The sequence below is a fragment of the Nocardioides lijunqiniae genome, assembly GCF_015024225.1.
Lineage (GTDB): Bacteria > Actinomycetota > Actinomycetes > Propionibacteriales > Nocardioidaceae > Nocardioides > Nocardioides lijunqiniae.
Map to the genome: position 1 here is coordinate 1 of NZ_JACJGM010000004.1, position 43,564 is coordinate 43,564.

General features: G+C 72.3%; 41 protein-coding genes. 21 read left to right on the forward strand and 20 right to left on the reverse strand.

What is annotated here, in order from left to right:
* Positions 1 to 108 precede the first annotated feature (108 nt).
* Entirely contained in the window at positions 109 to 1,635 is a 1,527-nt protein-coding gene (locus tag IRQ30_RS03515) for a helix-turn-helix domain-containing protein (protein WP_193606911.1), read from the reverse strand.
* A 104-nt stretch (positions 1,636 to 1,739) separates the two neighbouring features.
* Between IRQ30_RS03515 and IRQ30_RS03520 the strand changes: the two genes are divergently transcribed.
* A complete protein-coding gene (locus IRQ30_RS03520) occupies positions 1,740 to 2,756 on the forward strand; it encodes a zinc-dependent alcohol dehydrogenase family protein (protein WP_193611659.1) in 1,017 nt (338 codons plus the stop codon).
* Positions 2,757 to 2,803: 47 nt separating this feature from the next.
* The gene (locus tag IRQ30_RS03525; RefSeq protein ID WP_193606909.1) at positions 2,804 to 3,061 is read left to right on the forward strand and encodes a DUF3072 domain-containing protein; all 258 of its coding nucleotides are present in this window, start codon (positions 2,804 to 2,806) and stop codon (positions 3,059 to 3,061) included.
* A 308-nt stretch (positions 3,062 to 3,369) separates the two neighbouring features.
* On the opposite strand, the gene IRQ30_RS03530 is transcribed toward IRQ30_RS03525, so the two are convergent.
* Positions 3,370 to 3,825, reverse strand: a complete 456-nt coding sequence (locus IRQ30_RS03530) for a VanZ family protein (RefSeq protein ID WP_193611660.1) — start codon at positions 3,823 to 3,825, stop codon at positions 3,370 to 3,372.
* Between the two features lie 166 nt (positions 3,826 to 3,991).
* Here IRQ30_RS03530 and IRQ30_RS03535 point away from each other — a divergent pair, with 166 nt between their 5' ends.
* From IRQ30_RS03535 to IRQ30_RS03550, 4 genes are all read left to right on the forward strand, one after another.
* Complete coding sequence (locus IRQ30_RS03535) at positions 3,992 to 6,349, forward strand: ATP-binding cassette domain-containing protein (protein WP_193611661.1); 2,358 nt, start codon at positions 3,992 to 3,994, stop codon at positions 6,347 to 6,349.
* A 93-nt stretch (positions 6,350 to 6,442) separates the two neighbouring features.
* Positions 6,443 to 7,003 (forward strand): hypothetical protein, encoded by a 561-nt coding sequence (locus IRQ30_RS03540; protein ID WP_193611662.1) that lies wholly within the window; start codon positions 6,443 to 6,445, stop codon positions 7,001 to 7,003.
* A 13-nt stretch (positions 7,004 to 7,016) separates the two neighbouring features.
* Positions 7,017 to 7,496 (forward strand): GNAT family N-acetyltransferase, encoded by a 480-nt coding sequence (locus IRQ30_RS03545; protein WP_193611663.1) that lies wholly within the window; start codon positions 7,017 to 7,019, stop codon positions 7,494 to 7,496.
* Positions 7,497 to 8,048: 552 nt separating this feature from the next.
* A complete protein-coding gene (locus IRQ30_RS03550) occupies positions 8,049 to 8,750 on the forward strand; it encodes a hypothetical protein (RefSeq protein ID WP_193611664.1) in 702 nt (233 codons plus the stop codon).
* Positions 8,751 to 8,756: 6 nt separating this feature from the next.
* Here the strand turns inward: IRQ30_RS03550 and IRQ30_RS03555 are convergent, their stop codons facing one another.
* Complete coding sequence (locus tag IRQ30_RS03555) at positions 8,757 to 9,524, reverse strand: DeoR/GlpR family DNA-binding transcription regulator (protein WP_193611665.1); 768 nt, start codon at positions 9,522 to 9,524, stop codon at positions 8,757 to 8,759.
* A 51-nt stretch (positions 9,525 to 9,575) separates the two neighbouring features.
* Between IRQ30_RS03555 and IRQ30_RS03560 the strand changes: the two genes are divergently transcribed.
* Positions 9,576 to 10,775 (forward strand): MFS transporter, encoded by a 1,200-nt coding sequence (locus tag IRQ30_RS03560; RefSeq protein WP_193611666.1) that lies wholly within the window; start codon positions 9,576 to 9,578, stop codon positions 10,773 to 10,775.
* 59 nt (positions 10,776 to 10,834) lie between these two features.
* Here IRQ30_RS03560 and IRQ30_RS03565 read toward each other — a convergent pair whose 3' ends face one another.
* Positions 10,835 to 12,925, reverse strand: coding sequence for a galactose oxidase-like domain-containing protein (locus IRQ30_RS03565; protein WP_193611667.1), 2,091 nt, complete (start codon positions 12,923 to 12,925; stop codon positions 10,835 to 10,837).
* Positions 12,926 to 13,189: 264 nt separating this feature from the next.
* Between IRQ30_RS03565 and IRQ30_RS24070 the strand changes: the two genes are divergently transcribed.
* Positions 13,190 to 14,863: a glycosyltransferase 61 family protein gene (locus tag IRQ30_RS24070; RefSeq protein ID WP_193611668.1), complete on the forward strand. Its 1,674-nt coding sequence runs from the start codon at positions 13,190 to 13,192 to the stop codon at positions 14,861 to 14,863.
* An 18-nt stretch (positions 14,864 to 14,881) separates the two neighbouring features.
* Here the strand turns inward: IRQ30_RS24070 and IRQ30_RS23705 are convergent, their stop codons facing one another.
* The 4 genes from IRQ30_RS23705 to IRQ30_RS03585 all read right to left on the reverse strand — a co-directional run bounded on the left by IRQ30_RS23705 (position 14,882) and on the right by IRQ30_RS03585 (position 19,080).
* Positions 14,882 to 15,016, reverse strand: a complete 135-nt coding sequence (locus IRQ30_RS23705) for a hypothetical protein (protein WP_264674572.1) — start codon at positions 15,014 to 15,016, stop codon at positions 14,882 to 14,884.
* 20 nt (positions 15,017 to 15,036) lie between these two features.
* The gene (locus IRQ30_RS24075; protein WP_193611669.1) at positions 15,037 to 17,133 is read right to left on the reverse strand and encodes a transglutaminase domain-containing protein; all 2,097 of its coding nucleotides are present in this window, start codon (positions 17,131 to 17,133) and stop codon (positions 15,037 to 15,039) included.
* The gene (locus IRQ30_RS03580; protein WP_193611670.1) at positions 17,130 to 17,744 is read right to left on the reverse strand and encodes a hypothetical protein; all 615 of its coding nucleotides are present in this window, start codon (positions 17,742 to 17,744) and stop codon (positions 17,130 to 17,132) included. The genes IRQ30_RS24075 and IRQ30_RS03580 overlap by 4 nt, the downstream gene beginning before the upstream one ends.
* A 547-nt stretch (positions 17,745 to 18,291) precedes the next feature.
* Positions 18,292 to 19,080, reverse strand: a complete 789-nt coding sequence (locus tag IRQ30_RS03585) for a hypothetical protein (protein ID WP_193611671.1) — start codon at positions 19,078 to 19,080, stop codon at positions 18,292 to 18,294.
* A 195-nt stretch (positions 19,081 to 19,275) separates the two neighbouring features.
* Between IRQ30_RS03585 and IRQ30_RS03590 the strand changes: the two genes are divergently transcribed.
* From IRQ30_RS03590 to IRQ30_RS03605, 4 genes are all read left to right on the forward strand, one after another.
* On the forward strand, positions 19,276 to 20,286 hold the full coding sequence (locus tag IRQ30_RS03590) for a hypothetical protein (protein WP_193611672.1): 1,011 nt from the start codon (positions 19,276 to 19,278) through the stop codon (positions 20,284 to 20,286).
* Between the two features lie 112 nt (positions 20,287 to 20,398).
* Positions 20,399 to 20,803, forward strand: a complete 405-nt coding sequence (locus IRQ30_RS03595) for a hypothetical protein (RefSeq protein WP_193611673.1) — start codon at positions 20,399 to 20,401, stop codon at positions 20,801 to 20,803.
* A gap of 210 nt (positions 20,804 to 21,013) precedes the next feature.
* A complete protein-coding gene (locus tag IRQ30_RS03600) occupies positions 21,014 to 21,466 on the forward strand; it encodes a DUF6357 family protein (RefSeq protein ID WP_193611674.1) in 453 nt (150 codons plus the stop codon).
* A 535-nt stretch (positions 21,467 to 22,001) separates the two neighbouring features.
* Positions 22,002 to 22,253: a hypothetical protein gene (locus IRQ30_RS03605; protein ID WP_193611675.1), complete on the forward strand. Its 252-nt coding sequence runs from the start codon at positions 22,002 to 22,004 to the stop codon at positions 22,251 to 22,253.
* A 10-nt stretch (positions 22,254 to 22,263) separates the two neighbouring features.
* Here IRQ30_RS03605 and IRQ30_RS03610 read toward each other — a convergent pair whose 3' ends face one another.
* On the reverse strand, positions 22,264 to 22,863 hold the full coding sequence (locus tag IRQ30_RS03610) for a hypothetical protein (RefSeq protein WP_193611676.1): 600 nt from the start codon (positions 22,861 to 22,863) through the stop codon (positions 22,264 to 22,266).
* 66 nt (positions 22,864 to 22,929) lie between these two features.
* On the opposite strand from IRQ30_RS03610, the gene IRQ30_RS03615 reads away from it, so the two are divergent.
* On the forward strand, positions 22,930 to 23,526 hold the full coding sequence (locus IRQ30_RS03615; RefSeq protein ID WP_193611677.1) for a TetR/AcrR family transcriptional regulator: 597 nt from the start codon (positions 22,930 to 22,932) through the stop codon (positions 23,524 to 23,526).
* 88 nt (positions 23,527 to 23,614) lie between these two features.
* On the opposite strand, the gene IRQ30_RS03620 is transcribed toward IRQ30_RS03615, so the two are convergent.
* From IRQ30_RS03620 to IRQ30_RS03635, 4 genes are all read right to left on the reverse strand, one after another.
* Positions 23,615 to 24,559 (reverse strand): hypothetical protein, encoded by a 945-nt coding sequence (locus IRQ30_RS03620; protein WP_193611678.1) that lies wholly within the window; start codon positions 24,557 to 24,559, stop codon positions 23,615 to 23,617.
* Between the two features lie 112 nt (positions 24,560 to 24,671).
* The gene (locus IRQ30_RS03625; protein WP_193611679.1) at positions 24,672 to 25,727 is read right to left on the reverse strand and encodes a hypothetical protein; all 1,056 of its coding nucleotides are present in this window, start codon (positions 25,725 to 25,727) and stop codon (positions 24,672 to 24,674) included.
* 222 nt (positions 25,728 to 25,949) lie between these two features.
* A complete protein-coding gene (locus IRQ30_RS03630; RefSeq protein ID WP_193611680.1) occupies positions 25,950 to 26,399 on the reverse strand; it encodes a hypothetical protein in 450 nt (149 codons plus the stop codon).
* 98 nt (positions 26,400 to 26,497) lie between these two features.
* Complete coding sequence (locus tag IRQ30_RS03635) at positions 26,498 to 28,621, reverse strand: AfsR/SARP family transcriptional regulator (RefSeq protein ID WP_193611681.1); 2,124 nt, start codon at positions 28,619 to 28,621, stop codon at positions 26,498 to 26,500.
* A gap of 136 nt (positions 28,622 to 28,757) precedes the next feature.
* On the opposite strand from IRQ30_RS03635, the gene IRQ30_RS03640 reads away from it, so the two are divergent.
* Both IRQ30_RS03640 and IRQ30_RS03645 read left to right on the forward strand, forming a co-directional pair.
* Positions 28,758 to 29,231, forward strand: coding sequence for a hypothetical protein (locus IRQ30_RS03640; protein WP_193611682.1), 474 nt, complete (start codon positions 28,758 to 28,760; stop codon positions 29,229 to 29,231).
* Positions 29,219 to 29,464 carry a hypothetical protein gene (locus tag IRQ30_RS03645; RefSeq protein ID WP_193611683.1) on the forward strand — a complete coding sequence of 82 codons (246 nt, stop codon included), beginning with the start codon at positions 29,219 to 29,221 and terminating at the stop codon, positions 29,462 to 29,464. The genes IRQ30_RS03640 and IRQ30_RS03645 overlap by 13 nt, the downstream gene beginning before the upstream one ends.
* A gap of 25 nt (positions 29,465 to 29,489) precedes the next feature.
* On the opposite strand, the gene chrA is transcribed toward IRQ30_RS03645, so the two are convergent.
* The 3 genes from chrA to IRQ30_RS03660 are packed head-to-tail and all read right to left on the reverse strand — an operon-like array spanning position 29,490 to position 32,497.
* A complete protein-coding gene (gene chrA, locus IRQ30_RS03650) occupies positions 29,490 to 30,851 on the reverse strand; it encodes a chromate efflux transporter (protein ID WP_193611684.1) in 1,362 nt (453 codons plus the stop codon).
* Positions 30,852 to 30,874: 23 nt separating this feature from the next.
* Positions 30,875 to 31,624: a sortase domain-containing protein gene (locus IRQ30_RS03655; protein ID WP_338089554.1), complete on the reverse strand. Its 750-nt coding sequence runs from the start codon at positions 31,622 to 31,624 to the stop codon at positions 30,875 to 30,877.
* A 3-nt stretch (positions 31,625 to 31,627) separates the two neighbouring features.
* Entirely contained in the window at positions 31,628 to 32,497 is an 870-nt protein-coding gene (locus tag IRQ30_RS03660) for an LLM class F420-dependent oxidoreductase (RefSeq protein WP_193611685.1), read from the reverse strand.
* Between the two features lie 74 nt (positions 32,498 to 32,571).
* Between IRQ30_RS03660 and IRQ30_RS03665 the strand changes: the two genes are divergently transcribed.
* Complete coding sequence (locus IRQ30_RS03665) at positions 32,572 to 33,237, forward strand: peptidylprolyl isomerase (RefSeq protein WP_193611686.1); 666 nt, start codon at positions 32,572 to 32,574, stop codon at positions 33,235 to 33,237.
* Positions 33,238 to 33,334: 97 nt separating this feature from the next.
* Here the strand turns inward: IRQ30_RS03665 and IRQ30_RS03670 are convergent, their stop codons facing one another.
* From IRQ30_RS03670 to IRQ30_RS03680, 3 genes are all read right to left on the reverse strand, one after another.
* The gene (locus IRQ30_RS03670; protein WP_193611687.1) at positions 33,335 to 34,222 is read right to left on the reverse strand and encodes an oxidoreductase; all 888 of its coding nucleotides are present in this window, start codon (positions 34,220 to 34,222) and stop codon (positions 33,335 to 33,337) included.
* Positions 34,222 to 34,689, reverse strand: a complete 468-nt coding sequence (locus IRQ30_RS03675) for an OsmC family protein (RefSeq protein ID WP_193611688.1) — start codon at positions 34,687 to 34,689, stop codon at positions 34,222 to 34,224. Before IRQ30_RS03675 ends, IRQ30_RS03670 begins: the two co-directional genes overlap by 1 nt.
* A gap of 92 nt (positions 34,690 to 34,781) precedes the next feature.
* A complete protein-coding gene (locus tag IRQ30_RS03680) occupies positions 34,782 to 34,931 on the reverse strand; it encodes a hypothetical protein (RefSeq protein ID WP_193611689.1) in 150 nt (49 codons plus the stop codon).
* A gap of 183 nt (positions 34,932 to 35,114) precedes the next feature.
* On the opposite strand from IRQ30_RS03680, the gene IRQ30_RS03685 reads away from it, so the two are divergent.
* Positions 35,115 to 36,110: an NADP-dependent oxidoreductase gene (locus IRQ30_RS03685; protein ID WP_193611690.1), complete on the forward strand. Its 996-nt coding sequence runs from the start codon at positions 35,115 to 35,117 to the stop codon at positions 36,108 to 36,110.
* Between the two features lie 201 nt (positions 36,111 to 36,311).
* Here IRQ30_RS03685 and IRQ30_RS03690 read toward each other — a convergent pair whose 3' ends face one another.
* Entirely contained in the window at positions 36,312 to 38,081 is a 1,770-nt protein-coding gene (locus tag IRQ30_RS03690) for a SpoIVB peptidase S55 domain-containing protein (RefSeq protein WP_193611691.1), read from the reverse strand.
* A gap of 144 nt (positions 38,082 to 38,225) precedes the next feature.
* On the opposite strand from IRQ30_RS03690, the gene pepN reads away from it, so the two are divergent.
* The 4 genes from pepN to IRQ30_RS03710 all read left to right on the forward strand — a co-directional run.
* Positions 38,226 to 40,688, forward strand: a complete 2,463-nt coding sequence (pepN, locus tag IRQ30_RS03695) for an aminopeptidase N (RefSeq protein WP_193611692.1) — start codon at positions 38,226 to 38,228, stop codon at positions 40,686 to 40,688.
* Positions 40,689 to 40,690: 2 nt separating this feature from the next.
* A complete protein-coding gene (locus IRQ30_RS03700) occupies positions 40,691 to 41,536 on the forward strand; it encodes a formate dehydrogenase accessory sulfurtransferase FdhD (protein ID WP_193611693.1) in 846 nt (281 codons plus the stop codon).
* A gap of 69 nt (positions 41,537 to 41,605) precedes the next feature.
* On the forward strand, positions 41,606 to 42,775 hold the full coding sequence (locus IRQ30_RS24080; protein ID WP_193611694.1) for an exonuclease SbcCD subunit D C-terminal domain-containing protein: 1,170 nt from the start codon (positions 41,606 to 41,608) through the stop codon (positions 42,773 to 42,775).
* Positions 42,775 to 43,564 (forward strand): AAA family ATPase (locus IRQ30_RS03710; protein WP_193611695.1); only part of this gene is annotated, 790 nt, incomplete at its 3' end. The genes IRQ30_RS24080 and IRQ30_RS03710, both read left to right, overlap by 1 nt.

Below are 43,564 nucleotides of genomic sequence, written 5' to 3' on the forward strand. Positions count from 1 at the left end.
GGCGGGCGGTTTTGACCCCCCCCCCCCCGCCGCGCCCCGCGCGCCGTGCGGTCTGTGACCACACCGCAGGGTCGCCGACCCTCGGGACGGCGCCCCCCCCGACCGGCGTCAGATGTCGCGGAACGTCTCGATGGAGGCGCCGAGCAGGTTGAGGCGCTCGGCGAGGTCCTCGTAGCCGCGATGGATGACGTAGGTGCCGCGTAGCACCGAGGTGCCGCGCGAGGCGAGCATGGCGAGCAGGACGACGACCGCCGGACGCAGCGCCGGCGGGCACATGAGCTCCGCACCGGTCCAGTGGGTCGGGCCCTCGATCATCACGCGGTGCGGGTCGAGGAGCTGGACGTGGCCACCGAGCTTGTTGAGGTCGGTGAGGTAGATCGCCCGGTTGTCGTAGACCCAGTCGTGCAGGTAGGTCTGGCCCTCGGCGGTCGCCGCGATCACGGCGAAGAAGGGCAGGTTGTCGATGTTGAGGCCGGGGAACGGCATCGGGTGGATCTTGTCCAGCGGCGCGTGCAGGTCGGAGGGGCGCGTGGTCAGGTCCACCAGTCGCGTGGCGCCGTTGGCGGCGACGTACTCCTCGGTGCGGTCGTAGCTGAGGCCCATCTCCTCCAGCAGCGCGAGCTCGATCTCGAGGAACTCGATCGGCACCCGGCGGATGGTGATCGACGACTTGGTGACGATCGCGGCCGCGAGCAGCGACATCGCCTCGATCGGGTCCTCGCTGGGGGAGTAGTCGACGTCCACGTCGATCACCTCCTTGCCGGTCACCTTGAGCGTGGTGGTGCCGATGCCGTCGACCTCGACGCCGAGGCGCTGGAGGTAGAAGCAGAGGTCCTGGACCATGTAGTTGGACGAGGCGTTGCGGATGATCGTGGTGCCCGGGTGCAGCGCGGCGGCCATCAGCGCGTTCTCGGTGACGGTGTCGCCGCGCTCGGTGAGCACGATCGGGCGACCCGGCTCGATCGCGCGGTTGACCTGCGCGTGGTAGGAGCCCTCGGTCGCCTTGACCTCGAGCCCGAAGGGGCGCAGCGCCGACATGTGCGGCTCGACGGTGCGGGTGCCGAGGTTGCAGCCGCCGGCGTACGGCAGGTCGAAGGCGTCCGAGCGGTGCAGCAGCGGCCCCAGGAACATGATGATCGACCGGGTACGGCGAGCCGCCTCCTCGTCGATGTGGCCCAGGTCGAGCTCCTTGGGCGGGATGATCTCGAGGTCGTTCTGGTCGTTGAGCCACTTGGTCTGGACGCCCAGGCTGTTGAGGACCTCCAGCAGCCGGTTGACCTCCTCGATGCGCGCGACCTTGCGCAGCGTGGTGCGGCCACGGTTGAGCAGCGTCGCGCACAGCAGCGCGACGCCGGCGTTCTTGGAGGTCTTGACGTCGATCGAGCCCGAGAGCGTCGTGGGGCCGGTGACCCGCAGGTGCGTGGGCCCGGCGCCGAGCGCCACGATCTCGGAGTCGAGGGCCTCCCCGATGCGGGCCAGCATCTCCAGGGAGAGGTTCTGGTGGCCCTTCTCGATGCGGTTGATCGCACTCTGGCTGGTGTTGAGCAGCGAGGCGAGCTGGTGCTGGGTGAGTCCGCGGTGCTTGCGCGCGTCGCGGATCAGGTGACCGATCCGGCCCTTGTAGTCCAATGCCATATCTTCACGGTAACTCACATGTGAGATAAGGCAAACCACGCTGCCGGCGGGCGCGTCGCGCCGTCGCGCAGCACCCCGCGACCGGGGGTGCGAGGATGATTCGCATGCGAGCCACCACCATCCACGGCCCCGGCGACATCCGCGTCACCGAGGTGCCCGACCCGGTCCTGCAGAGCCCCACCGACGCCATCGTCAAGGTGACGGCCGGCTGCATCTGCGGCTCCGACCTGTGGCCCTACCGCGGCCAGAACGACGTCGAGGTCGGCGCCACGATCGGGCACGAGTGCCTCGGCGTCGTCGAGGAGGTCGGCTCCGAGGTGACGTCCTTCCGGGCGGGCGACCACGTCATCGTGCCGTTCTGCCACTGCGACAACACCTGCGCCCACTGCGCGGCCGGCGTGCAGTCCGCGTGCACGAACCTGAGCATGACGACCAGCGGCCAGGCCGAGTACGCGCTCGTGGGCCAGGCCGAGGGCAGCCTCGTGAAGCTCGACGGCGCGCCCGACGCAGCCCTGGTGCCGTCGTTGCTCGCGCTCTCCGACGTGATGCCCACCGGCTGGCACGCCGCGGTGGCGGCCGGCGTCCCCGAGGGCGGGACCGTGGTCGTCGTGGGCGACGGGGCGGTCGGGCTGTGCGGCGTCCTCGCCGCCTCCGTCATGGGGGCCGAGAAGGTGATCGCGATGTCGCGCCACGAGTCGCGCCAGCAGATCGCGACCGCGTTCGGTGCCACGCACCTGGTCGCCGCCCGTGGGCGCGAGGGCGCGGCCGAGGTCAAGGAGATCACCGGCGGCATCGGTGCGGACGCCGTGCTCGAGTGCGTCGGCACCGACGACGCGATGGGCACCGCCTTCGCCGTGGCCCGCCCGGGCTCGACGGTGGGCTTCGTCGGCGTGCCGCACGGCGTGGAGCTGCCGGTGCGCCGGATGTTCCAGAAGAACGTCGGCCTGCGTGGCGGCATGGCGCCCGTGCGCCGCTACCTGCCCGAGCTGCTCGACCACGTCCTCGCGGGCCGCATGGACCCGGGCCGCGTCTTCGACCTCACCCTGCCCCTGGCGGAGGCGGCCGAGGGCTACCGGGCCATGGACGAGCGCCGCGCGGTCAAGGTCCTGCTGGAGCCGTGACCCGGCCCGTCCCTTGACCTGTCGGTGCCGCGCGCTACCGTGGCGTCATGACTGAATCGAACACACATTCGACCGCCCAGGCCCAGCCCGACGAGACCGACGTGCTCGGCGGCGACTCCGGCAACACCACCGAGAAGGACCCCTCCGACTGGGTCACCGGCGACGAGCCCATGACCGGCGCGCAGCGCAGCTACCTCGACAAGCTGGCGCGCGACGCGGGGGAGACCCTCACCGCCGACCTCACGAAGGCCGAGGCCTCCGAGCAGATCGACCGTCTCCAGGACGAGACCGACCAGGGGGCCTAGTCGGCCCGGGGGAGGCCGGACTCAGACGCGCGCGAGCCGACGCTCGGGGGCGGGTGCCTCGACGGGCACGCAGGCACACGAGTCGGAGCACGCCAGGTAGGTGTGGCGCGCGTGGCCGCAGCGCGTGCACGGCATGTCGTGGCTCAGCTGATGGGTGCTGCTCGGAACGGTGTCCCACATGATGTATTCGCCCCCGCGACGTCGTTGGATCGAGCGTAGGGGCTCCGCGGGCAGGCCGAGAGCACATCGCCGCAGATCGCCCATATTGGTGAGCCGCGACGGCGGCCGCGCGTGCCGGCACCGCTGCATCACGTCGACCTGGCGGCGACCTGACGACGCCGACGTCGTCGACGCAGCGTCGCCGGCATCGTCAGGACGAGGGCGACCACGATGCCGACCAGGCCGCCGGCGGTGTTGGCGAGCAGGTCGCGGTCGTCGGGGACGCGTCCGGGGATCTGGCGCTGGGCGGTCTCGATGGCCGCCGTCATCAGGAAGGAGCCGATCCCGGCCAGCCACCACTGCCCGGCGCCGAGGAGCAGCAGCAGGAACATGCCGATCGGGACGAACAGCGCGATGTTGGCCAGGAACTCCAGACGGGCGTAGTCGATCGACTCGGCGTAGCCGCGGCGGTGCAGCGCGTCGAGCGCGCGGAGGATGAGCTGCTGGTCGTCGGCGCCGATCGGCTGCGGGGTGAGCGTCAGCCAGGCGACGAAGACGAGGTAGCCGCCGGTCAGCAGGCTCAGGAGGGGATGTCGGTGCAGCACCCGGCCAGTGTGCCGGTCGGGGTGGAGCGCGTCCGGGCCAGGACCCGACGCGCCCGGGGTGCTGTCACACTCCGGGTTCGGCGGACGTCTGCGATGAGGACGGCCGGTGTCGCCGGTCGGTCCTAGTCTGGGCGCCGGGCCCGGAGACGCGACGGATGGAGAAACCTTGAGCACGCACCCCGCCGACCTTCACGACCTGATCCGAGTCCAGGGGGCTCGCGTCAACAACCTGCGCGACATCAGCGTCGAGATCCCCAAGCGCCGACTGACGGTGTTCACCGGGGTCTCCGGGTCGGGGAAGAGCTCCCTGGTGTTCGCGACGATCGCCGCGGAGTCGCAGCGGATGATCAACGAGACCTACAGCGCGTTCGTCCAGGGCTTCATGCCCTCGCTGTCGCGTCCGGAGGTCGACCTGCTGGAGGGCCTCACGACGGCGATCATCGTCGACCAGGAGCGCATGGGCGCCAACCCCCGCTCCACGGTCGGCACCGCCACGGACGCCAACGCGATGCTCCGCATCCTCTTCAGCCGGCTCGGCACTCCCTACGTCGGTCCGCCCACGGCGTTCTCCTTCAACGTCCCGACCCGCAAGGCCAGCGGAGTGATGTCGACCGACAAGGGCGGGCGGGTGGAGAAGAGCGTCGTCAAGGACGCCGTCTACCTCGGGGGCATGTGTCCTCGGTGCGAGGGCATGGGCAACGTCAGCGACATCGACCTCACCGCGCTCTACGACGAGACGAAGTCACTGAGCGAGGGGGCCCTCACCGTTCCGGGCTACTCCATGGACGGCTGGTACGGACGCCTCTTCGAGGGCGTCGGGCTGCCGATGGACAAGCCGATCTCGTCGTTCACGAAGAAGCAGCTCGACACGATGCTGTACGCCGAGCCGACCAAGATCAAGGTCGAGGGCATCAACCTCACCTTCGACGGGATCATCCCCAAGATGCAGAAGTCGATGCTGTCGAAGGACCCCGAGGCCATGCAGCCGCACGTGCGGCGCTTCGTCGAGCGTGCCGTCACCTTCCAGCCCTGCCCGGAGTGCGAGGGCACGCGCCTCACCCGGGAGGCGCTCAGCTCGCGCATCGAGGGGCGCAACATCGCGGAGCTCTGCCAGCTGCAGATCAGCGACCTGGCGGCGTGGGTCCGCGAGCTCGACGAGCCGTCCGTGGCGCCATTGCTCAAGGGCCTGCGACACCTGCTCGACTCGTTCACCGAGATCGGGCTGGGCTACCTCTCGCTGGACCGCCCCGCCGGCACGCTGTCCGGGGGAGAGGCGCAGCGCACCAAGATGATCCGGCACCTCGGGTCCTCGCTGACCGACGTCACCTACGTCTTCGACGAGCCGACGATCGGGCTGCACCCCCACGACATCGAGCGGATGAACCAGCTCCTGGTGCAGCTGCGCGACAAGGGCAACACCGTGCTCGTGGTGGAGCACAAGCCGGAGACGATCGCCGTCGCCGACCACGTCGTCGACCTGGGACCCGCGGCCGGCTCCGGTGGCGGACAGGTCTGCTTCGAGGGCACCGTCGAGGGCTTGCGAGCGAGCGACACCATCACCGGCCGACACCTGGACGACCGGGCCACGCTGAAGGACGCCGTCCGAGAGCCCACGGGCGCGCTCGAGGTGCGCGGGGCGGCCACGCACAACCTGCGCGACGTCGACGTCGACGTGCCGCTGGGCGTGCTCTGCGTCGTCACCGGGGTGGCCGGCTCCGGCAAGAGCTCGCTGATCCACGGCTCGGTGGCCGGGCGCGAGGGCGTGGTGGTCATCGACCAGGGCGCGATCCGCGGCTCGCGGCGCAGCAACCCGGCGACGTACACGGGACTGCTCGAGCCCATCCGCAAGGCCTTCGCCAAGGCCAACGGCGTCAAGCCGGCGCTGTTCAGCTCCAACTCCGAGGGCGCGTGCCCGACATGCAACGGCGCGGGCGTCATCTTCACCGAGCTGGGCGTGATGGCGACCGTGGAGTCGCCGTGCGAGGAGTGCGAGGGCAAGCGCTTCCAGGCGGCCGTGCTCGAGTACACCCTCGGCGGCCAGAACATCGCCGACGTGCTGGCCATGTCGGTGACCGAGGCCGAGGCCTTCTTCGCCGACGGTGAGGCACGCACGCCCGCCGCCCACAAGGTGCTCGAGCGCCTCGAGGACGTCGGCCTGGGCTACCTCAGCCTCGGCCAGCCGCTGACCACGCTCTCGGGCGGCGAGCGGCAGCGGCTCAAGCTGGCCACGCAGATGGCGGAGAAGGGCGACGTCTACGTCCTCGACGAGCCCACCACCGGCCTGCACCTCGCCGACGTCCAGAACCTGCTCGGCCTGCTGGACCGCCTGGTCGACTCCGGCCGGTCGGTGATCGTCATCGAGCACCACCAGGCCGTCATGGCCCACGCCGACTGGATCCTCGACCTCGGACCGGGCGCCGGCCACGACGGCGGCACGGTGGTCTTCGAGGGCACCCCCGCCGACCTCGTCGCCGCCCGCTCGACCCTCACCGGCGAGCACCTGGCGGCGTACGTCGGCGGCTGACCGGCATGCGGTGAGGTCACCAACGCCGGGGTGCGACCCGGTCGACGTCCGACGGTGCGAGTGATCGCGCCTGCCGGCGGCTAGATTGGGGACATGGACTCGGAGACCTCTCGCAAGCGCGGATCACGCACCACGGTGCTGTTCGCGGTCGTGGCCGTGGCGGCCGTGATCGTCGGCGCCGTCGCCGTGACCCAGCTGACCGGTGACGACGACGACCAGGGCGGCCCCGCCTCGTCGGGCACCTCCAGCACCTCGCCGAGCGACGGTCCCGACCGGCTGCTCGTGTCGCCCGCCGCTGAAGGTTGGGGGAGCCAGACCGTCGAGGACTGCGCGTCCTACGAGCCGGCGGCGGAGCCCGAGGTCGTCTACGTCCCCGACTTCGCCTACGAGTGCGTCGTCAAGGTGCCCGAGGACTCCAGCGCGATCTTCTCCTCGGCCTCGGCCCAGGAGATCGGCGGCATCAGCTGGGACAAGGGCTCGCAGCCGTGGGTCGAGCTGTCCGGTCAGCAGGTCATGAAGAAGATCGAGGGCGACGAGTTCAACATCACCGACCGCGTCATCCAGGGGGTGTGGCTGCAGGACGGCAGCGAGTACGCCGTCTACGTCGGCCCCGAGAGCCCGGCCGCGCTCGACGCCCTCGAGGCCTCGGAGTAGGCGTCAGCCGACCGTGATCCGCGAGCGCCTCGAGCAGGACCTACGGGTCCTGTGCGGCATCGTGGAGGGTCTCTCCCCGCTGCCGGGGCACCACTCCGGGAGCGACCCGCTGGCCTGGCTGGGGCGGCGCGAGGGCGGACTGTGCTGGGTGTTCGACATGGCGCCGGTCAGCGTCACGCCGACCGCCAACGTCGCCGGGCACGTCCAGATGTACCCCCTTGCCGGGCAGGATCCGGGATGGACGGCGATCGGCCAGCTGGTCGTGCGACCTGAGAAGCACGATCACGGGATCGCGCGGTACCTGCTGCGGGAGTCGGTGCGCCACGTCCGGGAGGCCGGGGGCACTCCGGTCCTCGACCTGGACACGTGCCTCTTCCGGTCCGAGGAGCTCTTCCGGCGCTGCGGCTTCGAGAGTCTGCCTGACTCACGCGGCACCGGGTCGCTGCTGGTTCACCGCGGCGAGGTCAGCCGTGCGAGGTCGCGCACGGCGTAGCGGTGGTGCTCGGCCTCCTCCGTCAGCACGACGGTGAGGCACCGGCGCACGACGTACTCCCTCCCGGTTCGGGTAGGGCGCCGACGGCTTGCGGCCGCACACCCGGTCGAGCTCCCCGTCCGTCGGGCCGACCACGAGGTCGTGCACCGTGTCCATGCGGGCACGGCGCGCCTCCAGCACCTCCTGCAGCGTCGGGGTGGCGTCGAGCGTGAGCCCCAGGGACGCCGATACGTCGGGCGGCATGCCTCCGTGGGGCAGACCGAGCGGGACATCGCTCATTCCTTTGCGTGGGGGATGTCTCGGACGTCACACCGTGACACCGGTGTCATCAGTAACAGCACACGTCCCGGACGGTTCCGGGAGCGGATCCATCACTTTCTGGTCGTCGGGTCGCAGGCGATCCGTCCGGCCGCCGGGCGTCCTCGACAGCCGGTCGTCCTCGCCGAGCGGTCCTCCCGCCACTGCCGGCACGATGGCGCCTAGGCTCCCCGGGTGCCGCGCAAAGTGCTGTTCCGACGCTCACGTCGGGTGCTTCTGAGGGGGCACCTGGGCGTGACCACGACCGTGCTGGGCGCGAGTGTCGTCAGTGCCGCGGCGCCGGAGGCGCTGCACGGCGTCCTGGCCGGTTGGCTCGTGGGGGCAGTGGGCCTGGTGCTCGTCGCGCTCGGCGCCGCCGTCGGGGTCCGGGCGTGGCGGGGGAGCGAGGCAGCGATCGTCTTCGATCGCCGCAACCTGCAGACGAACGGCCTGGACGACGGCCTGCCCAGGGGGGTCTTCCGCGAGCAGCAGCGCGTGGGCCTGGAGGCCTCCGACGGGTGGCTGTGGTGGGGGACGGTCGCCGTGGTGCTGGGGCTGCTGCTCGGCGCGGCCGGTGTCGCCGTGGGGCGGCAGGACGGCCAGCCGTGGGGAGTCGCCTGGTCGCTGCTGGGCCTGGTGCCGGCCGCGCTGTGCTTCCGGGCCGGGACCGGCACGACGTACTGGCTGACCCCGGAGGGGGTCGAGACCGCTCGCTGGCCGCGACGCTCGGTGCGCTGGGCGGACGTGCAGCGGGTGGTGCGCCTCGACCGGGGCGTGCCGCAGCCAGCACCCGGCGCCTTCAACGTCGTCGAGCTCCAGACCTCCGGTCCGGTCGGGGGAGCACCACGCTGGAGGGGGACCGATCTCCTGCTGAGGCTCGCCCTCGTGGAGGTCGACCCGGATGAGCTCCTGGAGATGGTGCAGGAGCGGGTGCGGGACGCCACCGCGCCCAGGTGAGCGCGCTCAGGCTCGGACGACGTGCACCGTCGTCGCGCGGTCGAGCCAGTCCTGCCCGGCCTGCGCCACGTCGGTGACCAGCACGTCGAGGTCGTCGGGGGAGAGCACCAGGTGGGGGGCGGTCGTGCCGTGCTTGGTGTGGTCGGCCAGGACGGCGACGCGGAGGGCGACGGCGGCCATCGCCCGCTTCACGTCGGCGTCGAGCGGGTCCACCGACGTGGCGCCGGCGTCCGGGTGGAGGGCGCAGGTGCCCAGGAACGCCCAGTCGGCCCGGTATGCCGCGATCCCGGCGGTGGCGGCGGGGCCCACCAGGAAGCGCGAGCGCGCGTCCCACTGCCCGCCGGTCAGGTGGAGGGTGACGTCGGGCGTCCCGGTGAACACCTCGGCGATGTCCAGGGAGTTCGTGAGCACGGTGAGCGGACGGTGGGAGGAGGAGCCGGCCAGCGCGACCGCGAGCGCCAGCACCGTCGAGCCGGCGTCCAGGATGACGGTGTCACCGGGCTCGACGAGCTCCACCGCGGCGGCGGCGATCGCCCGCTTCGCGTCGCTCGCGACGTCGGCCCGGGCTGCCCACGAGAGATGCCCGGTGTCCAGGGCGACGGCTCCACCGTGGGTCTTGTGCAGGTGACCGGCGGCCGCCAAGGCCCGCAGGTCGCGCCGGACGGTGTCCTCGGAGACCGCGAGCTCGCGGGCCAACGTGGACACCTCGACCCTGCCCCGCTGCTGGAGCTCGGCCAGCACCCGCTGCTGACGCTCCTCTGCGAACGTGCGCATCATCGTCCCCATTCTGCCGAGGTCTGCTTGACCTTGCCGAAGTATGCACGATTGACTGGACCCGTGCCCGCCCCTCATTCTGCCGCCTCGGTCCTGCCGGCTGCGGCCCCCATCCGCCGTCCCGACACCTCGCCCGCGGGGCTGGCGGCCGTGGGAGTCGTGGGCTTCGTGGTCCTCGGCGCGCTGAGCAGTGCCCTGGGTCCCGCGCTCCCGACGCTGCAGGACCGGCACGACCTCAGCGCCACGGCGGCGTCGCTGCTGCTGACGGCGTTCTTCGGCGGGGCCACGACGGGCGTCGTGGTGGCCGGCGTCCTGCGACGCCGGATGTCCACCCACGCCCTCCTCGCGGCCGGGGGGAGCGCGGTCGCGCTCGGCTGCCTCGCCCTCCCGCTCTCGGGGGGAGTGGCGCTCACCGCCGCGCTCGTCGTGCTGGCCGGGGTGGGGTTCGGCATCCTCGACCTGCTCCTCAACCTCGTCCTGGCCCGGGCCGGAAGCCGCGGCCCGGCACTGCTCATGGCGGTGAGCGCCGCCTTCGGCATCAGCGCGATCGCGACTCCACTGCTGATCGGCCGCTGGCCGTCGAGCCTCGCCGTGCCGTTCTGGTCCTGTGCCGCGGGAGCGGCGCTGCTGACGGCGCTGGGCAGCCGCGTCCGGGTGCGGGACGACGCTGCCGACGACCTCCCCTCCGACGGCGGCTCGTCCCGCGGCCACGGGGCGCTGGCCGCCGCGCTCCTCGGTGCGGTGCTCCTGGGCTACGTGACGCTCGAGGGGGGAGTGGCCGGCTGGGAGACCACCCACCTGAGGGCGACGACGGATCTGAGCGAGTCGCACGCCGCGCAGTCGGTCGCGCTGTTCTGGGGCGGCCTCGCGGTGGGGCGCCTGCTCGCGGCGCCGTTGGCCGCACGGGTCCACCCGGGGACCCTGATCGCGCTGGCGCTGCCCGGCGCGGCGCTGTGCCTGGCCGGGGCAGCGCATCCACCTCTCGCCGTGGCGGCGTACGCACTCGCGGGGCTGGTGCTCGCGCCGATCTTCCCCGCGGTCGTGAGCTGGCACGCCCGGAGCCGGCCGGACGGGCGGGGGATCGCCGCGCTGTTCGCCGTCGGCCTCGCAGGGCCGATCCTCACGGCGCCGCTGATCGGCAGGACGGTGGACGCCCACGGGGGAGCCGCCATCCCGTGGGTGCTCGCGCTGCTCGCCGTGCTCGGCAGCGCCGTCGCACTCGCGGCACGCCTCACGCGGGCCCTGCGATGACGACCTGCGATGACGACCTGCGATGACGCTTGCGATGACGGCACCGACCCGCCGCGAGGTCAGCGCACCGGCACCGTGACGATCCGCGAACGGCTCGGCGTCCCGCGGCGGTCCATCGCGAACAGCATGTAGTTGCCCGGCAGCAGCACGCTGGAGCTGCGCGGCAGCGCCAGCGTGGAGCGGTTGCCGTCGCGGCGTACGACGCGCAGCGGGATGCGCCGCTGGCTGTTGTTGACCGTGTGCGTCGCCTCGGCCATCCGGACGAGCGCGAACGACCGAGCACCCTTGCGGGTGCGGACGGTGATCCGCGAGCCGAGCCGGGCGGTGCGCGGGGCGGCGGCGATCCGCGGGCGGGCGCGCAGCCTGCCGTCGTCGCGCAGCAGGTAGCCGGGGGTGTAGACCTGCCCGTTGAAGTGGTTGGTCTCGCAGTCGCCGCAGAGCCCGCCGCCGCCGGAGAACACCCGGCCGTCGGGCAGGAGCACGGCCACGCTGTGATAGGTCCGGGGCACGGCCATCGGGGCGCCGAGCCGGAAGCGACCGGTGCGCGGGTTCCAGATCTCCGGGCGCAGACGGGCGTCCAGGTCGGAGAAGGGCAGGGGTCTCGCCTGACCGCCGACGGCGACCACCTCGCCGTTGGGGAGCACGACGCTGTTGGCGAAGGTCCGCGGCTCGATCATGGCTCCGGTCCGCCGCACGCGGGGCCGCGTGCCCTTGATGTTGAGCGTGTAGGCCTGCCGGACCGCGGGCGTCTCGTCGTAGGCCGGCGCGCCACCGAGCACCAGGACGCGGTGGGGGGCGTACATGACGGCGTTGCCGTTCATCTGATCGCTGCCGGGACGCTTCCCGACGGTGCGCACCGAGCCGCGACCGCGCAGCGAGACGAGGTTCATGGCCTGGCTCGGCCCGACCTGGAGCACCTTGCGATCAGCCACGGGGTAGAGCCACATCTGGTTGTCCTGACGGAAGATCCCGGCAGGGTCGTCGGTCAGCATCCTCTTCGGCGAGACGCCCGGCAGCCGCCGCCAGCCGGTCCGCTTCGACCAGACCTCGCCGACCTTGCCGCCGAGGCCGCCGGGGCCCCAGGAGCCGCCCACGGTGAAGACGCGCCCGTCGGGCATCGTCGTCATCGCGTGGTAGCCGCGACCGACCTTCATCGGCGGTCCGGCCTTCCAGGTGTTGCGCTTCGGGTCGTAGATGCTGGTCTCGTTGGCGTTGCTGCCGCCGGTCACCATGATCCGCCCGTCGGGCAGCATCGCGACGCCCGGGCAGAACATGTCGTGACGCGTCTTGGTCACCAGGCGCCGGCTGACCTCCATGGTGTCCAGGTCGAGGATCGCGGTCTGCGTGTAGCCCATGCCCTGGGGGTCGTAGTCGTCCGTCGCGTACGCCGACCAGGTCAGCAGCCGGTTGCCCGGGAGCGCGGCCACCGCGACGGGCACGAGGGGGAAGGCGATCGTGCGCCCCCAGCTCCCGACCACGGAGGGTCGGCCCTCAGCCTTGCGCGGCGTGGGTGCGCGTCGGTCCGCGTCGGCCTTCGGGGTGCGCAGGTCGAGGTCGGCCACTGCGGCTGGCTGTCCGTCGCTGGTCTCCAGGGCGGTGAGTCGCACGAACCGCGCGTCCACCCGCGCGAACTCCGTGGGTACGCCGCGACCGTCACCGGGCCAGCGGCCGTCGGCGACCGTCGTCCAGGACGTCCCGTCGGTGCTGACGGCGAGCTCGAACTGCGTGATCGTCCCGACGCGGTCGCCCGGCGCCGTGTAGTCGAGCCCGAGGACGAGCTCGGGGGAGCCGAGGTCGACGGTCAGGACCGCCGGCACGTCGGTGCTGGCGCGCCACACGGTCGCCGGGTCACCGTCGACGGCCTCCGTGGCGGACATGAAGCGGGTGCCCTCGGGACCCGCGCCCACCTGCTCGGTCGCGGACCAGTCGAGCCGGCCCACCGAGCGGTCGTCGGCGACGTAGGCGGCGGGGGAGGGCTGCACCATGCCGGCCATCTCGTGGCCCGCGGCGTGGTCGCCGTGCTGGTCCGCGTGTCCTCCGGCGGCGCCGTGCTGGTGACCGCCGACCGGGGGAGGCTGGTCCGCGCCTCCGCCCACGGTCAGCAGCGTGACGACCAGCGCGAGACCCGTCCACCCGACACCGGCTCGCACCCACGTGACGCGTCGCCGCCACCTGTCCTGACCCGTCGAGCTCTCGTGCACGACACCCCCCAGTGTCTCGTGGCTGTAGCCAACCTAGGTCGCCCAGCGACGGATGTCCCTCGTTCAGCCACATCCGCGGTCCAGCACCGCCGCGACGCCCGTCGCGGCGACGCCAGGTATCCGCGGCGCCGTCCAGGTATTCAGCGACGGGTCGACAACCTCACCGGGGTCGAGGGGCGTAGTCGTGGTGTGAACTCCTCGACTGTCAGCGGCGTGCGCGCAGGTGTGAGAGCGCTGGCGCGCCTGGCCCGCCCCGAGCCGACCGCCGCCGAGCGACTGGAGTCGCTCGAGGACGCCTCCACCGTGACGGCGCTGCGCCCGCTGCTGCTGCGACTCGGCGAGCGTCCCGAACCGGCCGTGGCCGTCGTCGCCGACGTGATCGACCCCCCGATCGCGCGGGCACTGCTGGAGGTGTGGCCGCAGGCACGCCTCACCGTGCTCGACGCAGCCGTCGGGGAGTCGGACCTGCACGTGGCCCTGGCGGCCGCCGGGTCGTTCGACGCGATCTTCGACCTCGCCGACGAGCGGGGCGGGCGGTCGCGGGAGATCCTCTTCCACCTGCGCCGCGGCGGGGTGCTCGTCGTCATGGACGCCCGCGCCGAGGCCGGCCGGGCCGCCGAGGTCGCCGGCACGGCCGTCCGGTCGGGCCTGCTGCCCGACGACGTACCCACCCCCGACGACCTCCACCTCGCCCGTGCCGTCGACTCCGTGGCCGTGCGTGGCGACCACCTCATCCTGACGGCCAACCCCCGCGGGCGGCCCTACCTCGCGAAGCTGCGAGAGGAGGAGGTCGACGCCTACCTCGAAGCCACCCTCGGTCGCGTCGGACGCGTGCTCGGCAGCCGCCCCGGCTCGGTCGTCGTCAACCCCGCGCCGGTCGTCGTGTCGCAGGCCGACACCCCGATGGTCTACCGGACCACCTTTGAGGCGCCGCCGCTGCGGCTGCGCGAGTACCACCGCGTGGAGTGCCTGACCGGGCAGGTGCTGTGCACCGACAACGTCGTCCTGCCCGACTCCTTCCGGCACAACTACCGGCCCCGGCTCGCCAACCGGTCCACCGTGCCGGTGGCGCCGCGCTTCGCCCAGACGAAGGGCCCGCAGCCCGAGGACCGCGACGGCACGTGGTTCTACCTCGACTCCGAGTTCCGCGGGCACTTCGGGCACGCGATGACCGAGCAGGTCTCGCGCCTGTGGGCGTGGCAGGAGGCCAAGGCAGCCCACCCCGACGTCCAGGCCCTGATGCTCACCGGGGCGCGGACCACGATCGCGGAGTGGGAGTACCGGCTGTACGAGGCGGCCGGCGTCCCGCGCGAGGACCTGGTCCTGCTCGACCGCCCGGTCCGTCCCGAGCGCCTCCTCGCGGCGACCCCGGCGTTCTCGCAGCCCGGCTACATCCACGAGGCGGCTCGCGAGGTCTACGACCGCGTCGGCGACCACCTCGCGGTCGATGCGCCGGCGCGGGACTACGCCGACCGGATCTTCTGCAGCCGCCGCCACGAGAAGCGCTCGGCCACCAACCCGGCGGAGGTGGAGGACTTCTTCGCGCGTCGGGGCTTCGAGATCGTCTACCCCGAGGACCACCCGCTGGGCGAGCAGGTGCAGATGTTCCGCTCGGCCACCGAGGTGGCGGGCTTCGCCGGCAGCGCAATGTTCTCGATGGCGTTCGTGCGCGAGCCCAAGCGCGTCACCCTGGTGTCAGCCGAGACCTACACCGCCCAGAACGAGGGCCTGTTCGCCGCCATGCGCGGACACCAGCTCAACGTCGCCCGGTGCCGGGCCACGCGTCTGCGACCCGACGGGACGCTGATCGCGAAGCGGCTGCAGGCCAGGTTCACCTTCGACGACGCCCGTGAGGGTGAGTTCCTGCGCCGCATCCTCGGCGAGTGAGTCCGGCGCTCGGCGGTCTCAGGGGAGGGGGATGACCGCGACCCCGACCCGCTTCGCGGAGCCTCCGGTGACCTTGACACGGATCCTCTCGGTCCTGCCGTCGATGGCGCGGGGGAGCAGGCGCTTGGGTTCCCAGGCGTTCGGGTGGCTCACCGGCTCCTCCTCACCAGTCGTCAGCGGGTGGCGTACTGGCGGAGGTACGCGTTGGACATCCAGTCGTCGCGCTCGGTGCGCAGCGCCGAGCCCGTGAACTCCGCATCGCTGATCAGGAGGTACTTGGTGCCCGACTGGGGGTTCCATGGACCGCGCGGGTCGTTCCAGGTCACGTCGACCGCCCGCCAGCCGTCCGCGACCTTCACCTTGTTCCACGCGTGACCGCCGCCGTCGGCGAGCTCTCCCGTGACGACGACCGACTCGACTCCGGCTTCCTTCGCCAGCGCGTGGAAGGCGTACGCGTAGCTCATGCACACCCCGGTGTCGTCCACCAGGATGCCGTGCGTCTCCCAGGCGTAGCGGAACTTGGCGGGGATGTCCGAACGGTACTTCCCCGGCGACGACTCGAGCGCGCCGTAGTCGTAGTCGGCCTGATCCACGAGGTAGCGGTTGAGGGCGCTCACCTTCTCCGAGACGCTCATCCCGTCGTTGATCACCTGCTCCACGACCGACTCGGCCGCCTCGGCGATGTCCTTCTGATGCGACTGCTTCTCGGTCTGCGAGAACGCGGACTCGACGTGGATGACATTGCCCTCGATGGAGAACTTGTCGAAGTACGACAGGGAGTACGGGTTCTGGTAGACGGCCTCGGTCAACGCGTCGTCGAGCTCAGGCAGACCCGGTTGGCCGGCGACCTCGGAGACGTCGATGCTGGTGGACCCCGCGATCAGCTGTCCCGCGATGAACCTGGTCAGGTCGTTGCTGCCGAAGACCGGGTAGTCCGGCGGGGGCAGCTCGGGGCTGGGCTTCTGCGGGAGGTCGCTGCGGACCACGATGCTCGTCTTGCTCAGGCCCGTGGGGGGGTAGTCGCCCTGCGCGCGCTTGTTGAACGTCGTGACCGCGGCGTCGATGTTGTCTACCGCCGCGACCGGGATGCGGACAGGATCCACGAGCCGGGTGCCCTGCCCGCGCAGCGGAACCACCCAGTCGCGGCCCTTCCGGCGTACCTCGGCGCGGTCGACGAAAGCGCCCGTGGCCCGGGTCGAGCCCTCGATGGACACGTAGAGGAACCGACTCGGCAAGGCAGCCAGGCCGCGGTTCGCGAGGTCGGCGCCCTGGTCCCACTTCCGGTCGGAGCGGACCGGCAGTGCTTCCAGGCCGGTGAAGTCGATCGCGGTGACGACCGACGGCTGTCGGTCCACGACGGCGATGACGCCGAGCCTGGCGTCGACCTTCTCGGCAACGAGCTGCGGCAGCGTGACCATCGTCGACGCGTCGACGGTGGTCAGCTTCAGGAGGTCGTTTTGCGTGCACGTGGCTCGGAAGCAGCGCTTCGTCGCGGCCGAGGACCAGCTGGTGTCCGTCGTCCGGCCGACGACCCGCACCGTGTCGTCGAGGCTGCTGTCCCGGCGCTGTTGCAGCACGACGAGATATTCTGTCGCGTTCGGGACCTGCGACCATTCGAGGAACGCGTCTCCCTGCGGCGTCACCGACGAGGTGATCTGCGCCGGGGCCGGCGTCTGCGCGGTGAAGTCGACCTGGGTCACCAGCGGCCGGGCCCGCTTGCTGCCGTCCGGCTCGAGGTACTGCACGACATACGCGCGGGGGTTGAGGCTCCAGTAGGTGCCAAGATCCGCCAGTGTGGCCACCGACTGGTCATCCTGGCCCTGGACGTAGGCACGTTTCAGCCGCAGCGGCTTGAGAGCCAGATGTGGGTCCGCCCCGGCGGAAGTCAGGTCAGGCAGGATCGCGAACGGCACCGGCTTGCTCAGCGCCTGGTCGGCGTACACCTCGATCTTGCCGGGGTCTCCCTGCCAGGGATCCTTGGCGTCGGCGTCGTAGTCGGCTGGGATGATCAGGTCGCCCTCGATGCCGACGCCGGTAACGGCCTCGGAGTAGTCGTAGCCCGGGACGGCCTCCGGCGTCTGCACGGCGGTGGGAAGCACCGCGGCTCCGTCCTCTCGCAGCTGCTCCAGCAGCGCCTCGGAGGTGTCCGGGCGGTCCTCCGATGCGTCGTCGTCATCGAGCACCAGGACCACGGCGACGCCCACGACGAGGATCAGCGCCAGGGCCAAGGACCCGAGGACCGCCAGCCAGGGGAACCTGCGCGCGGTCACTTCTCGTCCATCCAGGTCGGGGTCTCCAACGTCGGAGCCGTGATCGACGGCAGCGGCTCGTCGCGGTCGGGATAGACGCCCTGGCACGCCTGGATGACCGCACCCTGGGCCTTCGGGATCTCTGCCTGCTGGGAGCTGATCTCCGCCGGGATCTCGGTGTCGGGGGTCTGACCCTGCGCCAGAGCGTCGTCAACGCCCTGCTTCCAATCCTGGAGCGCCTGGTAGTAGGCCACGGTGACGGTGGCCTCCTCCTTCACGAGCGCCGCGATCTCGTCGTCGCTGATGTCGGCGAGTGCCGCGTCGTAGGCCTCCTGCAGCTTGTCCGGGTCGAACTCGGTCGCTGCCCAGATCTGGCTGTTCAACACCACGTCCGCGTAGACCTCGCACGACGCCTCGTGTGCGCCGCCGGAGGTGTCGTCCTCCTTGTCGGAGCCATCGCCACGCACCACCAGCGCGACGACGCCGATGACGACCAGGACCAGCACCAGGCCAGCGCCGAGCAGCGCCAGAGTCAGTCCAGTCCGGGGACCCTTCGGCGGCTGCGTGTGCGGCGGCTGGCCCGGCGGCGGGAAGCCGCCCTGGCCGACGGAAGGCGGCAGAGGATCGTTCACGAGGTCTCATTCCTTACTGGTGACAAGGGGCCCGCGATCGGCCGGCTTTTCGGCAGGCCATCTCAACGACGGGTCGCAGGCTCAAGGATCGCTGGGCTGGAGGTGCCGAACTACCCAACGAAACCGTGGAACTCGGTCGCCGAACATCCGCGACTACCTCGGCGTGGTCCGTACGAGTGGCAACATCAACTTCGGCAGCTTCGTTGAGTGCACCCTGCTGCGCTCTCCGTGGACCGCCGATAACTGACATTATGTCAGGTTGCAGGTCTGCGTGTCTCCCCGCAGGTCGTCCACTGACGCACTTGCGGCGTTCCGCGTGCGCTCATCCGGTGAGCTCGCGAGAGTCACGCTCCTAGACTCCCCTGGTGAGATCGTCCCGAGGTTCTGGCGTGTGGCTTGTCATCGCCGGGCTCGCCTTCTTACTCGCGTGGTCGATCAAAGACGCGACTGATACCGCGCTTGGAGCGTTGCTCTTCGTGGGCTGGACGCTTCCCCCATCAGCGTCCTGACCGACCAGGAGCCGGGCGGCCTACCCCTAGGGGCCGCCTTAGGACCGTGTGGGCGGTGCGCTGAGCGCGATGGTGAGCATGCCGAGCGGGGCGCCGCGCACCTTCTCACGTTCTTTTCCGCTGATGACTCCGCGTTCTGCGAGGTCGTCGAGAGACCGCTCGAGGTCTGCTCGGACGGCGTCCAACTCGCTGGCCGGCACCCGGTCGACGGCGCGTCGGACGCTGGCCCGCGGCGTCGACTCCCCCGTCGGCTGACTGTCGGGGTCAGGCGTCGCGGCCGTCCGGTGCAGTACCAGTGTGGCAGCCGACAGCACGATCGAGCAGCCGACCATGACCAGCACCCAGGCACCGCCTGTGACATCGGAGCGCAGCCCGATCACGGCGACGAAGAGCAGGAGCCCAGCGACAAGCACGACCCAGGCCTGACGTATCAGCACTGGCGACCGCTCGAGCCGGCCGTGAGGCGAGCGGTGGAGCAACCACAGGCCAACCAGCGTCGTGTGCGCGACGAACCCGACAGCGACCACGACACCCGCGGTGCTCAGCCGGGTGTGGGCCCCGGCCCACGGCGTCGCTCCACGCCCGGGTGTGCTCGCAGCCAAGGCGACGATCGGGTAGGCGAACGCGACGACGTAGGTGATGAGGGACCCCGCTGCGAAGAGGGCCATGGCGAGCGACAGGCGGCCCGCGAGCGCCCGCGCGACCGTGGGGTGCCCGGACCACGCGGCTATCTCGAGCTCCTTCCAGCGCAGCGCGGTGCCGGGTTGCTGCGACCCCGCCCAGGCGGTGGCTGGGCCAATCACGCGGCGAGGACGTTTCCGGCTCATCCGAACCTCCACCAGCTGGTGGCGTAGTCGCAGACTTCCATCACAGCGGACACCTAAGCAGAGAGGACTCGCTCTGACGAGTCGTCGCGCCTGCGAGTCCTTTCACTCGTAGCGGTGTTGTCTACACCTGGGCGGAGGATCCGCCTCGAGCGTGCATTCGCCGTCCGATCGCGGCCTTGGAATAACGTGAGCGGCATGTCTCACTTCGCGGACCTGCTTCGGGCCTCGCACCTTGATGGCCTCCCGATACCTGACGAGCTCGACGCGGCCTGGGCGTGGATGGAAGATCACGGCCACGCCATCGAGCGCGATGGCCGCGTCTCGCTCACCGCCTACGCCGGCGACCGCGTGCTCGGCATTGTCTTCGACACAGGTCTGACCATCGACGGCTGGTTTACAGACAAGACCCCCGACGACAAGACGCTGCTCCCCATCGCGCAGGCCGACGGTACCGGCAGCCTCGTCGTCCTCTGGAACGACCGCGGCACCATCCGGGTCGGCGTGCTCGGCAGCGAAGGAGAGAAATTCCTGCTGGCCAAGACGCCGCTCGACCTGCTGCGCGCTGTCGCTGTCGGCCACCAGGAGCTCTCTATGACGACGTCCGGCCGGCCGCCACTTGAGACCGCTAGCGCCGTCGACGACTTCCGGGCGTGGGTGCAGGAGACCTATGACGTCAAGGTGCCCGCGTCGTTCACCGTGCGAACCAGGGGCGACGCGTTCTCGCGGTGGGTGGACCGGCTGATCGAGGGCGAGCCGAAGCCCAAGCCGACGCACCCGGTCAAGGGCACCCAGCTGAGCGCCGCCGACCTCGGTGGCGAGGGCGCGCCGCTGCTCGAGCTGGTTGGACGCACCGACGCACGTGAGGCAGCGGTCGAACTCCTCGGCGTGACCGGCGTCGACCCCAATGACCTACGCGATCACGGCATCCAAGTCTTTACGTTCGGCGACGGACCGCAGCCGGCGCTCGGCGTCACCATCTACCTCCAAGGCGAGGGAGCCTACCCACGGCCTGACGCGCTCTTCGAAGGTTTCGGGCCAGCCTCCGAGGCCGACGACGTCCGAGGCGTGCTCGGCGAGCCGAGCAGCGGCGACCAGCACTCACTGTTCTACGCGTGGGGCACCGAGGACGAGTACCGCATCCAGATGAGCTTTCGCCCGGGCAAAGGACTGCGCTCGATTGGGCTCAACGAGTCTCAATTCTTCTGAGCGCTCCGGAGGTCGCGTTGACGGACCGTCCGCTAGTCTTCCCCGAAGCGCAGAGGCGTCGGTCACGCAGTCGACCTCGTACTTGTTCCACACCCATGCCACGCGATGGGCGATGCATGCCAACGTCCGGCCGATCCGCATCTTGGTGGTGCTGTTCATCGGGCTCGCGGTGGTGCGCGTCGTCAGCACGTCCCGTTGGGTCGGCATCGCAGCCGAACCCGGGTTCGTCGTCGCGACCGCGGCGACCATCGAGGTCGCGAGGACAGTAGGAACCGTCGAGCACATGACGATCTTCCCCGCCGGCGCGTCCGGGGTTCCGCTCGTGCCGGCGGGGAAGCTCGGTGCCGTCGGCCGCCCTACTTCCGGGGCCCACCACCGGGGCCGCTGCACACCGGGCCGCAGCCGCCCCCGCCTCCGCCTCCGCCCCTTCCGCCGTCGCAGCTGGAGCATTCCCTGGCAGTCGGGGCTGCGCTGGAGCTACCGACGAGCGGGCCGCTCACCAGCACGACACCGGTGAGAATCGTTGCGAGGCCTGCCGCAATCTTTGAACGCATGGGTGAACACTCCTCCGAGTTGGTGTGGGATTCGACACATACCCAGTGCTGCATCCTTTTATGCTCGGCAGACCATCTCCGTGGAGGCCGCGTTGCCAGGGCACGGTCACAGGTGAGTTCGCAGCAGTCGCGCCGCTCGGTGCGTAGGCTCGTCCGGTGGTGGATCCGCAGTGGTGAGGGAGGTCGTCTTCGCGCGCGACAACGTGTGGATGCCGTGCGTGATCGGTGAACAGGGACGCCTCTGGATCGAGGTGGCGGGCGGAGCCGACGCGCTCCATGACCCTCGGCAGTTCACCGTCCCGGTCTCAGCGGCGCACCTGGAGGCGATCCGGCACGACCTGCCCCGGCACCTGTTGCTGTGGAGCGCGCTCCTGCCGCTGTGCGTGGCCGCCAAGATCCGGGATCCGCTGGACGAGACCGCGGCCGTCGCACTGCTGGACCCGATCCTGCTCGGCACGCCGGCCGACGTCGAGGCGCTCTTCCGAAGCATCGCCTGGGACCGACGACGCCTCGTCGCTCAGGGAGCGGACGTCGAGCTGCTCGAGCGTGGGGACCTGTTCCCCGCCTTGCGCCCCGCCACCGTGCGGTCCGACTGGAGCCTGGTCACGCGGTACGACCGCACCTAGTGCCGTCACCGGCACTCCTCACCGACACTCCTCCCCCGACGGCGCGCGTCGGTCCACCGCTGGTGTGCCAGTTGATAGGTTCCTGATCCAGTGCACCTGCTCCACCGACGCCACGAGGACGCCATGACCCCCAGCTCCTTCGAGTACGCCGTGCGTGAGTGTGACCCCAAGCCCCAGGAGCGCGAGCTGCTGTTGAACCGGATGGCTCAGGACGGGTGGGAGCCCACGGAGGTCCGGCCCTCGCCCTGGTGGGGATGGAGCTCCCAGGACCAGTTGACGTTCCGCCGGCCCCGGGCATAGGAGACTGATCCCCATGCGAGAGGCAGAAGGTATGAGCACAGGCTCTGGTAGTCGGCGATCCTCCCGATTCGGAGGACTCCTGGTCGCGCTGCTCGTGGTGGTGACCTGCCTGGCGGGCTCCACCACGGCAACGTCCGCCGCACCACCGCCTGCTTCGGCGTCCACGGCGCCGACGTGGAAGATCTACGCGTTCGGCTCCCCCGGCCCCGCGCGAAGGGCATTCAAGGTGAGACTGGTGCGCCGGGCCTCCGGCACACCGGTCGCCAAGGCCGTCGTCCGCTTCTCCGGGACGCGCAACGACGGCACGCGTCACCGCGCGCGGGTCTCCACCAACGCCAGGGGCGTCGCTCGGTGGGCACTGCCGGTGCCGAGCAAGCGCTTCCGGTACCTCGAGGCGAAGTACTACGCACCTGGCGAGAAGCGCACCTACCTGCAGCTGGGCTTCTGCCGCGGACGCTCAGGCTGGCAGGAGTGCGGCGCGGGGTGAGCGTCCCCCGTCAGTGGTGAATGCCGCTCTCGTCCCTGTCACGCGTCCGTGGTGGCCGCGACGAGCGGACGGACGTCTCCCACAGCGGTCCGAACAGCAACCACAAGCCGGCGACGATCCATGCCCTGCCGGCCCACCACAGCAGCGGCTCGCGCTGGCCCGGCTCCGCGACGAGGTACGCCAGAGCGATCAGGACCAGGGACGCGATGCTGGCAGCGGTCACCACCCGCCGCCACTCGGTCCACAGCAATGCCTGCCGCTCGGCCGAGCCCTTCGCCGGCTTGACCGGTGCCGGGCCGTCAGCGAAGCGGTGGGCGAAGCGCACGTCCGCCCATCGCGCCAGTGCGGGACCGAAGGCGATGCTCGACCCGAGGTAGATGGCGGCGAGTCCGTGGGTCCCGTCAGGCTCGGCGCCGCGGTGCAGATCGAGCGTCGCCGCGATGAGCAGCACGACGTCGAGCAACGGGATGCCCGCGAGCACGACCGCACCGGATCGCGGGTGCCTCAGCAGGTACCTCAGGGCCAGTCCCGAGCCCAGCAGGATCCACAGTCCCACCTCACAGGCGACGATCAGCGCGGCGATCGGGTTGTCGTCGAAGAACGAGTGCACGCATTGCTCCTGGTCGGCGCCTTCATGTCGCCATTATGGTAGCACGATCGTGCTACCATAATCTGCATGCCCCGGCTGATCGACCATGCCCGACGTCGACGAGAACTCGCCCAGGCGGTGTGGCGGGTGATCGCACGGGACGGCATCGCCGCGGTGTCCGTGCGGACGACGGCCGCGGAGGCCGGCGTGTCCGCCGGGTCGCTGCGCCACGTGCTCCAGAGCAAGGACGAGCTGCTGGCGGCCGCGATGCGTCTCGCGATCGAGAACGTCACCCAGCGGTTCCTCGGCGCCGCCCGAGCGGTCGGCAGCATCGAGGTCGCCGTCGACTGGCTCAGCGAGCTGCTTCCCCTGGACGACGTACGACGCGTGGAGATGCAGATCCAGCTCGCACTGATCGCCGAAGCCCCCGCCCATCCTGGCCTGCACACCCTCCGGGACGAGGGCTACGCCGGGATCCGTGAGGCCTGCCGCAGCGTGCTCGCCGACGGTGCCTCCCACAGCACGTTCCGGTCGTCCCTCGACCTGGACTCCGAGACCACACGGCTGCACGTGCTGCTGGACGGCCTCGCGTTCCACCTGGTCGACGGGAGCGTCACGGTCACGCCGGACGTCGCACGAGAGCTCTTGACGCAGCACCTCGACCTGCTCGCGGTGCACGAATGACAGCGGGTGGCGCGGCGTCCGCGTCCGCCTTCAGGCGAGGGAGCCGCGCCGGAGACCACGGTATGCGTGCTCGCCCCCCGTCGGACCCTCAGCGCCGCTTGCGCAGCGTGACGCGCTTCGTCGCGGTCGTGGGCGTCCCGCCGTTGGGCCGATAGGTGACGCGCACCAGCACGGTGACCCGACCGGTGCGCTGCAGGGTGCGACGAGCCTTGCCGCGCACGGCGACGGGCAACGCATGGGTGCGAGCGCCGGCCGAGTCCCGCGCGACCGGCACGACTCCCTTGCCCCCGAGCGTGGTCGTCCCGATGCCCGGCACGGTCGCGGACAGGACGGCGGTGCCCGCGCTGCGGTCGACCCGGACGCGGCCGAGCCGGACGCTGCTGGGGGCTCGGAGACCGAAGCGCAGGTCGTCCAGCGCCTCGTTGCCCGCCCCCGTGATCTTCACCGAGTCGACGAGGCGGTCGGCGCGCACCCCGATGAAGGCAAGGTCGTCCACCCCGGGGCACGCCCTCGGCAGCGTGGTGCTTGGGCTGCTGTCGACGTAGGAGACCACCACCGTGCAGGCACCGGCCGTCCGCATGCCGAGGGCGAACCCGAAGGTGTCCACGGGGACGGTGAAGTCGATGACGAGCGAGGCAGCAGAGTTGTTGGACACCACGAAGGTCGATTTGGCGCCCAGCCATCCCGTCGTCGCAGCTGCCATGTTGAAGGCCCCTACGGGGTCCGAGGAGTAGGTGGCGCCGCGGGTCAGCGCGCCGGCGTCGTAGCAGGGGCTCTCCGACGCCGACGACAGCGGAGCGGTGCCGCAGTCGATCACCGTCCCAGGCGCGAGCCGCGAGCCTTCGAAGTCCTCCCGTGCCAGCGACGGGTACGCCGTCGTGAACGCCTCGACCGGTCCGACGACCACCGAGCCCCCCGCCCCGGCCGGAGTCGGGGTGGCGGCGAGCAGTCCGACTGCGACGGCCAGGATGGCGACCACCGCCGCCCCGGCCCTGGCTGGACGACGGCGGGAACGGACGGCGGTGCGCGACATGGGGGCTCCTGGGGAAGGCGCTGGGGACAATCGACTCTCCTCCCCCGGCAAAGGGGCGGCCATAGCCCGTTCGGGTCATCCCTGGCGCGCCTGGGTCAGGGCGGCTCGCCTCTCATGCGCGCTCGGTCGCGTTGGCGAGGGCGGACACGAGCAGGTCGTCGGTCGCGTCGGCCTCGTCGCCGGTGCGACGTCCCAGCGCCTCCATCGCCATCTCCCCCAGCGTGGAGTCGATCCGGGCCGTCACCTTCAGCTGTGCGAACGCCGCTGCGACGATCAGCGTGTCGTGCTCCTCGGGCTCCTCCCGCCCCAGCTCTGCCAGCGAGTCGAAGCCCCACCCGGTGGCCTGCGACTCGAGGAAGGCGAGCGGGTCGCGGGGACGCTGGTCCAGGAACTCGGCGAGGACGTCGGCACCGGTGTCACTCCCGTGCGGGGCCTCGTCGTCGGCGGGGTCCCAGAAGAACGGGTCGTCGAGGAGGGTCCGCGCCTCGGGCGCGTAGAGGGACCAGTCCACGTCCACCACGTCCCAGGGCGACAAAGCCGCCCACCGCTCCAGCCGCTCGGCGACCAGCGGCGCCAGCGTCGTGTGAAGGTCCTCGTCGGTCTCGGGCAGCTGCGCGAGCCTGGCCTCCAGGTGCGCCAGGAGCGTGGCCACGTCGAGGTCGTCGCCCTTCGTGGCACGCTGACGTAGCGGCTCTAGCCCGTCGACGATCTCGCGCGCGGCGGTGGCGAAGGTGGCGGGTCGCGGCTCGCTGCCGAAGACGTCGAGCTCCGACAACCTGCTCACGACGCGGACGCGGACACGGCGGGCGCTGCGCCGGAAGACCAGGGACGGGCCCTTCTGCCGCTCCTGCTCGTGGGCCAGGCCCCAGCCGGCGTCGCCGGGAGACATCGCCATCCCGTCACGTGCAGCCTCGGCGAGGGCGTCCAGGATCGCCTGGACGTCGGGATCGACGACAAGGCCGACACCGACAACGACACCGACCTCGTGAGCGCCGTCGTCGTAGGTGTCGCGCGGAGCCTCCGGAGTGGCCGTCAGAAGGAGGTCGACCTCGATCCGCTCGACAGCCTCACCGACCGGCGCCAGGCCCTCGAGCAGGAACTCGCCGACGAGGTCGATCGATCCAGCTCCCCCGTAGGTGGGCGACGACGCCATGACCTCGATCTGCACCGTGCCCCCTGGGTGGCCGCTGCACCCGGGGACCGTCCCCGGCAGCTGCGACCCGCACGGAACCTATCGCTGACTGGGCGGACTCCGGCGCAGCGACGCGGGGCGGCGGGCGGAGCCGTGGGCCCGCGGGTGCTGTGGTTTGGTCACCAACCGCACGTTTCGGGGCCTCGGGCTTGCGGTCTGTGACCAAACCGCAAGGGCGACCGCCGCTCCCCCGCTCCCTCAGGAGGCGACGCGACCGCAGGTGACGTCCACGATGAGGGTGTCGTTGGCGCCGGCGTTGTTGATGCCGTACGCCATGCCGACCGTGTTGGCCGGGTTGATGAGCGTCTGGGGGCCCGCGAAGCTCAGCTGCCAGTGGGCCGCGACGCCGAGGACCATCGAGCCGGGGGCGCACTGGGCGGCGATCTGGCCGTTGTCGCCGGGTGCCACCACGACCGACTGGGTGACGCGCTGGTAGGCACCCACGCGCTGCAGCTTGCGGGTGGTCGCCGGGCTCAGGTCGGAGGGCTTGACGGTCTTGTTCTTCAGGTCGGCGGAGGTGACCGTGCCGTTCTTGATCTGTGCTCCCGTGATCATCGAGCCGGCGACGGCGCCACCGGACCCGGCGAGCAGGACGGCCCCGCACAGGAGGAGGGCGGCGGGCGTGGAGCGGACGAGCTGGGACTTCATGACGACTCGCTTCTGCTGGAGGGTCGGACTGACCCGGCCAGTGTCGGGAGCGGCTCTTCGAGAAGCCTTCGGGAAACCTTCCTTCACGCGTTCAGCCTTCAGGCGGAGCGGCCGTCGAGGAGGTCCGCGAGGTCGAGCGGGGAGGCGTCGATCTCCTCCATCCGTGTCACGTAGGCGCGGTAGCAGCGGCGGGCCTCGCCGTGGCGCCGGGTGAGGTGGAGCGAGCGCACCAGCGCCTGGTGGGCGGGCTCGTCGTAGGGGTCGTCGGCGACCAGCCCGACCAGCCACGGTACGGCGCGCTGGTGCTCGCCGCGGCCGGCGAGCTCGGCGGCGAGCTCACGCCGTACGTCGAGGGCGAGGGCCAGCAGCTCGTCGCGCACCTCGACGCTCCAGTCGGCGTAGGGGTCGTCCTCGAGGAAGTGGCCGGTGTACATGGCGGCCGCGCGCTCGAGCTCCTCCACCCCGCCGGGCCCCGCGCCGCCCGACCCCCGCGCACGGATCGCGCGCAGCGCGGCGCGCGCGGTGTCCTGGAAGGCGACGACGTCGATCTCCACGGCGCCGACGTCCAGCCGGACCGACTGACGGTCGGCCGCGAGGTAGTGGTCGGAGGCCAGTCGCTTCTCGGGGTCGAGGACCGCGCGCAGCGTGGACAGCACGACCGACAGCCGGCTCCCGGTGTTGAGGGTCTCGGGCCACAGGTGCTCGCACAGCGCCTCCCGGGAGATGGGCCTCCCTCGGCGGCCGACCAGGATCTTCAGCGCGTCGCGCGACTTGCGCGACTGCCACTCCGAGGCCGGCACCGGCTCGCCGCTGCGGTGGATCGCGAAGGAGCCCAGCGCCCGGATCGTCACGCCGGCCCGCTCGGTGGTGCCCAGCGCCTGCAGCGCGCCCGCGATGCGCGTCGCCCCGTCACGTACGCCGAGCGCGCGCAGCCGCCGTCGCGCGGACTGCTCGGCGACGTGGTCGCCCATGGCTCGTGCCCGCAGCACCTGGTTGGTCGCCAGGCCGATGGCGTGACCGGTGCCGGCCCAGACGGTCGCCGCCTCGTCGACGAGGTCGAGCCGGTGCGGCATCGGCGCGAGCATCGACTGCAGCTCCAGCGCCTCGGCCAGGCCGCGTGCGTCGTGGCGCCGACCGGCCTCTCGCGACGCCTGCCGCGCGTACTCCGAGCCCCGGTCCTCCTGCCCCGACACCAGCGCGACCCACCCGGCCGCGAGGAGCGCGCTCACCTGGCCGAGCGCGGCCGGCTGGTCCAGCGCCCGCTTGAGGACGCCCTGGGCCTCCTCGAGGTCCTCCCCCACCGTGGCGCGAGCCAGACCGGCCAGGGCCGGCACCAGGACCTGGGCGTCGCCCGTGCGCTCCGCGAAGCCGATCGCCTCGCGAAAGGCGACGGCCGCCTGGGTGGCGTTGCCGCGCGCCGCGTTGGCGTCGCCGGACCCGAGCACGGCGTAGCCGAGCAGCGGCGACAGCTCATCCCTGGTCAGCGCCCGGGCGTGCTCGAGCTCGGCGAGCGCCTCCTCCACGCGGCCGAGGCCGAGCAGGGACTCCGCGCGGTTGATGCAGGTCAGCGCCCGTACGGCGGCCGGCACGGCGTGCTGCCACAACGCGACGGCCTCGTCGAGGTGCACCAGCGCGGGCGCGTAGCGGCCCTCCTCGTTCTCCAGGGACCCCAGGTTGTTGTGGACGCGGACCTGGGTCAGGACGTCGCCGGCGCGGGCCGCCGCCTCCAGCGCCCTGGCGTAGGCGTGCCGGTTGGTGTGGCGGTCGCCCTCGAGGGCGCTGACCAGCGCCTGCGACACCCAGGCGGAGCCGAGGGCGCTGTCGTCGCCCGAGCCCGTCGCGCACTCCAGCGCACGGTCGGCGCTCACCCTGCTGGCCGCGGCGTCGCCTCGTGCCCACAGGGTCGACGCCTCCGCCGCGTACAGCTGCGCGAGGTCGGCGAGCGAGGTGTGCGCGGGGTCGCGGTCGGCGCGGGCGTAGCAGGCCAGGGCCTCGTCGAAGCGGCCGCTCTGGTGGAGGGCGTAGCCCAGCCGCCAGGCCACCTCCCCGCGAAGCACTCCCCCGTCGGGCGACACGACCCTCGCCGCGTCGCGGAGCAGGGCGAGGTCACCGGTGCGCAGCAGCTCCGCGGAGTACGCCGCCAGCGCGGCCACGACGGCCTCCGGGTCCTCCGCGGCGACCGCGGCCGACAGCGCAGCGGACCCGGCTCCCGGAAGCTCCATGCGCCCCAGTATGTCCGGCGTCCCGGGCGGCGGGGAGGGATCCGACCAACGGGACGGAGCTCGTTGACCATGTCGGTGCCGCTTGTTTGGATGGTGAGCAGGAGCAACACGGCTCCCCGCTCACGATGAGGTCGACATGCGCAACATCTCTCGGGTCACTGTCCTGCTGGTCGCGATGGCGGGAGGGTCGCTGGGTCTCGGCGGCGCCGCCCATGCGGCTCCCGTCGACGACGGGCGACCGTCGAGCAGTGTCGGCGCGGCTCGCGCGAGCACCGTCTACCTCTCGAACGGCGACTACGTCCACGTCACCAACCGTGAGGCCAGCGCCCACGGCTGGTGGCAGAAGATCAGCGGGTCCGCCAAGCTGGCGAAGGTGACGGTGTGCCTGCAGAAGCCTGCGAGTGGCGGCTGGGCCAACGTGAAGTGCAACAGCGGCACGGTGGGTCCCGGCTCGGGGGGATCCGGGCGACGGGTCAACGTGCGCAAGGCGTGCGGCCCGCAGCAGGGTCCCTACCTGTGGCGGAGCTCGATCGACGTGGACATCGTCGGCGAGGTCGACGGCCCCGAGGTCGCCGTCACCCAGCAACGAGGCATCGCGTGCGCCCACTGACGCTGGAGGTGAGCGGCGAGCGGTTCGTCGTCACCCAGCGACCGGACACCCCGTGGGTCTACGACTTCGCCTGGGTGTCCGGTCCGGACCCGGCGTACGGGTTCACCTCGTCCGGGCCGCGCGACCGACCCCGTCCCTCGGACGCGGCCCTGGTCGAGGAGGCCGAGGCCTTCCTGCAGCAGGTGGACCGGGCGACGGGGCACCTGCGCGACACGGCGGTGGACGAGGGGTAGCGGCGTCGGAAGCCCGGGGCGGCCGTCACAGGCTGCCGGCGGCCAGGCTCCAGACCAGTCCGGCGGCGGTGCAGACGGCGAGGGTCGGCAGCACCGACCACGTCCGCCCGATGACGAGCACGCACGCGAGGGCGGTGATCGCCACCGCCGACCACTCCAGGGAGGCCAGAACGGGCAGGTCGAGCGCCAGGGGGCCGGAGCTCTCGCGGCGGGTCTCGGAGAAGAGCGTGTGGACCGCGAAGTAGAAGGCGAGGCTGGCGATGACGCCGACCACGGCCGAGGTGATGCCGGTCAGCGCCGAGGACAGGGTGCGGTTGCCGCGCAGCCGCTCGACGTACGGCGCGCCCAGCAGGATGAAGAGGAAGCACGGCACGAACGTGACCCAGGTCGTGAGCAGCGCGGCCAGCGTCGCGGCCGCCCAGGGGTCGAGGCTGCCGGGGTCGCGGTAGGCGCCGACGAACGCCACGAACTGCACCACCATGATCAGCGGGCCGGGCGTGGTCTCCGCGAGCGCGAGGCCCTTGACCATCTCGCCGGGCGCCAGCCAGCCGTAGACGGAGACGGCCTGCTGCGCGACGTAGGCGAGGACGGCGTAGGCGCCTCCGAAGGTGACGACCGCGGCCCCGGAGAAGAAGAGCCCCTGGTCGACGTAGACGCTGTCGCGCCCGGCCAGGAGCCCGGCGACCAGGACGGGCAGCACCCACAGGGTCAGACCGACGGCGAGCACCAGGGAGGCCCGTCGCCCCGAGGGTCGCTCGGTGTGCAGCGCGTCGTCGCTGATCAGCGGCGCCGGCCCGTCGTCGGGAGGCGTCGGGCGCGGCGTGGCGATCGCGGGGACGGCGCGGCCGAGCAGCCAGCCGGCGACCGCCCCGACGAGCACGACCAGCGGGAACGGCACGCCGAAGACCGTGAGCGCCGCGAACGCCGCCACGGCCACCGCGACGAGCGCCGGGTGGGTGAGGGCCTTGGTGCCGAGGCGCACGACGGCCTGCAGCACGATCGCGACCACGGCCGGGGCCAGCCCGAGGAAGACCGCCTCGACCACGGAGGTGTCGCCGTAGGCGACGTAGACCCCCGAGAGCACGAGGAGGGCCACGACACCGGGGAGCACGAAGAGCACGCCGGCGACCAGCGCGCCGCGGACGCCGTTGAGCAGCCAGCCGACGTACGTCGCGAGCTGCTGGGCCTCGGGGCCGGGCAGCAGCGTGCAGTAGGACAGGGCGAACAGGAAGCGCTGCTGGCCGATCCACCGGCGCTCGTCGACGAGCGTGCGCTGCATGACCGCGATCTGCCCGGCCGGGCCGCCGAAGGTCTGCAGCGAGATCAGGAACCAGGCACGCGTCGCCTCGCGCAGCGGTACGACGTCACGGGGGCGCGTCTCGGCCATGGGCGAGACGCTAGCGGGGCCTCTCAGGCGGCCGGACGGCTGTCCACCAGCACGCCGATCTTGTCGATGCGGTGCTCGGGGTTGTCGAACTCGTCGGACCAGTAGTTGCCCTCCGCGTGGTCCTCGGCGGTGGCGCACGTGGAGAGCGTGATCATCGCCCGGGTGGGCGCGACGCCCGGCCGGCCCGGGACGGCCGCGCGCTGCTCGCGCAGCGACCTCGGTGAGCGGAACGACGTCTCGCGGGTGCCGACGATCCGGTAGACGTACTCCACGCCGCCGGCCTGCACCACCACCCGGTCGCCGCGGCGCAGGTCCGGCAGCTGCTCGAAGGCGCGGGTGGAGGAGGTGCGGTGGGCGGTGACCTGGTAGTTGCCGAGGCCGCCCGGACCCACTCCCCCACGCGGTCCCGACGGGCTGGCGGCCAGGCCGCCGTTCTGGATCTCGGTGCCCGGGGCGTCGTCGGTGAAGCCGCGGTAGGAGACGACGCGCAGGTCTCGCAGCCCGAGCGCGGAGATCGTCAGCGAGGCGTCGCGGGGGCGGCCGTCGCTGACCTGGAAGGCGGGCGCAGGTGCCGCCGAGGCCGGCGGCACGCTGGGTGCCGGGGCCGGCGCGGCCTCAGCAGGTGGGACGGAGGACGAGCGCGGGGGCGTGTCCCCGGCGCCGGACGACCGCCGCGCGGAGTCGCGACCGTCCGAAGGGGCCTCGGAGCACGCGGCGAGCAACGACGCCGCCAGCAGCAGGCCGCCGGCCCGGGCGATCGTGCGCCGGAGCACGCCTCACACCTCGGCGAGGCGGGGCAGGACCCGCTCGCCGACCTCGGTCGTCCAGGCGACCGGGTCGTCCCCGCCCGGCACCAGCGTGACGAGCTCGATGCCGAGGGCGGCGTACTGCGCCATGCTCGACAGGAACGCGTCGGTGTCGGCGAGCGGGTCGGCCGTGGCGATCATCGTCTTCTCGATCGTGCCGTAGTCGCGCCCGAGGTCGTCGCAGTGGCGCCGCAGGACGTCGAGCTTGTGGGCCACGACCTCCGGCGACTCGCCGAAGAGGTTGCAGGCGTCGGCGTACTGGGCCACCAGCCGCAAGGTCTTGCGCTCCCCCGAGCCGCCGATGAGCACCGGGACTCCGGTGGGGCGCACGGGCGGCGGGACGCAGTAGGTCTCCGCGAGCCGGTAGTGGGTGCCGTCGTAGGGGCCGTCGTCGTCGCTCCACATCTGCCGGCACACCTGCAGCGTCTCCTCCAGGCGCTCGAAGCGCTCGGAGGTCGACGGGAAGGGGACGCCGAGGCCGGCGTGCTCCCGGTCGTACCAGGCGGCCCCGATCCCGAGCATCGCGCGGCCGCGCGAGAGCCGGTCGACGGTCGTCACCGTCTTGGCGAGCAGGCCGGGGTGGCGGTAGGTGACGCCGGTGACGAGCAGGCTGAGGCGGACCCGCTCGGTGACGGCGGCGAGGTAGCCCAGCGTCGTGTAGCCCTCGAGCATCGGCTCGCCGGGGCCGCCGAGGTCCTCCATCTGGAACCAGTGGTCCATCACCGTCAGCAGGGACACGCCGGACTGGTCGGCGACGCGCGCCGTCTCGCTGAGTCGCTCCTCGAGGCGGTCCTGCCACGCGGAGTGGCTGAAGCTCGCGTAGTGCACTCCCAGCTGCATGGCTCCAACCTAGGTCGGCCGGCCCAATCCCGGGGGCTTCGTGGTGGAAGGAGCGGCTCCCCTACGATCGCCCCATGCTGAAGCGACCCCTGGCCGCCATCGCCGCCACCGTCCTCGTGCTCGGCCTCGCGGGCTGCGGCGACGACGAGTCCTCGACCGCGTCCGACCAGCCGTCGAACCCCGACGGCGCCCCCTGCACCTACGTCGAGCAGGAGGCCACCGACGACGCACCCGAGCCGCCGGCCGACAAGGCGGCGTACGACGGCGAGGTGCAGGCCACGGTCTCCCTGTCCGCCGGCGACCTCGGCGTCACCCTCGACGCCGACGCCGCCCCGTGCACGGTCAACTCGTTCACCTCCCTGGCGGCCCAGGGCTACTTCGACGGCATCGACTGCCACCGGCTCTCGCAGGCACCGGAGGTGCAGGTGCTGCAGTGCGGCGACCCGACCGGCACCGGGGGCGGCGGCCCCGGCTACAGCTTCGACGACGAGCTGACCGGCTCGGAGACCTACGAGGCGGGCACGCTGGCGATGGCCAACGCCGGGCCCGACACCAACGGCTCGCAGTTCTTCTTCGTCTACGGCACCTGGGAGCTCCCGCCGAACTACACGGTCTTCGGGCAGGTCGACGAGGCCGACCTCGAGGTCCTCACCGGCATCGCCGCGAAGGGCGTGCAGGGCGGCCTCGTGGACGGTCCTCCCGCCGAGGCCGTCACCATCGAGAGCGTCACCGTCGACTAGGTGAGAGGCGGTCGGCGCGCCCCGACCCCTGCGGTTTGGTCACCAACCGCAACGTCGGGGCCCCGGAACCTGCGGTTTGTGACCAAACCGCAGGGGGTCAGGCCAGCGGGAAGGTGACGCCGCTGAGCGTCTCGGAGGCCGACCAGAGCGCCCGGGCGAGGTCGGGATCGGTGGCGCTGCGGCTGCGGCCGACGCAGACGGGCCAGCCGTTCATCTCGCGGAGCCGGTGCGGGCCGACGTAGGTGTTGCCGGGCACGTCCATCGTGGCGGCGTACAGCGTCGGCAGGGCGCCCTTCCAGGCCGGCATGCCGACGAGGCCGTGGCCCCAGGAGCCGACCCAGGTCATCAGCCCGCTGCCGGTGTTGGCGGTGATCGCGGTCGCGGTCGAGCCCGGGTGGCCGCCGGTCACCCGCAGCGTCGAGCCGGCGGCGGTGAGCCGCCGCTGCAGCTCGGCCAGGAACAGCATGTTGGCCAGCTTGGACTGGGCGTAGGCGGCGTACGGCGCGTAGCCGCGGCGCTCCCACCCCAGGTCGTCCAGCTCGAGCACGCCGGAGCGGTGCGACTGCGAGCTCACCACCACGACCCGGTCACGCAGGCGCGGCAGGAGCAGGTTGGCGAGCGCGAAGTGGCCGAGGTGGTTGGTCGCGAGGTGCAGCTCGACGCCGTCGGGGCTGAGGCCGAACGGGACGCCCAGCACGCCCGCGTTGTTGACGAGCACGTCGACGTCGCCGATGTCGGCGGCGAAGGCGCGCACCGAGGAGAGGTCGGCGACGTCGAGGGGGCGGACCTCGACCTCGCCGCGGATGCGACGGGCGGCGGCCTCGCCCTTGGCGGCGTTGCGCACGGCGAGGACCACGTGCGCGCCGCGCTTGGCCAGCGCCTTGGCCGTCTCGAAGCCGATGCCGCTGTTGGCGCCGGTCACTACGAACCGTCGGCCGTCCTGGCGGGGCACCTCGGTCCAGGGCCCCACCTTCGGCGCGCTCATCAGGGCCCGGGCTGCGGAGGCTCGGCGACGGTGTAGTCCACCGGCGTCCCGAGCTCCACGGTGCGCGACACCGTGCAGATCCGCTCGTGTGTCTGCTGCACGGCGCGCGGCAGGAACGCCCGCGCGGCGTCACCCGCCTCCCCCTCGGGGAACGTGACGTCGAAGGTGACCTTCAGCCCGACGAGGTGCTGGCCGCCGTCGTCGCGCACCTTGTGGCCCTCGGCGGTCATGTCGAAGGAGAGCGGCTCGGCCCGTCGGCTGGTGAGCTCGTCGACGGTGACGGCCGCGCACCCGGCCAAGGCGGCGAGCAGCAGCTCGACCGGGGTGAAGTCGGGGTCGTCGCCTCCGCTGCCGATCGGCACCAGTCCCCCGCGGGCGTTGGTCGCCTTGTAGCGACCGTCGCCGATGCGGGTCAGGTCGATGCCTCGCCAGGTGTCGGGGCGGTCCTGCGGAGTCGGCTGCGTCATGCGCACAGACTGCCAGAACGCCGGCTCCCCCGGGCGGTCCTACTCAGAGGTCGTCGCTCCAGCGGGAGCGCGGCGGGGCCCGGGTGGGAGGGTCAGCCGCGGCGCGCGGCGCGGGCGGCGTTGCGGCGCTCGCGGCGCGCGTCCAGCAGGGCGAGCTCCACGTTGCGCAGCAGGGCGCGGTCCTGGTCCGAGTGGCTCCGTCCCTTGACGATTCCGGTGGCCAGGTGAAGCTCCATGGGCATGCTGGTTCATCCTCTCGACCCGGTCCTCCGGGTCATGCTCGGTAACTGGTACGGCCGCTGACGCGACCCTTACATCCTAGGGACGCGCGACCGCGGCACCGGCATCCACGAGGACGTGATGTCGGCCACCGCGCGCGACCACTGCGGGCACGCGCCGAGACGGCGCACTGGCAGGATCGAGGCATGGCGACCACTCGAGAGATCCACCTGTCCGCCCGCCCCTCCGGCCTCCCCGGCCCTGAGCACTTCAGGACCGTGGACGTCGACCTGCCGCCTCTCGGCGACGACGAGGTGCTGGTGCGCAACACCGTGCTCTCGGTCGACCCCTACATGCGGGGCCGGATGAACGACGTGAAGTCCTACACGCCGCCGTTCGCCCTGGACGCACCCCTGGAGGGCGGCGCGGTGGGCGTCGTCGAGGAGTCGACGTCGGACCGGCTGCAGGTCGGCGACACCGTCCTGCACATGGCCGGCTGGCGCGAGCACGCCGTGCTCCCGGCGCGCCAGGCCCGCAGGCTCGACGTCTCCCAGGTCCCCGCGTCGGCCTACCTCGGCGTCCTGGGCATGCCCGGCCTCACGGCGTACGTCGGTCTCACCCGGGTCGCGCAGCTGAAGGAGGGCGACACCGTCTTCGTGTCCGGCGCGGCCGGCGCGGTCGGCTCGGTCGCCGGCCAGATCGCGCGCCGTCTGGGCGCCGCCCGGGTCATCGGCTCCGCAGGGTCGCCGGAGAAGGTCTCCTGGCTGGTGGACGAGCTGGGCTTCGACGCGGCGTTCGACTACCACGACGGCCCCGTCGCCAAGCAGCTCGCGGCGCACGGGCCGGTCGACGTGTACTTCGACAACGTCGGCGGCGAGCACCTCGAGGGCGCGATCTTCCACATGGCCGACTTCGGCCGGATCGCCCTGTGCGGCGCGATCGCCGGCTACAACGCCCAGGCGCCGGAGCCGGGCCCGCGCAACCTGATGATGGTCGTGGCCAAGCGGCTCACGCTGCGCGGCTTCATCGTCAGCGACCACCAGGAGGCGGCCTCCGACTTCTACCGCGACGCCGGCGCGTGGCTGGCCGCCGGCGAGCTGGTGCACCGCGAGACGTTCGTGGACGGCCTCGACTCGATGATCGACGGCTTCCGCGGCCTCTACTCCGGCGACAACGTCGGCAAGATGCTGGTGCGGCTGTAGGTCCGCGTCCGCTCACCGGACTGCGGTTTGGTCACCAACCGAGCCCTTCAGGCGCTCGAACCCCGCGATTGGTGACCAAACCGCAAGGCCGACCACCCGCGGCCGCGGGCCGCGCCCGGGATCCGGCCGCACAGCGGGGCCGGGAGCAGACGCTCCCGGCCCCGCTGTCGGTCATACGGTCATGCGTTTAGACGGTCACGCTCAGCGGACGCGCACCGGCACCATGCGCTGGCCGCGGACGACCTGGTCGACGGGACCCAGGACCTTGGTGCGCTCGATCGAGACGCGGCGGCCGGCGACGATCATGTCGGCGCGGAGCTGGTCGTTGCGCAGCTCCTCCTTCACCGCCTTGATGATGTCGGCGAGGGTGGGCTCGGACTCCTCGAAGTAGTACTCCTCCTCGTACTCCTCGCCGTCGCCTCCCTCGTAGAAGCCCGACGAGCCGCCGCTGAAGGCGACCAGACCGCGCAGCCCCTTGGCCCGCTTCGGGACCGTGAACTGGGACCGGACGAGCTTCTGACCGCCGGGCCCGGAGAGCACCGCGCGCAGGTGCAGCGTGCCGCCCGCCCTCACGGTCGCCGGGTTCTTGCGGTTGATGGTCACCCACGTGCGCTTGCGCAGCTGCTGCATCGCGGTGATGCGGTACGTCGACGTGTTGGACGTGACGACGCCGTCGGCCGTGATCGAGTCGATCGTGACGCCCGGCAGGTCGCTGAGTGCGTAGACGACGTCGGGGAGCTCCATGGAGGCCTCGAACGACAGCTCGCTTCGCGACGTGATGCGGTCGCTGCGCGAGATGGTGAACGCCTTGCCGGCGGCGTCGGTGCCCTTGATGTTCCAGCTCTGCGTCTCGGTGCCGCCGGCGCTGCCGTCGACGACGCGGTCGTGGTTGCCCACGAGCTGGTAGAAGGTCATCTCGGCCGCGGCGGCCGGGACGCTCACCTGGGTGGTGCCCTCGCGGGAGCGACTGCCCATCGTGAGCTTCGAGGTGACCGCGATGGTCTCGGGCAGCTCGTCGAAGGTGCCCGTGATGCCGGTCAGGCGGTCGTCGGTGAAGGTCCCCGTCGGGGCGGCGATGTTGGCGACCTTGAACGGCGAGCCGAGCGAGTCGGGCTGGACGAACAGCGCCTCGGCCGGGTGCATGGCCATGGTCGAGGGGCCGCTGAACATCATCGGGTGCCCGAAGGCCACCACGCGGCCGTCGCAGACCGTGGTCGCCGTGCCGACGCCACCGGCCGTCACGTCGCCGTAGGCGAAGGTGCCGGCGATGTTGCCGCCGGCCACGATGTCGGCCGGTCCGGCCGCGGCCGCGGCGCGGCCGACGGCGTAGGCGCCCTTGGTGACGTAGGGGCGCGTCTTCACGGAGGCGAGGCGGCGGGCGCTGACGCCGGAGACCCCGAGCGGCATCGGCAGCGGCCGCGCTCCCTGGGACGCCTCGCGGGCGGTCACGTCGCTGGCCCGGGCGATGCGCTTGGCCATGGGGGCGCCGATGTCGACACGTTGCGGGGCGCGCGCGGCGGTCTCGAGGTAGTCGTCCATGTCCTCGATGGGCGTGATGCCCGCGATCGGCGAGGGTCCGTAGGAGAGGCCGTAGGCGACCGCGCCGATCAGGCGGTTGTCCGTCGCGTCGTAGACCGGTGAGCCCGACATGCCCTGCCAGATGCCCCCGGCGTCCTGGAGCGCCGCCGAGTCCAGCTTCATGATGATCATGTCGATGCCGGCGGCGACGCCGTCGTCGAGGACGCCGATCACCTCGCCGGTGAAGGGCTCGGGCGTGACGCCCGAGTCGACGGTGAGGCCCTTGACGCTCTGGCCGGCCGTCACCTCGGCGAGGGGGAAGGCGGGCGTGCAGTCGCCGGCCGGCGGCGCGGAGCCGGCCGGGGGCGAGGTGTAGGCGGTGGCGCCGGCCACGAGACCGACGGAGGACGCGAGGGCGACCAGCGCGCGGCGGCGGGCGAGGGGACGAGACATGGGGAACCTTCCTGGCAAGGACGGCGCGCGCGGTCGCGTGCCTGTCCGTACGACGTCTCAGCATGACGTCTGGTTGCCCTTCGCGTCCTCGGAATGGAGGACCTAAGAGGCAGTAGCACTTCGACGGGCTCCTAGGCTGAGGTCGTGACCAGCCAGAGCCAGAGCCTCCAGCACTCCGAGGCCCGGGAGCGGCGCCGGACCCTCGACGTCACGTCGTACGACGTGCGCCTCGACCTCGCCTCCGACGAGGCGACGTTCGGGTCGGTGACGACCGTGCGCTTCACCAGCACCGGCGAGGCGACGTTCCTCGACCTCAAGCCGGTGAGCGTGCGCGCGATCACCCTCGACGGACTCCCCCTCGACCCCGACCTGCTCGACCGCGGACGGCTGCCGCTGGACCCCGGGGCCGGGGCGCACGAGCTCGTCGTCGACGCCGTGATGCCGTTCCGCAACGACGGCGAGGGCCTGCACCGCAGCGTCGACCCAGCCGACGGTCGCCACTACGTCTACGGGATGTCCTTCATGGACGCCGCCCCCACGATCTTCGCCTGCTTCGACCAGCCCGACCTCAAGGCGCCCTACACCTTCCACGTGCGCGCACCGCGCGACTGGGTGGTCATCGGCAACGGCGCCGCGACGCTCGCCGAGACCTTCGCCGACGGCTCGGCGCAGTGGGAGCTGGCCACCACGCAACCCCTGTCGACGTACTTCGTCACCCTGGTCGCCGGCCCCTACCACCTGGTCCGCGACGAGCACGACGGCATCCCGCTGGGCCTCAGCGCCCGCGCCAGCCTGGCCCGCGACCTGGACAAGGACGCCGACGAGCTGCTGACGATGACCCGGCAGTGCTTCGACGAGTACCACCGCCTGTTCGGCATCCGCTACCCCTTCGGCGACTACCACCAGGCGTTCGTCCCCGAGTTCAACGCGGGCGCCATGGAGAACCCCGGCTGCGTCACCTTCCGCGACCCGCTGATCTTCACCTCGCGCGTGACCCGCGGCGCCCGCGTCACCCGGGCGACCACGGTCGCCCACGAGATGGCGCACCAGTGGTTCGGCAACATCGTCACCCCGCGCTGGTGGGACGACCTGTGGCTGAACGAGTCCTTCGCCGAGTACCTCGGCAACCGCGTGACCGCCGACGTCACCGAGTACGACGACGCGTGGGCGCACCTCGCCTACGCGCGTCGCCAGTGGGGGCTCGTGGCCGACCAGCGCCCCACGACGCACCCGGTCGCCGGCAACGGCGCGGTGGACGCCCTGGCCGCGCTCCAGGACTTCGACGGCATCTCCTACTCCCGCGGCTCCAGCGTCCTCAAGCAGCTCAACGCCCGCCTGGGCGACGAGGTGTTCTTCGCCGGGGTGGTCGACCACCTCACCCGGCACCGGTTCGGCAACGCCGCCATGCAGGACCTGTTCGCCAGCTGGGAGCGGGCCGGCGCCGCCGACCTCGGCTCCTTCACCACCTCGTGGCTGCGCACCGCCGGGCCGGACACGATCGTCCTGGACCGCGAGGCCGGCGTCCTGCGCCGCACTCCCCCGGTCGAGCACCCCGCCGACCGCACCCACGTCCTGCGCGTCGCGCGCGCGGTCGCCGGCGCCTGGGAGACCTCCGAGGTGCGCATCGAGGGCCCCGAGACGCCGTACGACGCCGGGGCCGACGCGGTGGTCCTCGACCCCTACGAGGACAGCTGGGGGGTCTTCCCGCCCGACCGGGTGACGGTCGAGGCGCTCAGGTCCCTGCTGCCCGCCATGGACGACCAGCGCCTGCTCGCGGCGGTCTGGAACTCCGTGCGCAGCGCCTTCCACAACGCCGCCATCGACCCCGCCGACGTCGTCGCCCTGCTCACCGCCCGGCTGCCCGTCGAGGACACCGAGCTCGCGCCGCGCAACACGCTGCCGTGGGTGCTCGCGAGCGTCGTGCCGCTGGCCGGCGCCGACGCGCTGGCGCGGGTCCACGAGGCGGCGCTCGGACGACTCAGCAGCGACCCCGAGGGCTCGGAGCTGCAGCTGGCGGCGTTCCGCACCGCGATCGCCTCCGCCGACGACCCCGACGTCCTGCGCTCGTGGCTCGCCGGCGCCATGCCCCCGGGCATCGAGCCCGACCTGGCGCTGCGCTGGCAGGTGCTGGTGCGGCTGGCCGCGCTCGGGGCGACGGACGCCGCGGAGCTCGACGCCGAGCTCGAGGCCGACCCGACCGCCGTGTCCCGCGTCGAGCACACCCGGGCCCGCGCGTCGCTGCCCACGACCGAGGCCAAGGAGTTCGCGTGGGCGCGGCTCACCGGTGCGGTCGACGCCCCCAACTACGAGCTCGTGGCGGCCGGCCTGGGCATGTGGCGCGGCGGCCAGGAGCAGGTGACGGCGCCCTACGTCGAGCGCTACTTCGCCGAGCTGCCCGAGGTCGTCACCGCCCACAGCGGGTGGGTACTGGCCGACGTGACCGATGCCTTCTTCCCGTCCGGCAGCCTCGACGCCTCCGTCCTCGCCGCCACCCAGGCGCTGGCAGAGCACGACGCGATCCCTCCGTCCGTGCGCCGGCGCCTGGTCGACCGCGCCGACCAGCTGCAGCGGATGCTCGCCGTCCGCGCGGCCTACCCGGGGGCCTGACGGTGCGCGAGCTCGCACGCCGCCCCGGTCCCTCCACCCGCACCCGGGTGGAGGAGCTGACCGGCGAGGCCGTGCGCCGCCACGAGGACCGCCTCGCGACCGAGGAGCCGCTGGAGATCCGGCTGGCGTGGCCCGGCTCGCCCGCGCGGCGCGTCTGGGTGACGATGCGCACCCCCGGCCACGACTTCGAGCTGGCCGCCGGCTGGCTGCTCCACGAGGGGCTGGCGGGTCCCGGGCTGGTGGCCGGCGTCGCCTACTGCACCGACGTGGACCTCAGCCCCGACCAGGAGTTCAACGTCGTCACGGTCACGTTGAGCGGTCCCCCGCTGTCCGACCCCGGCCACCGCCACGACGCCCGGTCGACCGGGTCGTCGGCCTGCGGTGTGTGTGGCAAGGACAGCGTCGCCGAGGCGCTCTCGGTGACCGCGGGTGCCCGCTGGGCCGGCCCGGTGCCCGACCCCGACGTCGTACGCCGCCTGCCGGGCCTGATGCGCGGCCGCCAGCCGCTCTTCGACCGGACCGGCGGCGTCCACGCCGCGGGGCTGTTCACCGCCGACGGCGAGCTCCTGGTGGTGCGCGAGGACGTCGGTCGCCACAACGCCGTCGACAAGGTGGCCGGTGCCCGGCTCCTGGCCGGCGACCCCCCAGCGGGCGCGTGCCTGGTCGTCAGCGGCCGGGCCGGCTTCGAGCTGGTGCAGAAGGCGATCTCCGCGGGGGTCGGCTCGCTGGTCGCGGTCGGGGCCCCGACCAGCCTGTCGGTGGACCTCGCGCGGCGCGGCGGGCTGGTGCTCTACGGCTTCACCCGCGAGGGCCGGACCGTCCGCTACACCGGCGACCCGACCGGGTGAGACCTGCCTCTCGGCGGCCCTGCGGCGTGGGACGACCGGGGTGTCGGCGACGGCGAATAGGTTCGCCACGTGCGCATCCTCCACACCTCTGACTGGCACCTCGGCCGGTCCTTCCACCGCGAGGGGATGCTCGCGCACCAAGCCGTCTACCTCGACCACCTGCTGGAGGTCGTGGAGTCCGAACGGGTCGACCTGGTGGTCGTCTCCGGCGACGTCTACGACCGTGCGCTGCCCGGCGTCGACGCGGTGCTGCTGGCCGACGACGCGCTGGTCCGCCTGGCGGCGTCGCGGGCCAGCGTCGTGCTCACCAGCGGCAACCACGACTCCGCACGACGCCTGGGCTTCAGCTCACGGCTGATCGACGCCGCCGGCGTCCACATCCGCACCGACGCCGCCCGCTGCGGCACGCCGGTCCTGCTGGGCGACGAGCACGGACCCGTCGCGGTCTACGGCCTGCCCTACCTCGACCCGACCGCGCTCGTCGAGCCGTGGGGGCTGCCGCGGCGCTCCCACGAGGCGGCCCTGGGCCACGCCATGACGCAGGTCCGCGCCGATCTCGCCGGGCGCCCCTCCGGCACCCGCTCGGTGGTGCTGGCCCACGCCTTCGTGGCGGGGGCCGCCCCCAGCGACTCCGAGCGCGACATCTCGGTCGGCGGCGTCTCACGGGTGCCCACCGACGTGTTCGCCGGCGTCGACTACGCCGCCCTCGGCCACCTCCACGGCGCCCACACCCTCACCGAGTCGATCCGCTACAGCGGCTCGCCGCTGGCCTACTCCTTCTCCGAGGCCGGCCACCGCAAGGGCTCCTGGCTCGTCGAGCTCGACGCGGGCGGGCTGCGCGGGGCGCACTTCCTCGAGGCACCCGTCCCGCGTCGGGTCGCCCGGCTGCGCGGCGACCTCGAGACCCTGTTGGCCGATCCCGGCCTCGCCGAGCACGAGGGCTCCTGGGTCGAGGCCACGCTCACCGACACCGCGCGGCCGGGGCGCGCGATGGAGCGGCTGCAGCGCCGCTTCCCGCACACCCTGGTGCTGCGCTTCGACGGGCCGGCCCACCGCCTGGGAGCCGCACCCGCCCAGGCGACCCACGCCCGCACCGACCGCGACATCGCGCTGGAGTTCATGACCGACATGCGCGGCGGGCCGCCCTCGGCGTCCGAGACCACGCTGCTCACCCGCGCGGTCGACGCCTGCTGCGACGACACCGACGTCGACTCCCTGCTCGGCGAGGCGGGTGGCTGATGCGGCTGCACCACCTGAGCGCCACCGCGTTCGGCCCGTTCGCCGGCACCGTCGAAGTCGACTTCGACGACCTGTCCGACGCGGGTCTCTTCCTGCTCTCCGGTCCCACCGGGGCCGGCAAGACCAGCGTGCTCGACGCCGTCTGCTTCGCGCTCTACGGCGACGTGCCGGGCGACCGCAACACCGCCCGCCGGCTGCGCTCCGACCAGGCCGAGCCGGGCATCGCCCCCGAGGTGACCCTCGAAGCCACCCTGTCGGGTCGCCGCTTCCGCCTGGTCCGCTCCCCCGCCTGGGAGCGCCCGAAGAAGCGCGGCGCGGGCACCACCTCCGAGCAGTCCCGGGTCGCCCTCTTCGAGCGCGTCGGCGGCGAGTGGCGCCACCTCTCGGGGCGGCTCGACGAGACCGGCCACCTGATGACGCGGCTCGTGGGCATGAACGTCACCCAGTTCACCCAGGTCGCGATGCTCCCGCAGGGCCGCTTCCAGACCTTCCTGCGCGCGCGCTCCGAGGAGCGTCACGCCGTCCTCCAGCAGCTCTTCCGCACCGGCCGGTTCGCCGACGTCGAGCGCTGGCTGCGCGACCGCCGCGTGGAGCTGCGCCGCGCGTGCGACGCCGCCCACCAGGGCGTCGCCGACCTCGTCAGCCGCGTCAGCGAGGCCGCCGTCACGCCCCTGCCCGCCGACTGGGACGTGCGCGACCTCACCGAGCCCGCCGCCGAGGGGCTGCTCTCGTCCTGGGCGGCCGACCTCCTGCGCGAGGCACGCGAGGCCACCGCCTCGGCCGCGGCCG

Coding starts and splice junctions, on each gene's coding strand:
- IRQ30_RS03635 (WP_193611681.1), bottom strand. CDS start 28,621: ATGGAGCTTCCGGGAGCCGGGTCCGCTGCGCTGTCGGCCGCGGTCGCC.
- IRQ30_RS03680 (WP_193611689.1), bottom strand. CDS start 34,931: ATGCCCATGGAGCTTCACCTGGCCACCGGAATCGTCAAGGGACGGAGC.
- IRQ30_RS03685 (WP_193611690.1), top strand. CDS start 35,115: ATGGCGACCACTCGAGAGATCCACCTGTCCGCCCGCCCCTCCGGCCTC.
- IRQ30_RS03555 (WP_193611665.1), bottom strand. CDS start 9,524: ATGCGCACGTTCGCAGAGGAGCGTCAGCAGCGGGTGCTGGCCGAGCTC.
- IRQ30_RS03520 (WP_193611659.1), top strand. CDS start 1,740: ATGCGAGCCACCACCATCCACGGCCCCGGCGACATCCGCGTCACCGAG.
- IRQ30_RS03665 (WP_193611686.1), top strand. CDS start 32,572: ATGCTGAAGCGACCCCTGGCCGCCATCGCCGCCACCGTCCTCGTGCTC.
- IRQ30_RS03620 (WP_193611678.1), bottom strand. CDS start 24,559: ATGTCGCGCACCGCCGTCCGTTCCCGCCGTCGTCCAGCCAGGGCCGGG.
- IRQ30_RS03640 (WP_193611682.1), top strand. CDS start 28,758: ATGCGCAACATCTCTCGGGTCACTGTCCTGCTGGTCGCGATGGCGGGA.
- IRQ30_RS03615 (WP_193611677.1), top strand. CDS start 22,930: ATGCCCCGGCTGATCGACCATGCCCGACGTCGACGAGAACTCGCCCAG.
- chrA (WP_193611684.1), bottom strand. CDS start 30,851: ATGGCCGAGACGCGCCCCCGTGACGTCGTACCGCTGCGCGAGGCGACG.
- IRQ30_RS03630 (WP_193611680.1), bottom strand. CDS start 26,399: ATGAAGTCCCAGCTCGTCCGCTCCACGCCCGCCGCCCTCCTCCTGTGC.
- IRQ30_RS03515 (WP_193606911.1), bottom strand. CDS start 1,635: ATGGCATTGGACTACAAGGGCCGGATCGGTCACCTGATCCGCGACGCG.
- IRQ30_RS03690 (WP_193611691.1), bottom strand. CDS start 38,081: ATGTCTCGTCCCCTCGCCCGCCGCCGCGCGCTGGTCGCCCTCGCGTCC.
- IRQ30_RS03670 (WP_193611687.1), bottom strand. CDS start 34,222: ATGAGCGCGCCGAAGGTGGGGCCCTGGACCGAGGTGCCCCGCCAGGAC.
- IRQ30_RS03525 (WP_193606909.1), top strand. CDS start 2,804: ATGACTGAATCGAACACACATTCGACCGCCCAGGCCCAGCCCGACGAG.
- IRQ30_RS03675 (WP_193611688.1), bottom strand. CDS start 34,689: ATGACGCAGCCGACTCCGCAGGACCGCCCCGACACCTGGCGAGGCATC.
- IRQ30_RS03585 (WP_193611671.1), bottom strand. CDS start 19,080: ATGAGCCGGAAACGTCCTCGCCGCGTGATTGGCCCAGCCACCGCCTGG.
- IRQ30_RS03540 (WP_193611662.1), top strand. CDS start 6,443: ATGGACTCGGAGACCTCTCGCAAGCGCGGATCACGCACCACGGTGCTG.
- IRQ30_RS03660 (WP_193611685.1), bottom strand. CDS start 32,497: ATGCAGCTGGGAGTGCACTACGCGAGCTTCAGCCACTCCGCGTGGCAG.
- IRQ30_RS03595 (WP_193611673.1), top strand. CDS start 20,399: ATGCATGCCAACGTCCGGCCGATCCGCATCTTGGTGGTGCTGTTCATC.
- IRQ30_RS03590 (WP_193611672.1), top strand. CDS start 19,276: ATGTCTCACTTCGCGGACCTGCTTCGGGCCTCGCACCTTGATGGCCTC.